Here is a 41,818-nt window from a genome sequence, read left to right on the forward strand (position 1 = left end):
ATTCGCGTCGAACCCGTTACGCCGACGTTAACACCGGGTGGACGCGAGGCCACCAAACGAGGAGTTTCTGTGCCCACCGAGCACCTGGCCGGCCGGCCGAGCGGGGCGCCTCCGGCCGAGGCGAGCACTCGACGACTGATCGGTTTGCTCGAAACCGTTGACGGGCTGTTGACCCGATTGGTGGAGGCGGAGCTCGCCTGGTCGGAATGGATATCCGCCGTGGCGCCCGAGAACCGGCCGAGTGCGCGCAACCTGGTGCATTATTGGGCGATTCGCCAGTTTGACCTGCGGGAACTTCAGACGAGCCTGGCCATGTTCGGGCTTTCGTCGTTGGGCCGCAGTGAATCGCATGTCCAGGCCACGCTTTCGGCGGTCCGCGCGGCCATCGCGGCCATCGCCGACGGAAGGTGGCAGCCGCCCGCACCGGCGGCGGTGCCGATCGAGCAGGGGGCTCAGATCTTGCGGCGCCACACCGTGGAGCTGCTGGGCTCCGAACCGCCGCATCGAGGCACCCGCATCATGGTCACGCTGCCGTCGGAGGCCGCGACCGATGCCGGCCTGGTCCGCGGGTTGGTGCGGCGCGGCATGGACATCGCGCGCATCAACTGCGCGCATGACGACCCACAGGCATGGCGTGCGATGGCGCACCATGTCCGCGAGGCGGCCGTCGACGCGGGCAAAACATGTTTGGTGGCAATGGATCTGGCCGGGCCGAAGCTACGGACCGGGCCGCTGGAACCGGGGCCGCGCGTCGTCAAACTGCGTCCGCGGCGAAACACGCTCGGTCAGGTCGTCAGCCCCGCGCGGGCATGGTTGACGTCGACCGAGGACCCGATGCGTCCGCCGGAAGCCGGCATGGCGGTGATCACGGTGCCGCGGCGGTGGCTGGCCGACCGCGCCGCCGGGGACGTGCTGATCTTGCGGGACGCCCGCGGATCCAGGCGCCGGCTGGCGCTCGAGGTGGTCGACGCGTGCGCCTGGGGCGGATTCCTGATGACCGCCCGCCAGACCACCTACCTGGAAACCGGAACCGTGCTGCGCGCCGACGGCGGCGGGGAACCGACCGAAGTCGGCCCGCTCCCCCAGACGGAACAAAGCTTGGTCTTGCGCGCCGGCGACCTCGTGCAGCTGACCCGCGACTGTTCGCCGGCCCCGGTCGGTGGGCGGCAATCCATTCCGCGGATCGGCTGCACCCTGGCCGAGGCGTTCGATCACGCCCAGCCCGGGGACGGGGTCCACTTCGACGACGGCAAGCTCGGTGGGCGCGTGCTGTCCGTCGACCGCGATGTCCTCACCGTGCGCATCGATCGCCCGGCGCAGGGGGAGGCTCGCCTGAAGGCGGGCAAGGGCGTCAACCTGCCCGACACCGACTTGCCGATCTCGGCGATCACCGACCGCGACGTCGCGGACCTTCCCGCGGTGGTCGAACTGGCGGACCTGGTCGACATGTCGTTCGTTCGCGCCCCGGCCGACGTCGAGCGGCTGCTGGGCGAGCTCGATCGGCTTGGCGGAGACCACTTGGGCGTGGTGCTCAAGATCGAAAACCGTTGCGCCTTCGAACACTTGCCGCAGCTGCTGCTGACCGCGATGCGCCGGCCACGGGCCGGGGTGATGATCGCGCGGGGCGATCTGGCCGTCGAGTGCGGCTATGAGCGAATGGCCGAGCTGCAGGAGGAAATCCTGTGGCTGTGCGAGGCCGCCCACCTGCCGGTGATCTGGGCGACCCAGGTGCTCGAGCAACTCGCCAAGACCGGGCGCCCGTCGCGGGCCGAGATCAGCGACGCGGCGATGAGCGAGCGGGCCGAGTGCGTGATGCTGAACAAGGGGCCCTATCTCAACGACGCGGTTACCCTGCTCGACGACATCATGCGCCGCATGGCGGAGCACTACTACAAGAAGAACGCGTTGTTGCGCCCGCTCCGGTCATGGTCGGCCGCGCGGTCCGAGGGCCCCGACGATGATCCGGGTGGTGCGTTCGGCGCGGCGTCGTGAGTATTGGTGGGGCTCAGACAGTATCGGGTACACCACGCCACCCACGATGGCGTCCGCCGCCGACTCCGCGGCCGCCGGGTCGACCCCGTCGGCGATGAGGCGAGCCCGGACGGTGTCATGCAGCGGCGCGCTGAACCCGGCGCGCAGCTTGGCGGCGGTGTCCTCGTGCTCCATGCCGGCGACGGTCAAGATCCGCAGCATCGCCATACCGCGAGCCGTGGTCAGGCTGGCGACGAGCCTGCCCACCCACCGCACCAGGTCGGCGGACACGTCATCGGTGTGATCGACCGACGCCAGGATCTTGTCGGCGTCCTCGAGCATGACGTCGGCGACGAGGGCGGGACGGCTGGGCCACCAGCGATAGATGGTCTGCTTTCCCACGCCCGCCCGGGCGGCGACCGCCTCGATGGTCAACCCGTCGAACCCGCGCTCCAGCAGCAGCTCACGCGTGGCGGTGACAATCGCCGTGCGCGATCTTTCGCTCCGGCGCCGCGGCGGGCTCGCCCGGGTGAGATCGCTTGGCATGTGGAGATCCTCACTGCGCATTGGCCGGCTTTACATATCCCGACTACCCCCGGTAGTCTGCCACAAGACGAGACGGTTCGTCTTGTAAGGAAAGGGTAGCGGTCTTCGATGGCGTGTCGTCTCAGCCGCGCGGGCTCGCCGCTATGACGCTAGGACTGAGCCCCGAGCAGCAGGCTCTCAGCGACGCCGTCGTCCAGTTCGCCAATCGGTACGCCCCGATCGCCGAAACCCGCGACAGCTTCGACGCACTGGCGTCGGGAAGGCTCCCGGCCTGGTGGGATGCCCTGGTCGCCAACGGCTTTCACGCGGTACACCTGCCGGAGCGCCTCGGCGGGCAGGGTGGACGGCTGATCGACGCGGCATGTGTACTCGAAGCGGCGGGCAAGACACTGTTGCCGGGCCCACTGCTGCCCACGGTGACGGCGGGAGCCGTCGCGCTGCTGGCCGATCCGACGCCGACCGCCGAATCCCTGTTGCGCGACCTCGCATCCGGGTTGCCCGCGGCGGTCGTCCTTCCCGACGGCGGCAACTTTCGTGCGCGGGCCGACGGCCGGGGATGGGTGCTCAGCGGCGAATCGGACGTCACCGCGGGCGTGTGTTCGGCGCGGGTGATCCTGGTGGCGGCCCGAACCAACGGCGGAGCGCTCGCCTGGGTCTTGGTGGACACCGAAAAGCCGACGGCGACGGTCGAATCCGTACCCGGAACCGACCTGGTCACCGATGTCGGCGTCCTGCGGCTGAGCGACTATCGCCCCGATTCGCCGGAGCTGACCGGGATCGACGCCGACCGCGCGCAGTCCGTCGCCGTGGGGTTGGTGGCCGGCACGACGGCCGGCATCGCGCAGTGGTGCGTCGAAGCGGTCACCGCGCACCTGCGCACGCGGGAACAGTTCGGCAAGGTCATCGGGACCTTCCAGGCGCTGCAGCACAGCGCGGCGATGCTCTTGGTCAACAGCGAGTTGGCGACCGCGGCGGCCTGGGATGCGGTGCACGCCGCCGACGAGCCGCCCGACCAGCACCGACTTGCCGCGGCCGGGGCCGCGGTGATCGCGGTCTCGCCGATCCCGGACCTGGTGCTCGATGCCCTGACGATGCTCGGCGCCATCGGTTTCACCTGGGAACACGACGTGCATCTCTACTGGCGGCGGGCCATCAGCCTGGCGGGATCGATCGGCCCGGCCAATCGTTGGGCCCGACGGCTGGGCGGACTGACCCGCACCCGGCAACGCGACATGTCGGTCAATCTGGGCGACGCCGAGCCGGACTTCCGGTCCTGGGTCGCCGAGACGCTGGATGCGGCAATGCAGTTGCGCAACGACACCCCGGCCCCGCACGGCGATTACCCCGACCAGGCCTCCGGGCCGCAGCGGACGCTGATCGCCGACGCCGGTCTGATGGCACCGCACTGGCCGGCGCCATGGGGCGTCGATGCGGGTCCGCTCAAGCAGCTCATCATCGACGAGGAGTTCGCCAAACGACCCGGGCTGGTCCGGCCTTCGCTCAACATCGCGGAGTGGATCCTGCCCTCGGTGCTGGCCGCGGCGCCAAAAGAGTTGCAGGAACGGCTGATTCCGCCCACCCAACGCGGCGATATCCACTGGTGCCAGCTGTTCAGCGAACCGGGAGCCGGCTCGGACCTCGCGTCGCTGGCCACCAGGGCGACCAAGGTCGACGGCGGCTGGCGAATCAACGGGCACAAGATCTGGACGTCGCTGGCGCAGTACGCCGACCTGGGCGCGCTGCTGGCGCGCACGGACCCCGAAGCCAGCAAGCACCGTGGCATCGGCTACTTCATCATCGATATGCGCTCGCCCGGCATCGAAGTGCAGCCCATCAAGACGGCGACCGGTCAGGCGCACTTCAACGAGGTCTTCCTCAACGACGTTTTCGTCCCCGACGAGATGCTGCTGGGCGGTCCCACCGACGGCTGGCGCCTCGCGATCGCCACGATGGCCGAAGAGCGCTCGGCCATCAGCGGATACGTCAAGCTCGACCGGGCCGTCGCGCTCCGCCGGCTCGCCGCCCAGCCCGGGCCGGATCGCGACGACGCGCTGCGTGAACTCGGCGAACTCGACGCCTACACGAACGCCATCCGGGCGCTCGGCGTCCGGGAAACCATCCGGCTGCTCGACGGCCAGGCGTCGGGCCCGGCGTCGAGCATCGCCAAGGTCGCGATGAACGTGTTGCTGCGGCGTACCTTCGAGGCCACGCTGCAGTTGACCGGCCAGGTGGCGATGGTGAACGACGCCGACGCCGCGGTCGTGGAACCTTACCTGCATCTCCCGGCCGAGCTGATCGGCGGCGGGACGAGGGAGATCCAGCTGAACATCATCGCGCAGATGATCCTCGGACTACCCCGAAAGTAGGACACCGCATGGGATTACGTGGAGAGGCCGCGATCCTCGGCTACGTCGAGCTGCCGCCCGAGCGGCTGGCCAAGGCTTCGCCCGCACCGTTCGTGCTCGAACAGTGGGCCGAGCTGGCCGCGGCCGCGCTCGAGGACGCCGGAGTGCCGGGTGAAGCGGTCAACGGAATCGCGGCATCGCACCTGGCCGAGTCGGAGATCTTCGTGCCCTCGACCATCGCCGAATACCTCGGGGTGGGAGCGAGATTCGCCGAGATGGTGGACCTCGGGGGCGCCAGCGCGGCGGCCATGGTGTGGCGAGCGGCCGCCGCGGTCGAACTCGGCATCTGCGACGCCGTGCTGTGTGCGCTGCCCGCGCGCTACATCACGCCGTCGTCGAAGAAGAAACCGCGCAAACTCGTGGACGCGATGTTCTTCGGCTCGTCGAGCAACCAATACGGCTCGCCGCAGGCGGAATTCGAGATCCCGTACGGCAACCTGGGGCAAAACGGCCCCTACGGTCAGGTGGCCCAGCGCTACGCGGCGGTCTACGGCTACGACGAGCGGGCGATGGCCAAGATCGTCGTCGACCAGCGGGTCAACGCCAACCACACCGACGGCGCGATCTGGAGGGACAAGCCGCTCACGATCGAGGACGTGCTGGCCAGCCCGGTGATCGCCGACCCGCTGCACATGCTGGAGATCGTCATGCCCTGCGTCGGGGGCGCGGCGGTCGTCGTAGCCAACGCCGACCTGGCGCGCCGGTCGCGCAATCGACCGGTGTGGATCAAGGGATTTGGCGAGCACGTCCCGTTCAAGACGCCGACCTACGCCGAGGATCTCTTGCACACCCCGATCGCCGAGGCCGCCGACACCGCGTTCGCGATGACCGATCTGATCCGGGACCAGATGGACATGGTGTCGATCTATGACTGCTACACCATCACCGTGCTGCTGTCGCTGGAGGACGCCGGGTTCTGCGAGAAGGGCAAAGGCATGGACTTCGTTGCCAACCACGACCTGACCTTCCGCGGCGACTTCCCGCTGAACACCGCCGGCGGGCAGCTGGGCTTCGGCCAGGCCGGATTGGCGGGCGGCATGCACCACGTGTGCGACGCGACCCGCCAGATCATGGGGCGCGCCGGCGCGGCCCAGGTCGCCGACTGCAACCTCGCCTTCGTGTCCGGCAACGGCGGCATCCTGTCCGAGCAGACAACGCTGATCCTGCAGGGGGACTGATCATGGACTTCGAGCGGCCCATGCCCGTCAAAACGCCTACCACTGCGCCGTTTTGGGATGCGCTGGCAGGGCACCGCATCGTCATCCAGTACTCGCCGTCGTCGCAGAGCTATGTGTTCTATCCGCGGGTGCGCGCGCCGCGGACGCTGGCCGACGACCTTCAGTGGCGGCAGATATCCGGCATGGGAACGCTGTACTCGTTCACCGTGGCCCGCCGCCCCGTCGGCCCGCACTTCGCCGACGCCGTTCCGCAGCTGCTGGCCATCGTCGAATGGGACGAAGGCCCACGGTTTTCCACCGAGATGGTCAACGTCGAGCCGGAAGACCTGAGGGTGGGGATGCGGGTGCGGCCGGTGTTCTGCGACTACCCCGAGCACGACGTCACGATGCTGCGGTACGAGCCGGCCGACGGGGCCTGACTGCGACGCTTCGGTTCAGCTACTCAGTCGATTTCGCATCCAAGCGACACCGCCGCTGATGTCGTACGGGGAGTAGTGGGGATTGGGCTGGTCGCCCAGGAACGCCACGCCGCTGACGATGGCCATCACGATCCCCAAGACCTCGTCGACCGGCTGCCCGAACAGGATGGCGATCTGTGCGGCGAGGGAGAACGGGTTGGAGAAGAAGTCGGAGCGCGCCACGGCCTGGTACACGGCGGCCTTCACCTCGCTCGATTTGTCGTCGATGTTCTCGGCGAAGATGTCGCCCTCGCGGTAAACGTCAACCCAGAAATCGGGCTTGCCCGGGCAGCCGGGTAGCCCGAACCGCCGGATCGGGTCGAGCCCATGGCTACCGGCCTGGGTGATCCAGGGCCGGGCCCAGTCCGCGATGCTGTCCGTCTGGCGACCCGGATTCCCGTAGGCCAGCACGCCTTTGAGGTCCGGCGTTCGCCAGTCGAGCGGCTTACCGGGCGCCAGGTAGTCGAAGTAGAAGTCGCAGATGACGATGCCGCCCTGGGAGAACCCGCCGAGGGACCAGGGCGTGCCCTTCGGGAAGGGGACGAGGTTGTCCATGACCTCGGAGCCGACGAGCCGCGCCAACTCGTTGACACCGCTCGCGTTGTCGAACGGGATCGGGCCGTTGTTGTAACCGATCGGCTGGTGGTGACAGAGTCCTTCGGCCTCGAGCCGCGCGCCGGTGTCGGCGACCGGACCGGCGAACATGTTCGAACTATGCCCTTCGACAGTGAACATGATGGGCCGCAGGCCGGGGGCCGGTGGCACGTATCCGACGCGGGCCGCCGTGGTGGCGTCGAATTCTCCCGATTGCGGCAGTCCGAGGCGGCGCTGCATTTCCTTGACCGCGGCGACTTCGTCGTTGCCGTAGTTGCCATCTTCGGGCGGCGCGTAGGCGCGGTATTCGCGCTTGAACCAGGCCTGCCAGTATTCGATTTCCGGGCCGTGTGACCCGCGTTGGTAGGGGAGCGGCATTTCGGTGAACCTCCTTGAGGGGCGGTCAATTTCTCAGCGGCAGCGTCATCGCTTCTTTGCGGACGCTTTTCGCGCCGGCGCCTTTTTGGCCGCCGCGGCCGGCCTCGACGCCGCCCCGTTGCCGGTGGGAGGAATCACGATGCGGGGAGCCGCCTTCTTGTTGGTCGGCCGGGGTGCCTGGGCGAGTAGGACATCCAGGGCCGGCTTGTAGGCGGCCAGGTAGTCCACGATTGTCAGGTTGCCGAGCTGCGGCCAGCCGTGCCCGTAGCCGTCCGAGCCGACCGGCCCCGCCAGCTGCTCGTAGATGAGCCGCTGGTAGTCCGCCGGCACCGTAGGCACCACGAGCGGCGAGGGTGTGACCGGTGCCGCGTCGCCCACCCCCAGCACCGAGGCCAACTGGGATGGCGAGAGGCCGTCGGCGCTGTTCATGTCGCAGTTGCCGAAGGGTGGCGCCCCCTCGGGGAGGCCGGCCCCGTAACCTTGGCCGTCGGTGTATTGGTGCGCGACCTTGAATACGGCCGGGTCGTTGGGATTTGAGCCGTAGCCGGCGACGATCATCGGCACGTGCTCGGGCCTGGTCTGCCACATCTGGCGCATGTCGTTGAGGTTGCAGTACCCGATCACGCGGCGCGCGTCGCCGAGCCACTTGGCCAGCGCGTAGTACATGCCGTTGACGGCGGCGCTTTGGTCGCAGTTCGGGTTACCGTCTCCGCACTCCACGTCGATCATGGCGACCATCTTGGCGTGGGGGCCGCCGTTGGAGTTGATCTGATCCTGGAAGGTCGCCAGCGTTGCCTGCCAGTCGGGCCGCCAGTAGGCGTAGACGATGAAGCCCTCGAGCCTGCCGTCGTCGGCGGCTTGCTTGCACCAGCCGTAGTTCCGGGCGAAGTTGTTGTCGCGGTGCGTCCCGTCGTTGGCCCGGATGGACAGCCAGCGATAGTGCCAGTCGGTGCCGTCCTCGTTGTACGTGGCGTCGGTGTAGGCGTCGGTCACCGGCACCTGGTGCTCGGACACGTCGGCGAACAGCGTGTCACGCGGCTCGCCTTGCGGCGCGGGACCGGTTCCGCTGGGCTGGTGCGGAATTGGTGTGCCGTCTTCGACGATGGGGCCGGGCACGAACCACCAGTCGTTGGCGTAGGGGTTGTCCACCGCCATCGCCTGGTCGCGCAGCACGGTGCCGTTGTCGCCGTTGGTTTCCACGCGCAGATCGCCGATTTGGCACCACATGTGCGAGTTCATTCCGCCGCCGGGGCCGTGGTGCAGGGCAATCTTGATCGCGGCGTCGGCCGGGAACGCGCTGGGGTTCGCTACCTGGACGGTGTGGAACGGGCCGTCGAGCGGATTGGCTTGGCCGCCGTGCGACGGCGCCCGCCAGCTCTCCGTGCAGAGGCCGTGGCGGGACCACTCCATGGCGGTGCCGTTGATGCCACCGTCGAGTTCGTCGACGACGCAGCCCGAGCAGTCGGTGCCCTTCCGGCGGTTGAAGGGGTCCCAGTTGCCGCCGTAGTCGTACGGGTTACCCGCGCGGTCGATGGCGATCTGCTGTCCGAAGGAAATGGTCTTGCGTGGCACCGGCATTGGTCGGCCCTCCTTTGCAGTGTGTGTCGTTGGGGCCCGGTTTCAAGCGGTTGCCTGGGCGAGCAGCGCGTCGGCCTGCTCGCGCCGGCGCCGGGTGCGGGCGAACTTTCCCGACTTCATTTCCTTGCGCCACCCGGGAAATGCGTCGCCGAATTTTTGACGCTCGGCCCCGGCGGCCTCGTAGACGACGTAGCCGCCTTTGAGGATGCTGAATGGGGCGTGCAGCTTGCCCAGCTTGTCGTATTGGGCGGTCGCGTGATTGGACAGCGGGTCGAACCACGCCGGGGTCACGAAGTTGGACACCGACACACCGTCGACCGCGTAGGTCGGGGCCTCGACCGGGTCGCACACCTCGAAGCTGTAGGCCTTGCCGCGCCCGTCGTTGGCCCACAAATTGCAGTTGGGGTCGATGAACATCTCGAGCACCTCGTGTGACAGGACGCTGGAGACGCTCCAGTCGCCCTTCGTCGCCATCCCGCCATTGTCGAGTTCCGGCTTGGCCGCGACCACGCCCCAGAGCTTCCCGCCCCGGTCCTCGGTGTGGTAACCGAGCACGCCGTCGGGCTGGTCGTTGATGGTGTCGACGAGCGTGATGCCGTGCGCCGCCGGGGGCACGTCTTTGGCGTTGCTGTAGAAGATCACCGCCGCCGCGGCCCGATCCCACAGCGGGGCAACGTCCATCCGGATTTGCCTCGCGATCGCCTGGGTCATGATCGCGGCGTCCGCATTGGATACGAGTTTCGACTGGTTGAGAATCGCGATGAGCATGTCGGGCTCCCGTCGAGGCTGATGTGGGTGCGAATGTGCCACTCCCATCAATTCGGCGCATGAGTAGTCGACTACGTCATCGCGTAGGCAAGGAGTTCTCGTCGGACGCCGCACGGCAAGTAGCCGACTACGCTATGGCGGCCAGGCCCGCGGGAGTGAACTCGAGGCGATTCTGTCGCCCGACCCGTTCACCCTGGGGAGGAATCCATGTCCACACCGCCGAACGCCGGCCCGACGCCGCCCGCTCCCAACGTCCGTGGCGATGCGTGGAACGGCTTTGAGTCGGGACTTCCGAAGTCGTGGAGGTCGGCCTCGCCCTGGAGGCAAACGGTCCAGCGCCGCCGGATCATGCTGCTGGACGACCTGGCCCGCCTCGAGCTGAAGAACCGGCCCGAACAGGAGCAGCGCGCCTTCCTGATCGACAACCTCCTGTCCGACGCCAATATCGCGTCGCAGGCCAAAGTCGGCATCCGAAAGTGGTGGTGGGGCACCGAGATCGAGCGTGCCTGGGCACGGTTGAACGAGGTCGAGGAGCGCACGGTCGATCTGCTACCCGACACGGAACTGCCCGCCCGCGCCAGCGAAGCCTTGGGGTACGCGAGCGCACACTTAGACGGTGGTGACCAGAGGCAGCAGCATCTGCAAGCATTGCTTGCGGATCCGTCCCATCTCAACACCGCGGATCTGCGCCCATCCATCGTCGGTGTTTTGCGCACTGCGCACGAGAGCTCCGATCGCAGCAACCAAGAGGCGCGGTTTCTGCGGAACCGGTTGATCCTCGCGTCCGGGGTCTGCCTCTTTTTCGCCGCCCTGACCCTGTTGACCCAGCGGCTGTTCCGCGACAATCACTTCCTCACCTTGCCCGACGACACCTTCAAGGATTCGCCGTGGCAGTACCTCCTCCTGGTGATGTTCTTCGGGTCCGTCGGTGCGCTGTTCACCGCGATCCCGGCCATGTCCAATGTGCCGTTGGACCACAGTCCCTTCAATCTGCCGCTCCAGCAGGGTTTATTGAAGTTGGTCCTCGGCCCGCTGGTCGCCGTCGTCGGGCTCTTGATCCTGGACGCCGATGTGCTGCATGTCGGATCGTCGAACACGTTGATCGGCAGCCTGCTCCTCGCGACCGTATTCGGGGCGGGTCAGCACGCGGTCACCAGGTATGTCGATCAGCGTGCCAGCGAGATCCTCACGGCGGAAGCGGGTCCGACGAAGAGTAGTTCCGCGAAGAAGCGTTAGGTCAAATCAGCGCAATTGCTCCGTCGGCACCCCGTAGCGGTCCTGATAGCGGCCGACCCGGTCGCGGACCTCGGCGGCATCCAGTCCGGTGTCCGACCATGTGTAGCGGCTGCCCCCGCCGTCCCCGGGGTGGGCGGCCAGGAAGTCCCGCATCTTTTGTGCTGTCTCGGGTTTCAGCTCGCGACCCAGCTTCCGGTAGATGTCGTCGATTGTGGTCCACGGGTCGTTCATGAAATCGGTGAACAGCACGTCGATGACCCGGCCGGCGGGAATGGCGCCGGCATCGCGCAGCGCCATTTCGCGGTCCAGGCCGACGACGATCTCCTCATAGGACTGGGCCGCGCACTCGGCGATGTTCGACTCGTCGCTGCCCATCCGGCGCAGGTGGTGGGTGAGCGCGGCGATCGACGAGATGACGTTGAGCGGATCGCGGTGCGTCTGCACGATCAACGCGTCGGGGTACTGCGCGAGGAGGTCGTCGAGGTGCCACAGGTGCGCCGGCGATTTCAGCAGCCACTGCCCGGGAACCCCGGATTGCAAGTGCTGCAGGAAGATTCGGTGGAAACGGTACGCGCCGGCATGGTCCGCCTCGTGCAGCAGCCAGCGGTAATAGCCCGGTAGGCGGTACTGCACCGAAAAGATCATGCTGGTGAACTCGCTCGCGGTGATGCGCACGCACTCCTGCCCGACGAGGGCGCCCATCGGGTGGAATGCCAAGAAGCCGGGGATGATCTGTTCGGACATCTCGATGCTGGCCTGCGTCTGCGCGATGCGCGGATCGGTGTGGTAGGTCTCGGGCTGCGGGACCGGGCACGGCGCGTCGACCTCCCACGTCAGCGGCGCGCGCAGGTCGGGGTCCTGGGCGAGCAGGTCGTAGAGGATCGTGGTGCCGGTGCGGGGCTGGCCGACGATGAAGATCGGCGCGGTGATCGGGTTGCCGGCGATCTCGGGATGCTCTTTGCGCCAGGCGATCACGCCGAGCCGATTCTTCAGCGCGCGCATGACGTCCAGGTAGGCGATCTCCACGCCGATCGGCGAGAGCCGCGCCTCGTTGACCAGCCCGTCGGTGAGCCGCTGCAGGCCCGGTTGCCACCCGTCCGCGCCGAAGTCGTCGCTTCCGGCCTCCTCGCAGGCGGCGGCGATGAGCCGCTCCGGGACGAACCGCTCCTGCAGGGTCATCGCCCGCCCGATCCGTCGCGGACCGACACCGAAACGTCGGGTGCGCTGGGGTTGTCCAGCCAGCGCACCACGACGAATCCGCGATGGCGCCCGCCGGTGTCGAGCCAATGGCCAAAGCCGAAGTCCTGCTCGGAGATTGCGATCCGCACCCGCCCGTCCGCGTCGGGTCGCACCGCGCGATTGGTCACCGAGCTGTGCCGGCGGCGCGGCTCCAGGCACTCGTGCCAGACGCTTTCCAGCGTGACGTTCCAGTAGCGAGTGTCGGGCGGCGCGATGTCGAGCACCAGGGCTTGGCCGGGATCGAGCCGGAAAGTCCCCATCATGTACAGGTTGTCCGGCGTGGTGTCGGCGGCACCCAGATCGGCGGCCTCGGCGGTCAGCAGCGTATTGGGTTGCTGCAAGAGCTCGGGCTTGATGGTGCGGTGCATCGTCGTGAGCTTCATCAGCGACCACGCCATCGCGGTGAACTGATCGGCGAGCTCGTCGTCGGTCAGCGGGACCACGGGGTCGGGGTCCAGCGCGTCGATGCGCAGCGTGGCCAACGTTTCCGTGGCGGGGTCGCCGATGTATTCCCGGACGACGACGGACGATGCGTCATCGGGAATTTTCACCCACCGGGCGCCGCCCAGATCGGCGGGTTCCTCCGCCGACAGCACCAGCGCAAACTCGTCGCCGCTCAGCTCGGTGTCGCTGACGTAGTTCGCCATCCGGCGCGGGGTCAGGCCGGTGCCGGCGAGGATCTGAAATCCGAGGTAGGCACTGGTGCCCCGGGTGCCGGTGATCCGGTAGCGCCGGTCGCCGCGAATCATCGCAAGGTAATAGTTGCCGTCGGGGTTGGGGCCGCCGATCATCCTTGTCGGAGAACACATGTCGAAGAACGACGGTCGGTCGGGGTCGGCCTCGACGGACAGCTGCGAGCACAGCGACGAGACGCGGGCGATGACACGCAGCCCTTCGAGGAGTTCGCGCTCGGATTCGGCGTCCTCCATCACGATCTTGGTGACGTCGGCGATCATCTGCTGGAAGAACTGCCACGCGGCGCGCGCCTTCAGGGCGACCTCGGTTTCGGACATAGCCATATGCATAGACGATGCGCCGGCCTCGGGGCGCCGATTCTCCGGAATATCGGGAGGCGTGGGGGCGGGTGAGGCGTGCCCAGTGTGCGCCCTAAGTACGTGATCGCCCACCAATCCGTACATAGGCCTCACACTCGGCGACTCAAAGCCAGATGGACTAATAGTCGCTCACATTCGGCGCAATCCGGGACCGACCTCCGCGCCGCCATCCTCTCTTCGCGCCGATGTGCAAGCATTTGTCCACCTAGGGATGAGGGGCGGCGCCGTTGACAGTGTGACAGGAATCATTGTCTACTAGTCAGCTGTAGCGGGACGCGAGGAGCGCGGCAATGCATAAGGACGACCTGATCCTGATCAGCGTGGACGACCACATCGCCGAACCCGCCGACATGTTCGACGCGCATGTGCCGGCCAAGTACCGCGACCTCGCGCCCCGGGTGGTCGTCGAGCCCGACGGGGTCCAGCAGTGGTATTACGGCGACGTTCGCGGACGGAACATGGGCCTCAACGCCGTTGCCGGAAAGCCGCGCGAGATGTACAACATCGACGCCTCGCGCTACGACGAGATGCGGCCGGGCTGCTTCAACGTCGACGAGCGGGTGCGCGACATGAACGCCGGCGGGCAGCTGGCGGGCCTGAACTTCCCCAACTTCACCGGCTTTTCGGGGCAGGTCCTCAACCAGGGGCCCGATCGCGACGTCAACCTGGTGATGATCAAGGCGTACAACGACTGGCACGTCGACGAGTGGTGCGCGTCCTACCCCGGTCGGTTCATCCCCTGCGGCATCCTGCCGCTGTTCGATGTGGCCGAGGCGGCCAGGGAGGTCAAGCGCCTGGCCGACAAGGGTTGCCACGCGGTGACGTTCTCGGAGAATCCGGAAGCGTTGCAAATGCCCAGCATTCACACCCAGTATTGGTATCCGTTGTTCGAAGCGGTGTGCGAGAACAAGACCGTGCTGTGCACCCACGTCGGGTCCGCGTCGCGATCCCCGCAGGTGTCGAGCGACGCGCCCCCCAGCGTGCAGATGACGGCGTCGTCGATGATGAGCATGTTCACCTTCACCGAGCTGATCTGGGCCGAATTCTGGGCCGACTTCCCGCAACTGAAGTTCTCGCTCACCGAGGGCGACGTCGGATGGATTCCGTATTTCCTGTGGCGCGCCGAACACGTCTACAACCGGCACTCGGGCTGGACGCTCGCGAAGTTCCCGCCCGGCTACAGCGGGCCCGCGGACGTGTTCAAGCGGCACTTCTACACCTGCTTCATCAGCGACAAGGTCGGCGTCAAGAACATGGACTGGTTCAACGAGGACATGCTGTGCTGGGAGTCCGACTTCCCGCATTCCGACAGCAATTGGCCGTTCGCGCCCGAGGACGTCATCGAGACCATGGGTCACCTCGACGACTCGGTCATCAACAAGATCACCCACGAAAACGCCATGGCCGCATACTCCTTCGATCCGTTCCGCTATCTCACGAAGGAGCACGCCCGCGCCGGCGCCCTGCGCGCGCAGGCCACCGACGTCGACGTCGTCACCCATGTCGGCCGGCGCGCCAGCCAGCGTGACCGCGACGCGTGGACCCGCATGACGCAGTTCGCGCTGCAGGCGCAGGTGACCGCGGAGGCCACCGGTATCAGCGGACGCGCCACCACCCTGGGCAACTGAGCGTGGCCGTCCGGGCACCGTTTGCCGACTGGCGGGTGCTGGAGCTGTCCAACGGCATCGCGGCGTCGTACTGCGGCAAGATGTTCGTCGACGCGGGTGCCGAAGTCGTGAAAATCGAGTCGCCGCAGGGCGATTCGGTGCGTATCTGGTCGGCGCGCCCCGGCGGGCCCGCGGGGGCGCTATTCGGCTACCTGGCCGCGGGCAAGAAGTCGGTGAACGACGACGCCGAGACCGCGGCGCTGCTGGCGGGCGCCGACCTCGTGCTCACCGACCTGACCGACGGCTGGACCGTCGACGCCATCACGGCGCACACCGGCGCCGCGGCCGTCGTCGTGGCCGTGACGCCGTTCGGCATGACGGGTCCCTACGTCGAGGACCAGGTCGTCGCCAACGAGTTCATCCTGCAAGCGTTGTGCGGCTCGATCGCGAGCCGCGGCTGGCCGGGTGACGAGCCGGTGCAGGCCGGCGGGCGGCTGGGCGAGTGGCTGGCGGGCACCTTCGCCGCGGCGGTCGCCGCCGCGACGGGCCGCCACGCCGCCCGCAGCGGGCGGGGCGAGGTCGTCGACGTCTCGACGTACGAGGCGATGGTCATCGCCATGGGTGGGCTCTCCACGATGTCGGCCAGCGTGCTCGGCGCGGATTCCCTGCTGTACCAACGCAGCCTGGAGTTGCCTTCGATCGTCCCCACCGCCGACGGCATGGTCGGGTTCTGCACGATCACCGCGCAGCAGTTCCAGGACTTCCTGATCATGATCGATCGCGCCGACCTGGTGGACGACGCCGAACTGGCCTCGTTCGCCGGGCGCGTGGAGCGCCGCGACGAGTTCCTCAGCATGGTCACCGGATGGACCCAGTCCCGCACCACGCGGGAGATCATCGACATCGCGGTGGCGTTCCGAATCCCGGTGGCGCCCATCGCCACGCCGGCGTCGTTGCGCACCGTCGACCACTTCGTGCAGCGCGGCGTCTTCGTCGAATCGGAGGTCGGGGTGCTGCAGCCACGCGTGCCGTACCGCAGCGAGGCGATGATCACCCGGCCACCCGGTGCCCCGCCGCGACCCGGCGCCGACAACGGCCGCGTTGACTGGCTGCCCCGCCCGCAGCGCCCTGGCGAGTCCGGCGCAGATGCGCTTCCGTTGTCCGACATACGAATCACCGACCTCACCGCGTTCTGGGCCGGACCCGTCGCCACCCAGTTGCTCGGCTCCCTGGGCGCCGACGTGATCAAGCTCGAGGGTGTCCGCCGGCCCGACGGGATGAGGTTCTCCGCCGGCCGCCCGCCCGATTGGGACCAGTGGTGGGAGTGGGGCCCGGTTTTTTTGTGCAGCAACAACAACAAGCGCGGCGTCAGCCTCGAGCTCAGCACCGAGTCCGGACGCGCCATCGCGTTGGAGCTGATGGCGGCAAGCGACCTGGTCATCGAGAACTTCTCGCCGCGGGTGATGGAGAACTTCGGATTGACCTGGGACGCTGTGGCTTCGGCCAATCCGCGCGCCATCATGGTCCGGATGCCCGCGTTCGGGCTGGACGGCCCGTGGCGCGACCGGGTCGGGTTCGCGCAGACGATGGAGCAGGCGACCGGCATGGCGTGGACGACCGGGCATGCCGACGGCCCGCCGGTGATTCCGCGCGGGGTGTGCGACCCGATCGCGGGGCTGCACGCCGCATTCGCCGCCATCGCCGCGCTGGCGATCCGCGACCGGGACGGGGCCGGGCTGCACGTCGAGTCCACCATGGTGGAGGCGGCGCTGAACGTGGCCGCCGAGATGCTGGTGGAGTACTCGCGCAACGGAATCGAGCTGCGGCGCGAGGGAAACCGGGGCCCCGGGGCGGCCCCCCAGGGCGTCTATCCGTGTCCGGGTGAGGACGAATGGGTCGCGCTGGCCGCGACCGACGACGCCGCGCGGGCGTCGTTGGCGCGGCTCATCGAACGACCCGAGCTCGACCCGCACGAGGCCGCGTGGCGGGAACGCGCCGACGAGGTCGACAAGCTGATCTCCGATTGGACCGCACGCCACCCGGTGGCCGAGGCGGTGGCGGCGCTGCGCGGCGCCGGGTTGGCGGCCGCGCCTGTCACCGCGCCGGCGGACCTGCTGAGCGACCCGCAGCTGCTCGCGCGCGGCTTCTGGGAAACCGTCGACCACCCGGTCGCCGGTTCCTTCCTGTGCACGGGAATGCCCTTCACGTTCGTCGGGAGGCCCCGGCGCTGGATCCGGCGGGTGCCGCCGTTGTACGGGCAGCACACCGACGAAGTGCTGACGGGCGTTCTCGGGCGCAGCCAACAGGACCTGCTCGACTTGCGCGCAGCGGGGGCCAGCAGCGCGCGGCCGGCGGGATTGTGAGGTGGCGGTGACGCTGTGCGTGCCGCCGCGGGCCGGCGAGCTGTGCGCACCGGTCCGGTTCCTGGTGCGGCAGGACTCCGTGGTGATGCAGCTGACCGCCCGGCACCGGATCACCGGTGTCGAATGGGACGCGAGCGAACGCGCCGTCGCCATGCTCGTCGAGATCACCGACCCGCAAACCGCCAGGCCCATCGACGTGCGCATCGACGTGGTCGAGGCGGGCGCGCCGCCCCGGCGCGCGCGGGCCACGAAGATCGGAACCATCACGCGCGACGGGCGAGAATTCGACGTCGTCGGCACCTACCTGGGAGTTGTCGCGGATGAGAACTAGCCCCACCAAGCGAACCGCCGCGATCGTCGGGGTGCACAACACCCGGCAGGGCCGCCGGCTGGATGGCGAAACCTCACGGGGCCTGGCGCTCAAGGCCGTTCAGGGCGCCCTGGACGACGCCGGCTTGACCCTCGACGACGTCGACGGCATCAGCGCGAGCCCGCATTCCACGTCGTTGATCTACGACCTGCGTCTCGGCCCGGCGTGGCAGGGCCTCGCCTTCGGGGTCGGGATGATCACCGAGGCCGTGACCGCGATCGAGCATGGCATGGCCGACGTCGTCGTCCTGGTCGCCGCGCAGGCGGGAGAATACCGCGACCACGAGGCCACGGCGCCATGGACACGGCCCGAGAACGAATTCGTCGCGCCCTGGGGGATGTTCACCACCGCCGAGTTCGCGCTCATTGCCCGGCGCCACATGCACGTCTACGGCACGACGCGTGAACAACTGTCGATCGCCGCGGCGACCATTCGCAACAACGGGTCGAAAAACCCCGAAGCCATTTACTACCAACGGGGTCCGTTCACGCCGGAGGACATCACCGCGTCGCGACCCATCGCGGACCCCTTTCACCTCCTCGATTGCGCCACCACCTCCGAGGGCGGGTGCGCGTTGGTGATCGCGAACCTGGACACGGTCGATGTCACCGGCCGGCCGATCTATGTGTTGGGCAGCGGTGCGGACTTTCACGGACCGTCGTATCAGCATCCGCCCGCCTGGGACCTCGCCGGGCGGCGCGGCGATCTGGTGAACGGCGTCGTCGGCCGGCAAGCTGCCGACCGCGCGTTCCGCCACGCCGGGCTGCGGCGCGACGACGTCGACGTGTTGGAGCTCTACGACCCGTTCTCTTTCGAAATCATCCGCCAGTTAGAGGCTTTCGGCTTCTGCGCCGACGGCGAGGGCGGACCGTTCGTCGCCGACGGCCACATCGCCATCGACGGCAGCCACCCGGTGACCACCGACGGAGGAACCATGTCCTTCAGCCACGCGGGTTCCAACCCGCAGATGATGCAGCGGGCCATCCGCGCCGTCCAGCAGCTGCGCGGTCAGGCCGGCGACCTGCAGGTGCCCGACGCGCATATTGCGTTGTGCAGCAACGGCGGAGCGGGAGCGCTGTTCACCACGGTGCTGATCCTGGGAGACGAACCGCGATGACCACCGACGCGTTGCGACCCCAGAGCGGCCCCGTGCCGCATGCCAGCAGCCACCTCAGCCTTCCGTTCTGGCAGGGCTGCCGAGCCGGGGAGTTGCGCTACCAACGCTGCGCGGCCTGCGGTGCGGCGAACTTCCCGCCGAGCGAGCACTGTCGCCAATGCCTTTCGGCCGATTTACGGTGGGAGCGCAGCGGCGGCCTCGGCGAGATATACAGCTGGACCGTGGTGCATCGCCCGGTCACCGCGGAGTTCGCACCGCCGTACGCGCCCGCGATCGTCACCCTGGACGAGGGCTACCAAATGTTGACCAACATTGTCGGCATGGCCCCCGCCGATCTGGCGATCGGCCTGCGGGTGCAGGTGCAATTCCATCAAGTCGGCCCCGAGGTGACGCTGCCGTATTTCACCGGGCTGCCATGAGCCCGGCGCGCACCAGCAACGGCCTGCCGGTGACGGCCTACCTGGTGCTGGGCGTGCTGGCGGCCAACGACGAACAACTCACCGCCGGCGAGATCAAGATGCGCGCCGAACTGTCGGTAGGCCACTTCTATTGGTCGCCGTCGGTGAGCCACGTTCGGCGCGAACTGAATCGGTTGCTGGCGCGAGGGATGGTCAGCGAGATCGGGGCCCAATCGGGCAAGCGCGCGATCACGCTGTACCAGACCACCGACGCGGGCCTGGACGCGCTGCGTCGGTGGGTCCAGCATTTTCCGGGCCAGGACCAGGTGGTGATCAAACACCCCGTCATCCTGCGCGCCTGGCTCGCCCGCGGCGAGGACCCGGAACGCGTGATCGACACGCTGGACCGCCATCTCGAGACGACCCGGGCCCGCCTGGACGAGGCCCTGTGGTCGCGGCAACGCTCCCGCGACCTCGGCATCATCGATGATCCGGACCAACGCTTCTCGTTCGCGGTGCTCGACTACGCCATCCGTGGCCTGTACGCCGAGATCTCGAACATCTCCCAGCTGCGCGACGAAATCGCCAGCGGGACAAGCCGAGATCCCGTCAAACGGGTGCGACGGGCGAAGGGGCAGATCCGCCGCCGGGCACACCGGGAGCCGGGCTAGCGGCGCCCCGATAGGCCGTGCCGCGCGCCTCGCGCTTCCACAGGACTTCGCCCTCGCCCACGGCCGTTCCCTGCGCGATCAGCTGGCGCTTGAGCACCTTATGGGTGGCGGTGCTGGGCAGGTCGGCCGCGATGCGGACGTAGCGCGGCCAGGCCTTCGGCGACAGATCCGGCTGTGCGGCGAGGAACGCTTCGAGCGCCTCGGGCTGGAGCTCGGCGCCGTCGTTGAGGACCAGTGCGGCCATCACCTGGTCGCCCACCCGCTCGTCGGGGACGGCGTACACCGCGACGCGGTTGACGGCGGGGTGCCGCAACAGGATCCGCTCGATGGGCGCCGCCGCCAGGTTCTCGCCGTCGACCCGCATCCAGTCGGCGGTGCGCCCGGCCAGGTAGATCCAGCCCTCGGCGTCCCGGTAGGCGAGGTCGCCGGACCAGTACATGCCGTGGCGCATCCGTTCGGCGTTGGCTTCGGGATCGTTGTAGTAGCCGGTGAAAAACCCCGATCCCGTCGTGTTGACCAACTCGCCGACCGCCTCGTCGGCATTGACGAGCGCGCCGGTGGCGTCGAAGCGCGCGACCGCGCATTCGGTGACGGTTTCGCTGTTGTACACCGCGACCCCGTCGGCCCCCCGACCGATCGAACCCTTCGGCGTGCCGGGTTCGCGGATCACGATGACCGCGTTCTCCGTCGAGCCGAATCCGTCCTCGACCTGAACCCCGAACCGGCGCGCGAACTCCTCAATGTCCTTGTCGTTGGCCTCATTCCCGAACGCCACCCGCAGGGGGTTGTCGGCGTCGTCGTCGCGCTCGGCGGTGGCGAGGATGTAGGCGAGCGGCTTGCCGACGTAGTTCATATAGGTGGCGCCGTACCGGCGGATGTCGTCGAGGAAGTTGCTGGCCGAGAATTTTGCCGGCACGATCGCGGCACCGGAGACCACCGCGGGCGCCCATCCGGCCACGACGGCGTTGGAGTGAAACAGCGGCATGGACACGTAGCAGGTGTCCTGGTGCGACAGCGCGAAGCGCTGGACCAAGTTGATACCGGCGAACGTCGCCATCAGGTGGGATACCTGGACCGCCTTGGGATTTCCGCTCGTTCCCGAGGTGAAGATCATCATGAACGCGTCCATCGCTGTGACCTCGCGGTGCGGCACCAGCTCGCCCGCGCCGCCGAGGAACTCCGCCCATTGCGGCGTGGAAGTGTCGAGGATCTGCGTTCCCCCCAGATCCAAACCGTCCAGCAGCGGCCGGTGTTCGGCGTCGGTCACCAGGAACTGGCAGTGCGCGCGCCGGACGTCCGCGGCCAGTGCCTCGCCGCGCCGCGTGATGTTCAGCCCGCACAGCACGTAGCCGCCCAGCCCGGCCGCCGCCATCTGGGCCAGCATCTCGGGCGTGTTGCCCAGCAGGGCGCCGACGTGCAGCGGCCGTTGCTTGTCGGCGGCGGCGATGAAAGCCGCGGCGCGGGCGGCCGATTCCGCCAGGTATTGACGCCAAGTCCATTGCAGGGTGCCGTGTTTGACGGCGACGGCCGGGTCGGACAGACGCTTGCGCAGCAGCGCCTGAATCGTGTCGTCAGCCATCGGATCGGTCCACCTCCACTACGAGACGAGACGGTCCGTCTTATCGTAGCGGGCGGCTCCGCGCGCGGTTCCGGCGGACCGCCGGCGGGACACCGCCTTGTGTTGTGGCAGTTTTCATGCCCATTTTGCCGAGGGTTTCCCAGCCGGGACCGCGTGTATCACCGCTTCGTTCGCAGCCAAGGGTGATCATTGACCCGTGCTGTTTGAGCTACACAGGTCGCTGGTCTTGTTACGGAATCGAGCCCGCGAACTTCGTCATGAAGCCTCGCGATCCCGATCGGTCCGACGTGGCGGAGTGCCTACCCGCCGACCATCATCAGGCCGCCGTCGACGGCGAGCAGCTGACCGGTAATGAAGCCCGAACCGGGGCCGGCCAAGAACACCAGCATCGGCCCGACGTCGCGCGCGGGCTCTCCGAGTTTGCCGCCGATCGGAATCATCAGCTGCATCTGCTGGTCGATGAGGGCGCTCGCGTCCGGGCCGAGGAAATCCCGGAAGCGGTCCGAGCCCGGTGTCTGCACCGCGGGCGCCAACGCGTTGACGGTGACATTGTCGGCGCCCCAGGCTTTCGCGGCCGACCGCGTCCAGGCCTGCACCGCGCCCTTCGTCGCCGCGTAGACCGCCGAGATGGCGCTGCCCTGCACGGCTTCGGACGATCCGAAGTTGATGATCCTGCCGCCCTTGGGATCTTGGCCCTTCATCACCGCGTAGGCGGCCTGATTGGTCAGGATGGTCGCCTTCACGTTGGTGTCCAGCAGGAACGAGATGTCGTCGGCGCCGATGTAGCCCGGGATGCCGGCCTGCCAGAGCCCCGCCGCGTTCACCAGGACGTCGAGCCCGCCGAGGTGTTCCGCCGCCTGCTGGACCGTCGCGGATACGGCGTCGGCGTCCCGCGCGTCGCACTGCAGCCAGGTGTTGGCCAGCCCATCGGGCGGCGGGGTCTGATGATAGGTGCCGACGACGTCGGCCCCCGCGTCGGTGAGGACCCCGATGGCGGCCGCGCCAATGCCGGTCGCTCCGCCGGTCACCAGGATCCGCCTGCCCTGCAGCACGTTTTGCATGCCGCGAGCGTAGCGCCCGCCAAGCGCGGTCCCGAGCTAGGTGCGCACCGCAATCGACGACAGCAGATCGGCGAGCCGCTGCGGCTGGTCGACCATCGAGAACGTGCGCGCCCCCTCGATGACCTCGAGGCGGGCGTTGGGAATGGTGGCGGCCAGGCGTTCGCCGTCGCCGAGCTCGAAGAAGACGTCGTCGGCGGACCAGGCGACGAGCGTGGGTATCTCGATTTCGGGCAGCCGAGCGGCCACGCCGGTGGTCACCTCGGTGCGCAGCGACAGGGTGAATTGGCGCAGGTCTTCGGCGATGGCCGGATCGGACAGCCCCGGGCGCACCCACGCCTCGGTGAGGTGGTCGATGTTGCGGTGCGCCAGGCCGTCGAACGCGCGCTTGCGCGCAGCCGGCGCGCGCATGGCCTGGGCCACCGCCTTGAACATCGTCTTGGACTTGGCCGCCAGGATCACCGGCTTGAGGATCGGCGGCGGAAAGTGTTCGAACGCATCGCAACTCGTGAGCACCAGCGCGCCGAGCCGCTCGGGACGGCGCACCGCGACGAGTTGCGTGACGACCCCGCCGGTGTCGTTGCCGACCAGCACCACGTCCTCCAGGTCAAGGGCGGCAAGGGTGTCGGCGACGATGCCGGCCACCCCGGTGATGGTGCGATCCGCACCGGGGCGCAGGGGCTGGGGGTGCGCGCCCAGCGGCCAGGTGGGGGCGATGCACCGCAGGCCGAGCCGCGCGAGGCGTTCGCCGACCTGGCGCCAGAGTTGGCCGCCCATCATGTAGCCGTGCACGAAGACGACGGGCCTGCCGTCCTCGGGTCCGGTTGCTTCGTAATGAATGGTTCCGGCATTAATGTCGATCGTCGACATAGCTAGCTCCCACCTTCGATACACTTACAAACAGGCTGTCTGTTCGTAAGTTACCAACAGGCTGTATGGAAATCAAGAGACGGACTCAAGAGGAGCGCTCCGCGGCGACCCGCGACGCGCTGATCTCGGCTGCCCGCAAGCTGTGGGGCCGGCGCGGGTACGCGGACGTCGGCACGCCCGAGATCGCTGCCACCGCGGGCGTCACCCGCGGCGCGATGTATCACCAGTTCGCCGACAAGGCAGCGCTTTTCGGCGAGGTGGTCGAGGCCGTCGAGCAGGACGTGATGGCCCGGATGGCGGTGCTGGTCGCCGAGTCGGGGGCGGCGACGCCCGCGGACGCGATCCGCGCCGCCGTCGACGCCTGGCTCGACGTCTCCGGTGACCCGGAGGTGCGCCAGCTGATCCTGCTCGACGCGCCCAGCGTGCTCGGCTGGCCCGCCTTCCGCGACGTCGCCCAGCGCTACAGCCTGGGCATGACCGAACAACTGCTCACCGAGGCCGTCAAGGCCGGCCAGCTGGCCCGTCAACCGATGCGGCCGTTGGCGCACATCCTGATCGGCGCGCTCGACGAGGCGGCCATGGTCATCGCCACCGCCGAGGATCCGAAGCGCGCCCGCCGGGAGACCGGGGAGGTGCTGCACCGGCTCATCGACGCGATGCTGAGCGACGGCTGATCCTTGCCGCCGAGCGCCGAGTTGTTGCGTAAAAAACAGCGACGATCGCACAACCGACCCGACGCTCGAGCCGCCGAAGCCTAGCGGGCGAAGAACTGCCAGATGGTGTCGGTGGCGTTGAGCGCCGTGGACGGCTCGGGGATCCCCGCGAGCTCGGCGAGCGGGCTGGGTTGGCCGCCCGGCCATTGATGGCCGGCGCCCGCCACCGAGATCAGCTCCACCGTGCGCCCGTCGGGGCACCCCGCCGTCTGCGTCGTCACGCTGCCGGCAGTGGTCGAGGTCGGTGGTCCGCAGGCGTCGATGGAGCGCCAGGTGGCGTTGACCGACTCCACCGAGGGACCGTCGACGCGCGGATTACCGTTGATGGCGAAGGCTTTTCCGGGCCCGCCGTTGTAGGGGACCCGCTCGTCGGCGGTGCCGTGGATCTGCAGCACCGACGTCGGTCGGGCCTGGGAGCAGTCGGTGAGCAGGGTGCCGGCCACCGGGGCGATCGCGGCGAAGGTGTCGGTCTGGCAGCCGAGCCGCAGCGCCATCATGGCGCCGTTCGACATCCCGGTGGCGTAGACCCGCGCGCGATCGACCGGGATCTCCCGCGCGATGGCGGCCACCATCGCGGTGACGAATCCGACGTCGTCGACGTTGTCGTGCTGCGGTTGCCCGCAACAGGTTCCGGCGTTCCAGGCGCGATTGAGGCCGTCGGGGTAGGCGACGAGGAAGTGCCCGTGATCGGCCTCGGCGTCCCAGTTGTAGGACCGCTCGGCCTGCGCACCGTTGCCGAAGCCGCCGTGCAGCATCACCACCAGCGGCGCCGCATCGGGCAATCCCTGCGGCCGGTACAGGTGGAACGTCCTGCCGAGCCCGCCCGAGTCGATGGTCTGGGTGGACTGCCCGATCGGAATCGATTGCGAGCCGGGCGATCCCAGCGCGTGCCCCCCGCCGACACACCCGCCGAGCACGACGGCCAAGACCGAGACGAGACCAACGCTGAACACCCGAGCCCGTAGCGATCGCATGAAGCCATCGTGGCATCGACACCGGAATTTGACAAGCATATTGTCAAATGTGGCCAGAGTGGCACACTGATCTGCATGCGACGTGTTGCCGATGCCGAGTGGCAGCCCACCGTCCCGGCGCTGGTGAATTTGGTGGCCGCCTCGGGGGCGCCCCGGTTGAGAGCGGCCTTCGCCGCGGCCGGGCTCGACGGGATCCGCCCGGCTCAAGCCGTCGCGCTGGTGCCGCTGGCGGCCGGCGGCCTGCACGCATCCGATCTCGCCGACCGGCTCAAGGTGAGTCGCCAGGCCGTCGCTCAGGGGATAGCCAGCCTGGAGCGGAACGGGTATGTCACGCGGGTGACCGATCCCGGCGACGCCCGGGCCCGCATCATCGAGCTGACGCCGCGCGGGCGGCAGGCGTTGCGCGTGATGCGTTCCAACGCAGTCGCTTTGGAGAAACGTTGGGCAGAGGTGCTCGGGCCCCAGCGGTTGGGGGAATTGCGGGAGACCCTGCAGATGTTGTTGTCCGGCGAGGCGGACGGCGCGGGCGACTGATACCGGCGGAAAATTTGCTGGTGTTGAGCGTCACGCGGGGCGTAGGTTCGACCCAAGACAATGACAGGAGTCCGTCGTGCCCATCTTCATGGTCGAGCGCAACTTCGCCGAGGAATTGGAACCCAACTTCGAGGTCGCCGACGGCATCAACCGGATCAACGACCACGAGGGCGTTCGCTGGATGTACTCGTTCCTGTCGGCGGACAAGCGGAAGACGTATTGCCTGTACGAGGCGCCGTCGCCCGAAGCCATCCGAACCGCGGCCGCGCGGGCCGGCCTCCCCGCCGACGTCATTGTCGAGGTGCGCGACCGCGTGATGCCCGACGGGGCGTTGTCCGATATTTGAGGCCGCTCACCCGAGCAGCTCGTGGTCGGCGGCATACATCGCCGCCTGGGTGCGGTTCGCGGCGCCGGTTTTGATCAGGATGTTGCGCACATGGTTGGCGGCGGTGTTGGTGCTGATGTAGAGGCGCTCGCCGATCGCCCGATTGCTCAACCCCTCGGCGAGCAGCCGCAGCACTTCGACCTCGCGGTCGGTCAGGCCGTCCGGACCCACGGTCAGGAGCGAATCCACCAACTCGACGACCCGGTTCTGGCCGATCTGGGTGGCGAGGACGCGCGCCTCGTCGGCCAGGCGGCGGGCCTCCTCGGTGTCCCCGCGCGCCGCCGCGAACAACGCCTTGCGGGCCAGCGTCTCGCTGATGTGAACCACCGAACCCATCCGGCGGTCCATCTCGAGGGCCGCGCCGAAATGCCGCTCGGCCGCTGCGTTGTCGCCGTCGAGGGCCGCCATCCGGGCGAGATACCGGTCGGCGCTGCCGAACAGGGCGACGAACTGGCCGGCGACCAGGTTCTTGCCGGCATAACGGGAAACGTAGGGGCGCAGCGCGTGCAGCGCTTCGCGGTTACCCAGCTCCAACGCCGCCTCGACCATGAACACCAGCTCCATCGGCCACTGCGCCTCGTTGGTGCGGTCGCCGAGCTTGCGGTTGACCAGGTGACCCAGGGCGCGGGTCATGCCCGCTTCGCAGCCGAGCTCGGTGTACAACGCGAGCAATCCGGGCACCCAGCGGCCGGCGAAAGTCTCGCTGCCATCGATGAACTCGGCGAATTTCTTCAGGTCGCCAGTCTCGCGCTGGATCATGAACATCTGGACCCCGTTCGAGCCCTTGGTGTCGTCCGCGTCGAACAAATCACCGGTGCGCAGAGCGATGTCGGCCCACCGCTGGGCCCCGGTGAAGTCGCCCCGCAGATACGCGAGCGCCTGCTCGACACACGCGCCGACGAAGCCGAAGACCGGTTGTCCGATGGCTTCGCCCGCTCGCCGCATGTCCGCGGTCGACGCGGCCAGGTCGTCCGGGCTGCCGGCCAGGTAGCTGACCATGGCGCGAAAGTGTGAGGACGCCCCCAGCACCTCGTAGTTACGGCGCTCCAAGGCCATGCGGGACACCTCGGCCGAGCGCTGCGCCTGGATCTCGCACAGTTCGGGGGTGAGGCCGTGCCACAGGCTGGCCTTCAGGGTGTGCATCAACACCGCCGGATCCTTGGCGGCCCGCGCGCGCTCGATGGCGTTGCTGCCGACCTCGCGCGCACGCACCGCCTCGCCCGCGAAGGCCAGCGCCCTCCCGAAGCTGCCGAGCGCCTGGATGTAGCGGAGGTCGTCGGTGGTCAAACCGCTGGATTCCAACGCCGCCGCCAGCAGGTCGGCCGCCGTCGAGTCCGACTGCCCGCGACGCCAATTCGCTTCCTCGTATCCGACGGCCGCCCCCAGGCGGATCAGGGGGTCGTCCATCGCGCTGAGCCGCTCGTAGATCGCCCGCGAGCGGGCGAAATCACCGGCGCGCACGTGATTTGCGGCCGCGTCGAGGTCCAGCCGCGCCCGATCCGCCCGGCTCAGCTCGGGCAGCGACGCCGCCCGCTCGAACCATCGCGCCGCGTCCTCGTAGGCCATGCTCTGTTCGGCCATTCGGGCCGCCTGGTGCGCGTACCGCAACGCCTGCTCGTGGTAGCCCAGGACGTGCGCCCGCAGGTAATGGTTCGCCAGCCGCGGGACGACCGAGGGGTCCGCGCGGCCCTCGAGCGCCTCGGCGGCCCGCGCGTGCATGATCCGCAGCCGCGACGCCGCCATCCCGCCGACCACCGATTCGCGGGTCAGCGCGTGCACGAACGAGAACTCGCCGTCGGAGTCGCGGACCGGCCGGATCAGCCCGACGCCCTCCGCCGAATCGACCGCCGCCAGCGTCGCGGAAAGATCGGCATCGCCGGCGGCGATGAGCGCCGGCAGATCAAACGTTTCGCCCAACACCGCCGCCTGCTCGATCACCCCGCGGACGCCCGCGCCGAGTCCGCTGAGGCGGCGGGCAATTGCGTCCCCGATCGAAGCCGGGACGGTCAGCTGCGCGCTCAAGGCGGCCAGCCCGCCCCGGCCCTCCAGATCGTTGACCAACTCGGTCAGGAAAAACGGGTTGCCGCCGGTCTTGTCGCGCAGCAACGCGGCCGCCGTGCGCGCCGAGGAGGGAGCCAGCTGCTGGGTTCGGCTGACGAACTCGGCGATCGCCTCGGTGTCCAGTCCGGCGAGGTCCAGGCGCCGGACACCGTCGAAGCGGTGTAGTTCGGCCAGCCGGGTCGTCAGCTCGTCGGAGCGGTCGGGTTCGGTGGTGCGGAACGTGGACACCACCAGCAACCGGACGTCGGCGCAGCCGATCAGGACGCGTTCGAGCATCGCCAGGGTGGGCAGCTGAGCCCAATGCAGGTCGTCGAGGATCAATGCAATCGGGCGGTCGACGGCCAGGCGGCGCAGGAAGCCGGTCATCGCGTCGAACAGCGCCTGCCGGGGGGACCCCACCTCCAGCGCCGGCTCCGCAGCGGGCAGATGCCGGTCCACCTGGGTTGACATTCGCCGCAACTGCGGTCCGGCGTCGGCGAGCAGGTCCGCCATCGAACCGGGCGGGACGGCCATCAGCAGGCGATCCAACGCCTCGGCGAACGGTGCGTACGGGACGTCCTCGTCGGCCGTCGAGCGGCCGACCAGCACCGCGACGTTGTGATCGGCCAGCGTTCCGGCCACCTCGGCGGCCAGGCGCGTCTTACCGGCCCCGGGTTCGCCGCCGATGAACACCGCCTGGCGGTCGCCGCCCTCGACGCGCTCCCAGGCCCGCTCGAACGCCGCAAGTTCCGCGCCGCGACCCACCAGCGGGCCGCGACGGCGTGCCACCAGTTCTGCCGGAAGCGGTGGCGGCACCCACTGCGCCATGCAAACAACGTAACCGCGGCCGTGTCCGTCGGTCGATAGTCAGATGTGACTATCGTGGAATGCCTCGGAAATGCTCTGTTGTGGTCATGACGCGCGGCCCTGCGCCCTCGTAGCGTTGCGGCATCACGACCCGCGAGCAAACAAGGAGACGCGGCCATGAGCCTGACCACCGCAACCGACGAACTGCGCGACCGATTCGGAGCGGAGGTCATCTTCCCTGACGACCCCGGCTACGACGAGGCGCGGGCGCTGCACAACGGCATGATCGACAAGCGGCCGGCGATGATAGTGCGCTGCGCGTCGGCCACCAACGTCGCCGGCGCTCTCGACTTCGCCCGCAGGTCGCGCCTCGACGTCGCCGTCCGGGGCGGCGGCCACAACGGTCCGGGATTCGGCTGCGTGGACGGCGGCCTCGTCATCGACCTGTCGCCGATGAACGGCGTCGATGTCGACGCCGACCGGCGCATCGTGCGTGTGCAGGGCGGGGCCACGTGGGCACACGTGGACGGCGCGACACACGCGCATGGCCTGGCGACGCCGTCCGGCATCATCTCGAGCACCGGCGTCGGCGGGCTGACCCTGGGCGGCGGCCACGGCTACCTGACCCGCAAGTACGGGCTGACCATCGACAACCTGCTTCAGGCCGAGGTCGTCCTGGCCGACGGGCGCGTGGTGACCGCGTCCGAATCGGAGCACCCCGACCTGTTCTGGGCGCTGCGCGGGGGTGGCGGAAATTTCGGTGTCGTCACGTCCTTCACGTTCCGGCTGCATCCGGTGCACACGGTGATCTGCGGCCCGACGGCCTGGCCGGCGTCGGCCACCGCCGACATCCTGAGGTGGTACCGGGACTTCCTGCCCGCGCAGGACGAGGACCTCTACGGTTTCTTCGCGAGCATGACCGTCCCGCCGGCACCGCCGTTCCCCGAGACGTTTCACCTGCAGAAGGCGTGCGCCGTGGTCTGGTGCTACAGCGGCGATCCCGCCCGGGCCGAGGAGGCGTTCGCGCCGGTCCGGCAGATGCAGCCGGCCTTCGAGGGTCTCGTCGCGGCCCCGTATCCCGCGTTGCAGTCCACCTTCGATGCGCTGTACCCCAAAGGCCTGCAATGGTATTGGCGCGGCGACTTCATCCGCTCCGTGCCCGACGCCGCGGTACAGGCCCATGCCCGCTTCAACGAGGAACTGCCGACGATGCACTCCACGATGCACCTCTACCCGATCGACGGGGCGGTCCATCGTGTCGGTCAGACCGACACCGCCTGGGCCTACCGGGACGTGACTTTCTCACAGGTCATCGCGGGGGTCGATCCGGACCCGGCCAACGCGGCGGTGTTGAAGCGCTGGACGGCGGACTACTGGAACGCCATCCACCCGCACTCGGCCGGCGGTGCCTACGTCAACTTCATGATGGACGAAGGGCAAGACCGGGTCCGCGCCACGTACGGCCCGAATTACCAACGCCTCAGCGAGATCAAGGCCCAATACGACCCGGGCAACGTGTTCCACGTCAACCAGAACATCCTGCCGGCGGGAGCCCCCGGCGCCGCATAGGCGGTCCGCGGGCCCGGTTTCGCGCATAATCGTTGCGTGATAGAAGACGCCCACCTTTACCGGCGGATCGCACTGCTCGAACATCAGGTGCGCCTGCTCTCCGATCGGCTCGGGGTCCCGTGCCCGACGTTCGGTAGCGACGTCGGCGCGACGCCCTCGGGCGCGTTCGAGGGCGGTGTGCCGTCGGAAGTCGTTGCGCTGGCCCGCTCCGGCAACGCCATCGCCGCGATCAAGCTGTTCCGGGAGCTGACCGGCGCCGGGCTGCGGGAGGCGAAAGAGGTTGTCGATTCGCTGTAAAGCGATCGACGCTACGGCCGTCGGAACGCGGCGTTCATTCGTCGCTTGAAGGCGCGATCGAAACGTCGGTAGCCGTTGCGCAACGAGTGGCCCGGCCAACGGTCGCCGGTGAGCTCGACGGGCAGCAGCGGGTCGAGCTGCAGATGGCGGACCACGGCGATCGAGAGGGCGAACTGGTAGGTGAAGCTTTCGGTCGAATCGGCGCGCCTGCCGTTGCCGAGCGCGGCGTCCATGGCGGCGATGAGCAACCGTGCGTCCTTCGCCCACTCGTCCAGGGAAAAAAGCGATCGCACTTTGCCGGAGTCGATGTCCGTGGCGGCCCCGTGAAAGTGTGTGCACTGCCGGTCGACCACCGCCCGGAACGACGGAAGCCGTTGCGGGTCAAGGTTGTCTGGGCGGAGCCACACGCCTTCGCGAAGCTCTGCGAGGTGTAGGGCCGTCGCGGCCTTCCTCAGCTCGAGGCGATCGGTCGCGGATCGGCGCTCCAGCGCGACGATCGCCAATTCCCACGTCCCGTCCCATCGGTGCGCGGCGATGTCGTCGATCCGGGACGCCTCGTCGACGCGCTGGCGGCGTTCGGCCAATCGCCCCGCGAGCGCGTAGCTGCCCCCGTCGGCGCTCAGTTCGCCGTTGGAGACCATCCGCCACAGGCACGTGCGGGCCGCACCGGCGCTGATGCCGAACAGCGAGGCCACCGCGACCAGTTCGGCCACCGTCAGGCGCCCCCGGTCGGATCCGAGCAAGGCCGACGCCAGCACCGAGCGCGCGCTGAGCGGCCGGCTGTCGACGAGGGCGCTCACGGATCGCAACGGTATCACCGAATCGTTGACACGTGGCAACCATAGTGTGATACTGACCCGCATGAGCTTGCCGACGAAGTCGGTGCTCGCCGACGACGTGGAAATCGTCCGGCGCGTCCTCGCCCACATCGACGCCGGTACCACCGACGAGGGTGCGGCCTGGCGTGAGCCGGTCGAAAACTATGTGAGCGCAAGCCGATTCGAAGAGGAAATCCGGCTGCTTCGGGCGATGCCGAGCGTCTTCGTCCCCTCGGCGGCGATCCCGGCACCGGGGGACCACGTCGAGCGAGTCGTATTCGGCGTGCCGCTCTTCGCGGTGCGCGGGCACGATCAACGGGCGCGGGTGTTCCGCAACGCCTGCCGGCATCGGGGTTTCGCCCTGGTCGAAGAACCCGGCTGCTCGCACGCGTTGGTGTGCCGCTACCACGGCTGGACGTATCGCCTGGACGGCTCGCTCGCGCATGTCCCGCACCCCGAGGCGTTCCCCGGCCTGGACGCGGCGGGCCGGGGCCTGGTCGAGGTTCACAGCCGCGAGGTGGACGGATTGATCGTGATCGATCCGCTCGACTCGTCCGGCATCGACACCGGCGAGGCGATGGCCGCGCTGACCGACGGGAACCCCTGGCGGGACAAGCTGCTGCCGGCCGAGCGCATGGTGTACGTGGATTCGACTGTGCGCGCGATGAACTGGAAGGTGCTCGTCGAACAGTTCCTGGAGGGCTATCACCTCCGCTCAACGCATCGAGACACCTTCTACCCGGTGCAATACGACGACCTCAACGTCGTCGAAATATTCGGGCCGAACAGCCGACTCACCTTCCCGTACCGCAATATCGAACGGCTCCGCGACCGTCCGGAATCGCGCTGGAACGTCGACGCGCGGGTCACCTACGTCTACCAGTTGTTCCCCAACGTCATGGTGGCGACCTTCCCCGGCGTGGTCTCCGTGGTGGCGATCGACCCGGTGGACGCGTGCCACACCACGGTCAGCACCTACTCGATGGTGAAACCCGAAGTTGCCGAGCGAGCGTCCGTCGACCCTGCCGCGAAACTGGTGGGCACGGGCAGCTTCATCGAGCGGGGCCTCGCGGAGGACAACCAGATGTCGGCGGGCGTGCAGCGCGGATTACACGCGGGGGCAAACGAATTCGTGGAGTTCGGCCGGCACGAGAGCGCGGCCGGGCACTTCCACGCCGTCCTCGACGAGCGCCTGGCGCGGATGGCGACCGCTACGGCGTTTTGAGAAAGATGTCGTTGAGGGTGACGGTGCGCAGGTTTCGGTCGCGGATGATGTCGACGAGTTCCGGGTAGACGTGCGTGACCGGCAGGTGATTGAGGTGGCCGATGACGATGGACTGCGGGGTGAAGTACTGGTCGGCCATCTTCACGATGTAGTCCTCGTGGATCAGCGTGGAGTCCGACAGCGAACCCGACCATAGGGTCGGGACGGTGTAGCCGAGGTCGGCGGCCACCGCGTCGACGGCCGGGTTGCGCTTCGCATACGGCGGCCGCCAGTAGGGTTTCGCGCCAACGCCGTAGGTCTTTTTCAGGAATTCGTCGTTGCGGCCGATCTGCTGGGCGATCTTGTCTTTCGGCAGTGTGGTCAAGTCCGGGTGCGACCAGGTGTGGTTGGCCAGCTGGATTTGCCCGGAGTCGACCAGCGGCCGAAGCATTTCCGCGTTCTCGGTCCACGAGTTGTAGATCCCGTTGACGAAAAACGTCAGCCGGACACCGGTGTCCCTGGCGAACTGCGTGTAGGCGCGCACCACCTGACTGTTGACACCGTCGTCGACCGTCAGCGCCAGCAGGTCGCCCTCGCCGGGGATCTTGGTCAGCGCGCCGCCACCGGGCAACGGGATGCGCGCGCTGAGCGGCGGGGGCGGTAGCAGCGCCGCCGGCGCGGTCGGACCCGAGGTTGCCGCCATGTTCCCCGGCGGCGCCTGGGCGAAAGTCCGGGGTTGCGGGTCGACCACCAAGCGAGCCGCCCCCACGCCCGCGACGGTGGCCGCGGCCAGCGCCCCGAGGAAACGGCGCCGGTTCAGCTCCGGCGCGGCGAGGCCCCGATCCGAAGCGCCGCGGAAGGCGGTGCTGGCGAAGGCGCGGTTGCGTGCAGGTCTTTTGCGGTGCGATGCCGGCACGCGCGACCCGGTGCCCCGGGCGCGTTCGCTGCCAAACTCCGCCGCCACAGCAGCGAACGGTACCAGCGGGCGTTCGAACATGTCCGGTTCGTTACAGGAGGGTCAGCTGTGAATTCAGCCTCGAAAAGGTAACGATCTTGCGTAGCTGTGGTCAATGCGGCGCCCCGCCGCCGCGCTGCGGCAACGGGACGGGCTCGACGCCCGGGGTGCCCAGGGTCCCCGCCAGCCACGGCAGTGCGGCGGCGAACGCCTGGGCCGCGAACGGCCAGTCGTGGCGGCCGGGCTGGGTGACCACCGCGCAGGCGATCCCGTGGGTCGTCGCGACCGCGCACAGCGAGTTGGCCGCCGCATCCTGGCCCTCCGGGTTGGCGGCCGGGTCGGCGCTGGGAACGGCGAGGTCGGGATCGGCTTCCTGGGCGACGGTGCGCGGGCCGGACGCCGCGGGCACGTCGAACCAGCCCGAGAGCCTGGAGTAGGGACCGTGGCGGGCGATGACGGTTGCCGGGTCGAAAGCCGCCCAGGCGTCGGCGTTGCCGCCGAACAGCCGGGCGACGGTTTGGTCCTTCGTCCCGATGCTCGGGCCGCGGTCGCCGGCGATGTCGACGAAGGCGCTGAACAACTCGGGATGCATGACGGCCAGGTCGACGGCGCAGGTGCCGCCCATCGACCATCCGGCGACGCCCCAGTTGGCCCGGTCGGCGCTGACGCCGAAGTTCGACACCACGAAGGGCACGACGTCCTTGGTCAGGTGATCGGCGGCGTTACCGCGGCTGCCGTTGACGCACTCGGTGTCGTTGTCGAACGAACCGGTCGGATCGACGAACACCAGCACCGGGGCGAACCCGTGATGGGCCGCCGCGAAGCCGTCGATCGCGGTGAAGGCGCCCCCGGGGCGCAGCCAGTCGGCGGGGGTGTTGAACGCGGAGCTGATCATCATGACCGTCGGCAGCCGGGGCGGCGGGTTGCTGTTGAACCACGCCGGGGGCAGATACACCAGCTCCTGGCGGTGCGGGAAGTGCGACGCGTCGGCGCTGATCGTCACGGGTACCACGACGCCCTTGGCCGGCTTGGTCCCCTCGAGCTGCATTGCGGTGACCCGCAGCCGGTCGATCTGATCGGGCAGGGGCCGCGACGTCAGCTGATCCCACGCGGCCGACACGGTCGGGAAATAGCCGACCCAGCCGTTCAAGGCCAGAGCCGCGCTCACCGCGCACAGCGGGACCGAAACCACCGCCACGCCGCGCCGCCACCAGCGGGCGCCCGGCCAGCCCAGCAGCAGCACCGCCGCCGCGAGCCCGCTCAGCGCTATCCACAGCCACAGCGACACCGGGGCCGGATCCCCGGCCACCCCGATCGACGTGATGTACCAATACGACAGCGCCGTGACCGCTGCCGCGGTCCCCAGCGCCACCAGGAGCGGCCAGCCGCGCCACCGCCGCCTGCGCCACCCGATCGCGCCGAGGACCGCAAGCAGCGCCAGGGCCTGCACCGCCACCGGCAGCCAGCCGTGCAGCAGGGACCACTGTTCGACGAAATGGGGCAACGGTCGTGACCTTCGCTCAATCCGATCGTTTCTGCGAATGACCCGCCGGCCGTGGCTTTCCGAGCGCGGCGGGCCCGACTAACTATCCCACAGGTTCGTCGCGCATCGTGCTTGCGAAGGAGCGCAGCCGCAGGCTGTTGCCGACGACGAACGCGCTGGAAAGCGCCATGGCGGCGCCCGCGAGCATCGGGTTGAGCAGGCCGAACGCGGCCAGCGGGATGGCCGCGACGTTGTAGCCGAAGGCCCAGAACAGGTTCGTCTTGATCGTGCGCAGCGTCCGCCGGGAGAGCCTGATCGCGTCCACCGCGGCGCGCAGATCGCCGCGCATCAAGGTCAAGTCGGCGGCTTCGATCGCCACGTCGGTGCCCGTCCCCATCGCGAGCCCCAGGTCGGCCGACGCCAGAGCCGCCGCGTCGTTGACGCCGTCGCCGACCATGGCGACGACCCGGCCCTCGGCCTGCAAGCGCTTGACCGCAACGACCTTGTCGGCCGGCAGCACCCCGGCGATGACCCGCGCGACGCCGACCTCGTCGGCGATGCGCCGGGCGACGGTCTCGTTGTCACCGGTCACCAGCACCGGCGTCAACCCAAGGCCTTCGAGCTGCCGGATTGCCTCGGCGCTGGTGGGTTTGACGGTGTCGGCCACCACCAGAAGCCCCCGCGCGCGACCGTCCCACCCCACGGCGACGGCGGTCTTCCCGTCGCGCTCGGCGCGGGCGCGGGCCGCCGACAATTCCGTGTCGAGGCGCTGGCCCCGCGCGGCCAGCAGGCTCTCCCGCCCGACGGTGACGGCGCGCCCGTCGACCACCCCGTGCACGCCTTCGCCTCCGACGTTGGCGAAATCCCGGGCGGGGGGCAGGGCGCCCAGTTCCGCCGCGGCGGCCCGGGCGATCGCCTGCGCGACGGGATGCTCGGAGGCGTCCTCCACGGAGCCGGCATAGCGCAGCAGCGTCTGGCGGTCGGCGTGCGGGCCGGCGATCACGTCGACGAGGGTCATCTTGCCGGTGGTGACCGTGCCGGTCTTGTCGAGGACGACCGTGTCGACCTCGCGTGTCGACTCCAGTACCTCAGGTCCCTTGATGAGCACGCCGAGCTGGGCCGCCCGGCCGCTGCCGACCAACAACGCCGTCGGCGTCGCCAGCCCGAGCGCGCACGGGCACGCGATGATCAGCACGGCAACCGCGGCCGTCAGCGCCGCGGTGAGGGGGGCGCCGGCCGCGAGCCATATCGCCAGCGTGGCCGCGGCGATCACGACGACGACGGGAACAAACACGCCGGCGATACGGTCGGCGAGCCGTTGCACCCGGGCCCTGCCCGACTGCGCGGCCTCCACCAGCCTGGCCATCTGCGCCAGCTGGGTGTCGTCGCCGACGCGGGTGGCGCGCACGACCAGTCGGCCGCCGGCATTCACGGTGGCGCCGGTGACGGGATCGCCCTGACCCACCTCGACGGGCACGGACTCACCCGTGAGCATCGAGGCGTCCACCGCCGAGGATCCCGAGACGACGGTTCCGTCGGTGGCGATCTTTTCGCCCGGGCGCACCACGAACTCGTCGCCGATCTGCAGTTGATCGACGGGGACGCGCGTCTCGGCGCCGTCCCGCAGCACAGCGACGTCCTTGGCGCCGAGCTGAAGCAGGGCGCGCAGCGCCGCGCCCGCGCGCCGCTTCGAGCGCTTCTCGAAGTAGCGGCCGGCCAGCACGAACAGGGTCACGCCCGCGGCTACCTCGAAGTAGATGTTGCCCGCGCCGTCGCCGCGCGTGGCGGTCAGTTCGAAGCCGTGGCGCAGGCCCGCCCGGCCGGCCGTTCCGAAGAACAGGGCATACAGCGACCAGAGGAACGCCGACAGCGTCCCGACCGAGACCAGCGTGTCCATGGTCGCGGCGCCGTGTTTCAGATTCGCCCACGCCGCGGCGTGGAACGGGCGGCCCGCCCACGCGATGACCGGCGTGGCCAGGGCCAGCGAAACCCATTGCCAGTAGCGGAATTGCAGCGCCGGGATCATCGCCATCGCGATCACCGGGACGGCGAGCACGATCGCGGCAATGAGCCGGGTCCGCAGGGCCGCGAGCTCGGGGGCCTCCGGCGCCTCGGCCGTGGGTTCGCGGCGCGGCAGGGCCGCGGTGTAGCCGGCCTTCTCGACCTCGGCGACCAGCCCCCGCGGGTCGTAGCCCGCCGGGACCGTGATGGCGGCCGTTTCGGTGGCGTAATTCACCTGCGCGTCGACCCCGTCGAGCTTGTTCAGTTTCTTCTCGATGCGCATCGCGCACGAGGCGCAGGTCATCCCCGCGATTTTTAGCTCCACGCTGGTCACTGCGGTCGGCGGGCCGGCCGTCACGCGACCACGACCGCCTCGTAACCGGCTTCGTCGACGGCGCCCAGTACTGCGTTCGTCTCGATGGGAACGGAACTGGCCACCACGAGCCTGCCCGTGCGCGCGCTCACCTCCACGTTTTCGACGCCCGGGATCTGGCCGACCTCCGCCCGGACGGCGGCTTCGCAGTGCTCGCAGGTCATTCCCGTCACCCGGTACTCACTCGTCGTCATGCCGCTCCTTTCCGCTCATACCTCCTGGGGGTATACCCCTGCGAAACGTTTTTATTCCTTGGATATTCCCGGATGGCGGGTGGAACGCAGGCGGCACCATTCTGCCCGGTCGATCAGACGTAGCCGACGCCGCTGTCGACGGAGACCTGGCTGGCGGTCACCAGCCTGGATTGGTCCGATGCCAGCCACGCGACCGCATCGGAGATGTCTTCGGGCTGGGCACTCCCGTCGGGCAACAGCGGTTTGTGCAGGCCCCTCAGGTGTGGGTAGGAGTCGGCGGCCGCTCGGAGGGCGTCGCGCATGCGGCCGGTACCCATCGGGGTCGCGACCGCGCCAGGATTCAGGCTGTTGACGCGGATGTTGTACCGGCCGAGTTCGGCGGCGAACGCGCGCGCCATCCCGATCACGGCATGTTTGCTGGCCGTGTAGTGGACCATGAACGACTGCATGTTGATGCCGGCGGCGGACCCGATGAGGATGATGGAGCCGCCGCGGCCGCCGTCGATGACGTGCTGGGCTCCGGCCATCACGGTGTTCCAGGTGCCGATGACGTTCGTGTCGATGGTGTCGCGGAACGCTTGCGCGGTGATCTGGTCCCACGGCGCGGGACTGCAGATGCCCGCGTTGGCGACGATGATGTCCAGGCGCCCCAGCTCCGCGACGGCCGCGTCAACGGCGGCCGTCAGCGCGTCGAGGTCACGGATGTCCACCGCCGACGCGATGACCCTTCGGCCGTTGGCGCTGACCAGCCGCGCGGTCTCGGCCAGATCGTCGGGCGTCGGCGAATCGTAGGGAACGCTGGGCGGCAGCGGGCCCGCGATATCGACCGCGATGATGTCGGCGCCCTCGGCGCTGAGCCGTACCGCGTGCGACCGTCCCTGTCCCCGCGCGGCGCCGGTAATCAGCGCCACCTTTCCCGAAATCGACTGGCTCACCGAACCCCTCCATGCGCAACGTCGTTGTCCTAAAGGTTGTCAAAGTCAACTCGGCGAAGCGTAACGTCGACCCGGCGCTACCGGCCGCCCGGAAGGAGACCGTCATGACCGTCAACGTTGTCGACCCGGGTCCCCGGCAGGTGAGCCGGTCGGTCGAAGTGGACGCGCCGGCCGCGGAGCTGTACGCGATGGCCGCCGACCCCCGCCGCCACCACGAACTGGATGGGTCGGGCACGGTCGGCGACAACATCAAAGTTCCGGCGGAACTGGTTGTCGGCTCGAAGTTTTCGACGCACATGAAGATGTACGGCGTGCCCTACCGCATCACCAGCACCGTGACCGCGCTCAAACCGAACGAGTTGGTCGAATGGCGCCATCCGGTGGGGCACCGCTGGCGGTGGGAGTTCGAGTCGCTCTCCCCGACCCGCACGCGCGTCACCGAGACGTTCGACTACAGCCAGGCCGGTGCGGTCAAGAACGGGCTGAAGTACTACGAGCGGATGGGTTTCCGGAAGGGCAATGCGGCGGGCATCGAGGCGACGCTGACCAAGCTGCGCGATCGCTACGCGGGGCGGTAGTGAGTCGAACACATCACCGCACGCCAAGATGCCTGAGGTGCTCGATCAAGGTGTCGACCGCAGCCTCTAAGGGCGCGGTATCTCGGCGGAGCTGGCTGAGCAGCAATCCGCCCTGTACCCCTGCCAGCATCGCCAGGGCGATGCGGTCGGTGTCGGTTCCATCCGGAAGCTCTCCGCGCGCCGCGATGGCAACCAGGCCGTCGCGAATCAAGTTCTCCCACTGGGCAAATGACCGGGCGAGCCGGGCACGTGCCACCGGGTCGGTCTCAGCGAGTTCGTTGGCCATCGATCCCAGCGGGCAACCACCTACGCAGCCGAGGCGTCGCACCAGGTCGACCAGGATGTCACGCCACCGGCACAAGTCATCGATGTTTTCGATCCGGTCGAGGCCGAGATGCTGCACGCCGAGCACGTTCTCGGTCTGAAAGTCGATAACGGCGGCCACAAGGTCGTTTTTGTCGGCAAAGTAGTGGTACATCTGCGAGGTGCTGATCGCCGCGGCTTCCTGGATGTCTTCGATGGTCGTACGCGCGACTCCGCGCTCCAGCATCAACTCCGAGGCCGCGGTGACGATACGCTCGCGGGTTGCCCGGCCCTTTGCCGTCAGCTTGTCGTAAGCGACAGGCGTCATCTGCCCTCCTCACTCGTGGAGTAACCACTCCAAAATCTACCCCCAATGCCCCGTTTTGGAGTTGACACTCCATTCTGCGTTCGGAAGCCTCAAAGCGTTCGTCAACTTATCGATGCCGGAAGCTGTTGTGTGCCAAGCCGGCACGCGTGCGAGGGGTAAACAACCATGGCCATCACTTCTGACTCCGCCGGCACCGCCGGCACCGACACTGCGACCATCGCCCACCGGGCCGCCCAGCTGCAGCAAGGGATGGCGGGCCAGCTGCCGACCCAGGTCGTTGAAGCGTTCGGCGCCGAGCAGGCGCGGCTGCAGGCCGCCGGGGTACCGGCCGGCGTCGCCGCGCCGGGCGCCGTCATGCCAGACGGGCGGCTGCTCGATGTGCACGGCCGCCCGACGACACTTGCCGCCGCCATCGGGGGACGCAGCGCCGTGGTGGTGCTTTACCGCGGTGCGTGGTGCCCGTACTGCAACCTGGCGCTGCGCGCCTACCAGGAGAACCTCGTCCCGCTACTAGCCCAACGGGGCATCGCGCTGGTGGCGATCAGCGCGCAAAAGCCCGACGGCTCGCTGTCGATGCAGGAGAAAAACGGCCTGACCTTCACCGTCCTTTCCGACCCGGGTAATCAGGTCGCGGTCGGATTGGGCGTGCTCACCGCCCCGGAGGAGAATGTTCGCGCCGCCCAGCGCGGCCTCGGACTCGAGGTGTCCAAGTCCAACGCCGACGGGACCGACGGGCTACCGATGCCGACGGTGGCCATCGTTGACGGCACCGGGATCATCCGTTGGATCGATGTCCACCCGAACTACGCGACCCGTACCGAGGTTTCCGACATCGTCGACGCGCTGGACAACCTCGGCTGAACTCAGGGCGGTCGCGATTCGTGCCAGGTTCGTGAGAGAAAACTCTTTGACGATCGATGAGGACCGAAACCGGCTGGCGCCGTTGCTGACCCGATTTGGCGAGCTCATCAGCCGCTACGGCCTGGTGGTCGTACTCGCCTGGATCGGGTTCGGCAAGTACGTGAAGATGGAGTCCCGGGTGCTCATCGAGCACAGCCCCCTGATGAGCTGGATCTACCACGTGCTGAGCGTCACCGAGGTGGCGCGCGGGCTGGGAACCATGGAAATCGTTGCGGCGCTTCTCATTGCGCTGCGTCCGGTATGGCCCAGCGCATCGGCGGTCGGCAGCGCGCTGGCGGTGGTGCTCTTCCTGGGAACGCTGAGCTTCTTGTTCACCACGCCGGGTGTGGTCTCGATGCACGCCGCCGGCCTGCCCGTGTTGTCGGGCATGCCGGGCCAATTCCTGCTCAAGGACCTGGTCTTGATCGGCGTTTCGGTGTGGACGCTGGGGGATTCGCTCGGGGCGCGAAAAGCGTTCCCCTGATCAGTTCCTGGGCCGAATCCAGCGTGGCCGCGTAGGCATCGGGTGTCAGGTGGGCCGCGCGGTCCATCAGGCCGCGGGCCAGCGCATAGATCGCGTCGACCGCGGCGCCGGGGTCGGTGCGGCGGGGGAGTGCTCCCTGCGCTCGGGCGTCGCTGACTATGCCATCGATGCCGTCGCGCAACGCTTTTGGCCCGGCATGCCCGCGCATCGCGCCTTGGAACGCGGCCAGGTGCGGGTAATCGCGTAGCAACCGGTGCATCTCGTCCAGCACCGCCACCAGGCGAGCGACGACGCCCTCGGAGTGCGCCGCCGCGGCCCGCAGCCGGGTGGATGTGATCTCGTCGATTTCCCGCACGGTCGCCGCGAACAAGGCGGACTTGTCCGGAAAGTAGTGATAAAGGCTGCCGCTCGTCATGTCGGCGGCCTTGGCGATCTCGCGAATCGTCGCCTTGGAGTAGCCCACCTCGGCCACGCAGCGCATGGTGGCGACGATGATGCGCCGGC

The 41,818-nt window shown here is 68.6% G+C and carries 39 protein-coding genes; 20 read left to right on the forward strand and 19 right to left on the reverse strand.

Going from position 1 to position 41,818, the window contains the following annotated elements; all coding sequences use genetic code 11:
* Positions 1-135: 135 nt before the first annotated feature.
* Positions 136-1,992: a pyruvate kinase gene (locus A5673_RS20190; protein ID WP_068236509.1), complete on the forward strand. Its 1,857-nt coding sequence runs from the start codon at positions 136-138 to the stop codon at positions 1,990-1,992.
* On the opposite strand, the gene A5673_RS20195 is transcribed toward A5673_RS20190, so the two are convergent.
* Entirely contained in the window at positions 1,924-2,517 is a 594-nt protein-coding gene (locus tag A5673_RS20195) for a TetR/AcrR family transcriptional regulator (RefSeq protein WP_068236372.1), read from the reverse strand. The genes A5673_RS20190 and A5673_RS20195 overlap by 69 nt on opposite strands.
* Positions 2,518-2,660: 143 nt before the next feature.
* Between A5673_RS20195 and A5673_RS20200 the strand changes: the two genes are divergently transcribed.
* From A5673_RS20200 to A5673_RS20210, 3 genes are read left to right on the forward strand one after another with little or no spacing between them, the layout of a single operon-like run.
* Positions 2,661-4,883, forward strand: a complete 2,223-nt coding sequence (locus A5673_RS20200; protein WP_068236375.1) for an acyl-CoA dehydrogenase — start codon at positions 2,661-2,663, stop codon at positions 4,881-4,883.
* 8 nt (positions 4,884-4,891) lie between these two features.
* Positions 4,892-6,100 carry a thiolase family protein gene (locus A5673_RS20205; protein ID WP_068236379.1) on the forward strand — a complete coding sequence of 403 codons (1,209 nt, stop codon included), beginning with the start codon at positions 4,892-4,894 and terminating at the stop codon, positions 6,098-6,100.
* Positions 6,100-6,519 carry a Zn-ribbon domain-containing OB-fold protein gene (locus A5673_RS20210; RefSeq protein WP_156748420.1) on the forward strand — a complete coding sequence of 140 codons (420 nt, stop codon included), beginning with the start codon at positions 6,100-6,102 and terminating at the stop codon, positions 6,517-6,519. The genes A5673_RS20205 and A5673_RS20210 overlap by 1 nt, the downstream gene beginning before the upstream one ends.
* Positions 6,520-6,534: 15 nt before the next feature.
* Here the strand turns inward: A5673_RS20210 and A5673_RS20215 are convergent, their stop codons facing one another.
* The 3 genes from A5673_RS20215 to A5673_RS20225 are packed head-to-tail and all read right to left on the reverse strand — an operon-like array spanning position 6,535 to position 9,876.
* Entirely contained in the window at positions 6,535-7,530 is a 996-nt protein-coding gene (locus A5673_RS20215; protein WP_082958850.1) for a peptidoglycan-binding domain-containing protein, read from the reverse strand.
* Between the two features lie 45 nt (positions 7,531-7,575).
* The gene (locus tag A5673_RS30115) at positions 7,576-9,108 is read right to left on the reverse strand and encodes a hypothetical protein (RefSeq protein ID WP_068236385.1); all 1,533 of its coding nucleotides are present in this window, start codon (positions 9,106-9,108) and stop codon (positions 7,576-7,578) included.
* 42 nt (positions 9,109-9,150) lie between these two features.
* The gene (locus tag A5673_RS20225; RefSeq protein ID WP_068236388.1) at positions 9,151-9,876 is read right to left on the reverse strand and encodes a hypothetical protein; all 726 of its coding nucleotides are present in this window, start codon (positions 9,874-9,876) and stop codon (positions 9,151-9,153) included.
* Positions 9,877-10,083: 207 nt separating this feature from the next.
* Here A5673_RS20225 and A5673_RS20230 point away from each other — a divergent pair, with 207 nt between their 5' ends.
* Positions 10,084-11,112, forward strand: coding sequence for a hypothetical protein (locus A5673_RS20230; RefSeq protein WP_156748412.1), 1,029 nt, complete (start codon positions 10,084-10,086; stop codon positions 11,110-11,112).
* 6 nt (positions 11,113-11,118) lie between these two features.
* Here the strand turns inward: A5673_RS20230 and A5673_RS20235 are convergent, their stop codons facing one another.
* Both A5673_RS20235 and A5673_RS20240 read right to left on the reverse strand, forming a co-directional pair.
* A complete protein-coding gene (locus tag A5673_RS20235; protein ID WP_068236395.1) occupies positions 11,119-12,291 on the reverse strand; it encodes a sulfotransferase in 1,173 nt (390 codons plus the stop codon).
* Positions 12,288-13,364, reverse strand: a complete 1,077-nt coding sequence (locus A5673_RS20240) for a DUF1214 domain-containing protein (RefSeq protein WP_068236398.1) — start codon at positions 13,362-13,364, stop codon at positions 12,288-12,290. The genes A5673_RS20235 and A5673_RS20240 overlap by 4 nt, the downstream gene beginning before the upstream one ends.
* A gap of 332 nt (positions 13,365-13,696) precedes the next feature.
* Between A5673_RS20240 and A5673_RS20245 the strand changes: the two genes are divergently transcribed.
* Genes A5673_RS20245 through A5673_RS20270 form a run of 6 tightly spaced genes read left to right on the forward strand, consistent with a single transcriptional unit; the run spans position 13,697 to position 19,932 of the window.
* A complete protein-coding gene (locus A5673_RS20245; protein ID WP_068236401.1) occupies positions 13,697-15,034 on the forward strand; it encodes an amidohydrolase family protein in 1,338 nt (445 codons plus the stop codon).
* A 2-nt stretch (positions 15,035-15,036) separates the two neighbouring features.
* Positions 15,037-17,376, forward strand: coding sequence for a CoA transferase (locus tag A5673_RS20250; RefSeq protein WP_068236404.1), 2,340 nt, complete (start codon positions 15,037-15,039; stop codon positions 17,374-17,376).
* Between the two features lies 1 nt (position 17,377).
* Positions 17,378-17,707: a hypothetical protein gene (locus A5673_RS20255; protein WP_068236407.1), complete on the forward strand. Its 330-nt coding sequence runs from the start codon at positions 17,378-17,380 to the stop codon at positions 17,705-17,707.
* The gene (locus A5673_RS20260) at positions 17,697-18,863 is read left to right on the forward strand and encodes a thiolase family protein (protein WP_068236410.1); all 1,167 of its coding nucleotides are present in this window, start codon (positions 17,697-17,699) and stop codon (positions 18,861-18,863) included. The genes A5673_RS20255 and A5673_RS20260 overlap by 11 nt, the downstream gene beginning before the upstream one ends.
* A complete protein-coding gene (locus A5673_RS20265; RefSeq protein WP_068236413.1) occupies positions 18,860-19,282 on the forward strand; it encodes a Zn-ribbon domain-containing OB-fold protein in 423 nt (140 codons plus the stop codon). The genes A5673_RS20260 and A5673_RS20265 overlap by 4 nt, the downstream gene beginning before the upstream one ends.
* Positions 19,279-19,932 (forward strand): PadR family transcriptional regulator, encoded by a 654-nt coding sequence (locus A5673_RS20270; RefSeq protein WP_068236416.1) that lies wholly within the window; start codon positions 19,279-19,281, stop codon positions 19,930-19,932. The genes A5673_RS20265 and A5673_RS20270 overlap by 4 nt, the downstream gene beginning before the upstream one ends.
* Here A5673_RS20270 and fadD1 read toward each other — a convergent pair.
* From fadD1 to A5673_RS20285, 3 genes are all read right to left on the reverse strand, one after another.
* On the reverse strand, positions 19,871-21,511 hold the full coding sequence (gene fadD1 / locus A5673_RS20275; RefSeq protein ID WP_068236419.1) for a fatty-acid--CoA ligase FadD1: 1,641 nt from the start codon (positions 21,509-21,511) through the stop codon (positions 19,871-19,873). The genes A5673_RS20270 and fadD1 overlap by 62 nt on opposite strands.
* Positions 21,512-21,810: 299 nt before the next feature.
* On the reverse strand, positions 21,811-22,572 hold the full coding sequence (locus A5673_RS20280; RefSeq protein ID WP_068236422.1) for an SDR family NAD(P)-dependent oxidoreductase: 762 nt from the start codon (positions 22,570-22,572) through the stop codon (positions 21,811-21,813).
* Positions 22,573-22,608: 36 nt separating this feature from the next.
* Positions 22,609-23,439, reverse strand: a complete 831-nt coding sequence (locus A5673_RS20285; RefSeq protein ID WP_068236425.1) for an alpha/beta fold hydrolase — start codon at positions 23,437-23,439, stop codon at positions 22,609-22,611.
* A gap of 65 nt (positions 23,440-23,504) precedes the next feature.
* Between A5673_RS20285 and A5673_RS20290 the strand changes: the two genes are divergently transcribed.
* Positions 23,505-24,113, forward strand: a complete 609-nt coding sequence (locus A5673_RS20290) for a TetR/AcrR family transcriptional regulator (protein ID WP_068236428.1) — start codon at positions 23,505-23,507, stop codon at positions 24,111-24,113.
* A gap of 80 nt (positions 24,114-24,193) precedes the next feature.
* Here the strand turns inward: A5673_RS20290 and A5673_RS20295 are convergent, their stop codons facing one another.
* A complete protein-coding gene (locus A5673_RS20295; RefSeq protein WP_068236432.1) occupies positions 24,194-25,126 on the reverse strand; it encodes a PHB depolymerase family esterase in 933 nt (310 codons plus the stop codon).
* 75 nt (positions 25,127-25,201) lie between these two features.
* Between A5673_RS20295 and A5673_RS20300 the strand changes: the two genes are divergently transcribed.
* Positions 25,202-25,660 carry a MarR family winged helix-turn-helix transcriptional regulator gene (locus A5673_RS20300; RefSeq protein WP_068236435.1) on the forward strand — a complete coding sequence of 153 codons (459 nt, stop codon included), beginning with the start codon at positions 25,202-25,204 and terminating at the stop codon, positions 25,658-25,660.
* A gap of 76 nt (positions 25,661-25,736) precedes the next feature.
* The gene (locus tag A5673_RS20305; RefSeq protein WP_068236438.1) at positions 25,737-26,006 is read left to right on the forward strand and encodes a DUF4242 domain-containing protein; all 270 of its coding nucleotides are present in this window, start codon (positions 25,737-25,739) and stop codon (positions 26,004-26,006) included.
* 6 nt (positions 26,007-26,012) lie between these two features.
* On the opposite strand, the gene A5673_RS30470 is transcribed toward A5673_RS20305, so the two are convergent.
* Positions 26,013-28,913: a helix-turn-helix transcriptional regulator gene (locus tag A5673_RS30470; protein WP_068236441.1), complete on the reverse strand. Its 2,901-nt coding sequence runs from the start codon at positions 28,911-28,913 to the stop codon at positions 26,013-26,015.
* Between the two features lie 156 nt (positions 28,914-29,069).
* On the opposite strand from A5673_RS30470, the gene A5673_RS20315 reads away from it, so the two are divergent.
* Both A5673_RS20315 and A5673_RS20320 read left to right on the forward strand, forming a co-directional pair.
* A complete protein-coding gene (locus A5673_RS20315; RefSeq protein ID WP_068236444.1) occupies positions 29,070-30,461 on the forward strand; it encodes an FAD-binding oxidoreductase in 1,392 nt (463 codons plus the stop codon).
* Positions 30,462-30,497: 36 nt separating this feature from the next.
* Positions 30,498-30,758, forward strand: coding sequence for a ribosomal protein L7/L12 (locus A5673_RS20320; protein WP_068236447.1), 261 nt, complete (start codon positions 30,498-30,500; stop codon positions 30,756-30,758).
* An 11-nt stretch (positions 30,759-30,769) separates the two neighbouring features.
* On the opposite strand, the gene A5673_RS20325 is transcribed toward A5673_RS20320, so the two are convergent.
* Positions 30,770-31,558, reverse strand: a complete 789-nt coding sequence (locus tag A5673_RS20325) for a PaaX family transcriptional regulator C-terminal domain-containing protein (protein ID WP_231971150.1) — start codon at positions 31,556-31,558, stop codon at positions 30,770-30,772.
* Positions 31,559-31,619: 61 nt separating this feature from the next.
* Between A5673_RS20325 and A5673_RS20330 the strand changes: the two genes are divergently transcribed.
* Entirely contained in the window at positions 31,620-32,801 is a 1,182-nt protein-coding gene (locus A5673_RS20330; RefSeq protein WP_068236449.1) for an SRPBCC family protein, read from the forward strand.
* Here A5673_RS20330 and A5673_RS20335 read toward each other — a convergent pair.
* From A5673_RS20335 to A5673_RS20355, 5 genes are all read right to left on the reverse strand, one after another.
* Positions 32,788-33,600 (reverse strand): polysaccharide deacetylase family protein, encoded by an 813-nt coding sequence (locus tag A5673_RS20335; protein ID WP_068236517.1) that lies wholly within the window; start codon positions 33,598-33,600, stop codon positions 32,788-32,790. The genes A5673_RS20330 and A5673_RS20335 overlap by 14 nt on opposite strands.
* Positions 33,601-33,847: 247 nt before the next feature.
* Positions 33,848-35,239 carry an alpha/beta hydrolase family protein gene (locus A5673_RS20340; RefSeq protein WP_068236452.1) on the reverse strand — a complete coding sequence of 464 codons (1,392 nt, stop codon included), beginning with the start codon at positions 35,237-35,239 and terminating at the stop codon, positions 33,848-33,850.
* A gap of 82 nt (positions 35,240-35,321) precedes the next feature.
* Positions 35,322-37,577 (reverse strand): cation-translocating P-type ATPase, encoded by a 2,256-nt coding sequence (locus A5673_RS20345; RefSeq protein ID WP_255396652.1) that lies wholly within the window; start codon positions 37,575-37,577, stop codon positions 35,322-35,324.
* Positions 37,574-37,786, reverse strand: coding sequence for a heavy-metal-associated domain-containing protein (locus A5673_RS20350; RefSeq protein WP_068236456.1), 213 nt, complete (start codon positions 37,784-37,786; stop codon positions 37,574-37,576). Before A5673_RS20350 ends, A5673_RS20345 begins: the two co-directional genes overlap by 4 nt.
* 113 nt (positions 37,787-37,899) lie before the next feature.
* Entirely contained in the window at positions 37,900-38,721 is an 822-nt protein-coding gene (locus tag A5673_RS20355) for a mycofactocin-coupled SDR family oxidoreductase (protein WP_068236459.1), read from the reverse strand.
* A 104-nt stretch (positions 38,722-38,825) separates the two neighbouring features.
* Between A5673_RS20355 and A5673_RS20360 the strand changes: the two genes are divergently transcribed.
* Complete coding sequence (locus tag A5673_RS20360; protein ID WP_068236523.1) at positions 38,826-39,299, forward strand: SRPBCC family protein; 474 nt, start codon at positions 38,826-38,828, stop codon at positions 39,297-39,299.
* Between the two features lie 13 nt (positions 39,300-39,312).
* Here the strand turns inward: A5673_RS20360 and A5673_RS20365 are convergent, their stop codons facing one another.
* Positions 39,313-39,930 carry a TetR/AcrR family transcriptional regulator gene (locus tag A5673_RS20365; RefSeq protein ID WP_068236462.1) on the reverse strand — a complete coding sequence of 206 codons (618 nt, stop codon included), beginning with the start codon at positions 39,928-39,930 and terminating at the stop codon, positions 39,313-39,315.
* A gap of 165 nt (positions 39,931-40,095) precedes the next feature.
* Here A5673_RS20365 and A5673_RS20370 point away from each other — a divergent pair, with 165 nt between their 5' ends.
* Positions 40,096-40,791, forward strand: a complete 696-nt coding sequence (locus A5673_RS20370; protein ID WP_068236465.1) for a peroxiredoxin-like family protein — start codon at positions 40,096-40,098, stop codon at positions 40,789-40,791.
* Between the two features lie 46 nt (positions 40,792-40,837).
* The gene (locus A5673_RS20375; RefSeq protein ID WP_231971151.1) at positions 40,838-41,314 is read left to right on the forward strand and encodes a DUF417 family protein; all 477 of its coding nucleotides are present in this window, start codon (positions 40,838-40,840) and stop codon (positions 41,312-41,314) included.
* On the opposite strand, the gene A5673_RS20380 is transcribed toward A5673_RS20375, so the two are convergent.
* Positions 41,238-41,818 (reverse strand): TetR/AcrR family transcriptional regulator (locus A5673_RS20380; protein ID WP_082958854.1); only part of this gene is annotated, 581 nt, incomplete at its 5' end. The genes A5673_RS20375 and A5673_RS20380 overlap by 77 nt on opposite strands.

Source organism: Mycobacterium sp. E3198 (genome assembly GCF_001667015.1).
In the GTDB taxonomy this organism is placed as follows: domain Bacteria; phylum Actinomycetota; class Actinomycetes; order Mycobacteriales; family Mycobacteriaceae; genus Mycobacterium.

Excerpts from the sequence above, each read along its gene's own strand:
- A5673_RS20195 (WP_068236372.1), bottom strand. The coding sequence starts at position 2,517 with ATGCCAAGCGATCTCACCCGGGCGAGCCCGCCGCGGCGCCGGAGCGAA.
- A5673_RS20200 (WP_068236375.1), top strand. The coding sequence starts at position 2,661 with ATGACGCTAGGACTGAGCCCCGAGCAGCAGGCTCTCAGCGACGCCGTC.
- A5673_RS20205 (WP_068236379.1), top strand. The coding sequence starts at position 4,892 with ATGGGATTACGTGGAGAGGCCGCGATCCTCGGCTACGTCGAGCTGCCG.
- A5673_RS20215 (WP_082958850.1), bottom strand. The coding sequence starts at position 7,530 with ATGCCGCTCCCCTACCAACGCGGGTCACACGGCCCGGAAATCGAATAC.
- A5673_RS30115 (WP_068236385.1), bottom strand. The coding sequence starts at position 9,108 with ATGCCGGTGCCACGCAAGACCATTTCCTTCGGACAGCAGATCGCCATC.
- A5673_RS20225 (WP_068236388.1), bottom strand. The coding sequence starts at position 9,876 with ATGCTCATCGCGATTCTCAACCAGTCGAAACTCGTATCCAATGCGGAC.
- A5673_RS20230 (WP_156748412.1), top strand. The coding sequence starts at position 10,084 with ATGTCCACACCGCCGAACGCCGGCCCGACGCCGCCCGCTCCCAACGTC.
- A5673_RS20235 (WP_068236395.1), bottom strand. The coding sequence starts at position 12,291 with ATGACCCTGCAGGAGCGGTTCGTCCCGGAGCGGCTCATCGCCGCCGCC.
- A5673_RS20240 (WP_068236398.1), bottom strand. The coding sequence starts at position 13,364 with ATGTCCGAAACCGAGGTCGCCCTGAAGGCGCGCGCCGCGTGGCAGTTC.
- A5673_RS20245 (WP_068236401.1), top strand. The coding sequence starts at position 13,697 with ATGCATAAGGACGACCTGATCCTGATCAGCGTGGACGACCACATCGCC.
- A5673_RS20260 (WP_068236410.1), top strand. The coding sequence starts at position 17,697 with ATGAGAACTAGCCCCACCAAGCGAACCGCCGCGATCGTCGGGGTGCAC.
- A5673_RS20265 (WP_068236413.1), top strand. The coding sequence starts at position 18,860 with ATGACCACCGACGCGTTGCGACCCCAGAGCGGCCCCGTGCCGCATGCC.
- A5673_RS20270 (WP_068236416.1), top strand. The coding sequence starts at position 19,279 with ATGAGCCCGGCGCGCACCAGCAACGGCCTGCCGGTGACGGCCTACCTG.
- fadD1 (WP_068236419.1), bottom strand. The coding sequence starts at position 21,511 with ATGGCTGACGACACGATTCAGGCGCTGCTGCGCAAGCGTCTGTCCGAC.
- A5673_RS20280 (WP_068236422.1), bottom strand. The coding sequence starts at position 22,572 with ATGCAAAACGTGCTGCAGGGCAGGCGGATCCTGGTGACCGGCGGAGCG.
- A5673_RS20285 (WP_068236425.1), bottom strand. The coding sequence starts at position 23,439 with ATGTCGACGATCGACATTAATGCCGGAACCATTCATTACGAAGCAACC.
- A5673_RS20290 (WP_068236428.1), top strand. The coding sequence starts at position 23,505 with ATGGAAATCAAGAGACGGACTCAAGAGGAGCGCTCCGCGGCGACCCGC.
- A5673_RS20295 (WP_068236432.1), bottom strand. The coding sequence starts at position 25,126 with ATGCGATCGCTACGGGCTCGGGTGTTCAGCGTTGGTCTCGTCTCGGTC.
- A5673_RS20300 (WP_068236435.1), top strand. The coding sequence starts at position 25,202 with ATGCGACGTGTTGCCGATGCCGAGTGGCAGCCCACCGTCCCGGCGCTG.
- A5673_RS30470 (WP_068236441.1), bottom strand. The coding sequence starts at position 28,913 with ATGGCGCAGTGGGTGCCGCCACCGCTTCCGGCAGAACTGGTGGCACGC.
- A5673_RS20315 (WP_068236444.1), top strand. The coding sequence starts at position 29,070 with ATGAGCCTGACCACCGCAACCGACGAACTGCGCGACCGATTCGGAGCG.
- A5673_RS20330 (WP_068236449.1), top strand. The coding sequence starts at position 31,620 with ATGAGCTTGCCGACGAAGTCGGTGCTCGCCGACGACGTGGAAATCGTC.
- A5673_RS20350 (WP_068236456.1), bottom strand. The coding sequence starts at position 37,786 with ATGACGACGAGTGAGTACCGGGTGACGGGAATGACCTGCGAGCACTGC.
- A5673_RS20360 (WP_068236523.1), top strand. The coding sequence starts at position 38,826 with ATGACCGTCAACGTTGTCGACCCGGGTCCCCGGCAGGTGAGCCGGTCG.
- A5673_RS20365 (WP_068236462.1), bottom strand. The coding sequence starts at position 39,930 with ATGACGCCTGTCGCTTACGACAAGCTGACGGCAAAGGGCCGGGCAACC.
- A5673_RS20370 (WP_068236465.1), top strand. The coding sequence starts at position 40,096 with ATGGCCATCACTTCTGACTCCGCCGGCACCGCCGGCACCGACACTGCG.